Consider the following 57671-nt stretch of genomic DNA (forward strand, 5'->3'; position numbering starts at 1 on the left):
ACGATGGTATTTCAGTGGCACAAATCGCAGAAGGCGCGATGCAAGAGCAGACCAACATGTTACAGCGTATGCGTGACCTGTCGGTTCAAGCGGTAAACGGTGCAAACTCTACTAGTGACCGTGATGCATTACAAGCTGAGATCGATCAATTAGCATTAGAAATCACAGCAATTTCTAACACTACTGCATTCGGTGATACTAAGCTGCTAACAAGTGCTTTCAATGCGAAAAACTTCCAAGTAGGCCATCAAGAAGGCGAGAATATCTCTATCTCGATTTCTGCTACAGATGCGTCAAGTTTGGGTATTAATGCATTAGCATTATCTACTGACGTACTAGCTTCTACTGCAACAGGTGCAATTGATGATGCAATCAAAGCGATTGACACCCAGCGCGCTAAGTTAGGTGCAACACAAAACCGTTTAGCTCACAACATTAGCAACAGTGCTAACACTCAAGCTAACGTGGCCGATGCGAAGAGTCGTATTGTAGATGTGGACTTTGCGAAAGAGACTTCGCAAATGACGAAGAACCAAGTATTGCAACAAACAGGTTCAGCAATGCTGGCTCAAGCGAACCAGTTACCTCAAGTTGCCTTGTCATTACTGTAATATAGTTTTTACGGTGCAAACTGATAAGGGAGGTTCGGTGACGGATCTCCCTTTGCTGCATTAATATGGTCGAATGTTTAGGGGGCTTGTAAGAGAGCACCTAATTGATGAGGTATCGCTATGGACATCAATATAGCAAGTTTACCTACTATGGTTCACAATAGAACCGATACTCCACAAGCACCTGCGAAGGAGCCTGTAGTAGGTGAGGTTGAATTAAAAGATAGGAGTATTGCCTCTGTTGCTGAGCAAGTTTCGGAGCAAAAAACATCTGATAATGAGCAAGATCCGAGTAAACTTACGCAAGTTGCGACAGAATTGTCGGATATGATGTCTATGATGCGAAAAGGGCTCTCATTTAAAGTTGATGAAAATTCGGGTCAAGCAGTCGTGACGGTTTTAGACAAAGATACTGGAGATGTCATCAGACAAATGCCTAGCGAAGAAGCATTGGCACTTGCTGAGAAACTATCAGAAGTAACAGGTTTATTGATGAAAACTGAAGCTTAGCTTTGAGTTTTAAGCAAATACTTAAGTTGAGGACATTATTATGGCATTAACGGCTACAGGCATGGGTTCAGGCCTTGATATCAGCAATATCGTAACGGTATTAGTTAATGCCGAAAAGGCTCCCAAAGAAGCAATCTTTAATAAAACTGAAGATGCAATCAAAGCTAAAGTTTCGGCAATTGGTACGCTAAAAAGTGAATTATCCAAATTCCAAGATGCGCTTAAGAAGCTCCAATCTGGCGATGCACTAAACCAGCGTAAGGTGACAACAGGTGATAGTAAGTTTATCAATGTGACCGCTGATAAAACGGCCAAACCCGGCTCTTATGGTATTAAAGTTGAGCAATTAGCGGTTAATCATAAAGTTGCAGGAACAAACGTTACGGACCGAACTCTGGGGGTAGGTGAAGGGACATTAGATTTTGCCATCAATGGCAGCTCATTTTCAGTGTCTGTAGCTGCAACAGACTCTCTCGATGAAATCGCTAAAAAGGTGAATGATGCATCTGGTAATAATGCTGTTACCGCAACAGTCATTACCAGTGATGCGGGTAGCCGCCTTGTGTTTAGTTCAAATAAGACTGGTGAAGATAATCAAATCAGTGTTACTGCAAATGACACCTCCGGAACTGGTTTAAATGATATGTTTGGAGCCAGCAATTTATCGACATTGCAAGCTGCTAAGAATGCAATTGTTTATATTGATGATCAGAAAGTCACCTCACAAAGCAATGAAGTCAAAGGGGCCATAACTGGTGTTACGATCAATTTAACAGATGCTGATGTAACTAAAACTTCAACGCTAAAAATTGAACAAGACAATGATGCTGTTAAAGAAAATGTCAAAGCCTTTGTAGATGCATTCAACAGTTTGAATACTGCAATTGATAAAATGTCTTCTTATGACAAAGACAAAAAAACGGCATCCGCTTTACAGGGTGATTCAATGATACGGTCGATTGAATCACAACTTCGCAATATGATCAGTGAGCGAGTAAGTACTGCAACAGGTGATATTGCTTTATATGATATCGGTATCAAGACTGATAAATATGGTAAGTTATCTATCGACGATACAAAACTCGATAAAATGATTTCTGAAGATATGTCGAGTATTGAGTCATTGTTTGCGACTAAAGATACGGGCTTAGCGAATAGACTTGATAAATTGGCGAATGGCTATGTAAAGAGCGATGGCTTAATCGCGAGTCGTCAGAATGCTTATACAAACCAGCAAAAACGACTTGATGAACAAAGGGAAGCTTTCTCACTTAAGATGGAGCAGCTTACTGCACGATTGACAAAGCAGTTTAATAAAATGGATTTAGTGGTTGGAAGCCTCAATCAACAGAGCTCAGGCTTAGCTGATAGATTAAACTCACTTCCTGGAGCTGTTGCTAAGTAGTTACTCGAATGAGGTTAAGGGGATAATGTGGAACAGCTAGATGAACTAAATTCCGAATTATTGGAAACACTTCAACTGTTGGAAAAAATTGCTGCTGAAGATGAGGCCTCTGATGATTTGGTATCAAAATTGCTTGAGCAAGTTGAGCGACGTCAGGTTTTGCTTAATACACTCGCAGTCGAACCGACAGAAGAATGTCGAGTTTATCTAGAGAAACAATTTGATTTAACTAATGAATTGATAGAAAAATCGAAAATTGTACAGTCAGAACGTCAAGTGTTGTTGCAAATGGCAAACCGAAATAAACGTCAAATTAATGTATACAAGGCAATAGATTTAGACAGGTAGGTGTTTATGAGAGGGTCACTGCAATCATATCGTAAGGTTTCATTAGACAGTGAGATTGGAGTTGCGTCGCCACATCGTATTATTCAATTGATGTTTGCTGGTGCTCTGCAACGCCTTGCGCAAAGCCGTTATGCCATTGAACAAAATGATTTAGCGAGTAAAGGTATTTATATTAGTAAGGCTGTTGGTATTATTACGGGATTAAATAGCAGTCTAAACATGGAAGCAGGTGGACAAATTGCAAAGAATCTCAGCGATCTTTACGATTTTATGCTGCGAAAAATCACTGAAGCTAACCTGAACAATGATGTAAAAGCGATTGATGATGTGTGCGATATTTTGCGTACCATCAAAGAAGGTTGGGATGCAATTCCTGCGGATAAACACAATATCTCTTCCCATTCAGAAGCTCGTTAATTGTGTTATAGATCAACAGGAAAAAGGACGCACTGAGTGCGTCTTTTTTTTGGCTTTCGTCAATTTATTGACATAATTGACTAGAATCATGGGATAAATGAACTAAAATCAATTCAGTTTGGCAGAATCGGCATTCGAGGCTTGCTTCTCGACTGCTGATAATACAATATTCATCACAGTAGTGATGGTGGCACAGATTGTTACATTGAATTTGTTAAGCTTTTACAGCAACTAATCATAAATAATTAATGCGAATTGATACCTAATTAGCGCTTTACGGCCTACTGAATGATGCAAACAGATCAACGAATTTTACTTGTCGGAACCCCATCAGAGCGCTTAAGTCGCCTGTGTTGCATTTTTGAATTTTTAGGTGAGCAGATTGAAATCATCTCCGCCGAAAAGTTGAGCTCTTGTCTCCAAGATACCCGTTATCGTGCCTTAGTGCTGACGACAGACAATATGTCTGTAGAGGCATTGAAATCACTCGCTAATCAGTACCCATGGCAACCTATTTTATTGTTCGGCAACGTCGGTGATCTGCAAGTATCGAATGTGCTTGGTCAAATCGAAGAGCCATTAAACTATCCGCAACTCACTGAACTGCTCCATTTTTGCCAAGTGTATGGTCAGGTTAAACGTCCGCAAGTACCAACCAGTGCGAATCAAACCAAACTATTCCGTAGTTTAGTGGGTCGTAGTGAAGGCATTGCCAATGTGCGTCACTTGATTAGCCAAGTCGCCACCTCTGATGCCACTGTATTAGTCCTGGGTCAGTCGGGGACGGGTAAGGAAGTGGTTGCTCGGAACATTCATTATTTATCTGAGCGCCGAGATGGTCCTTTTATTCCGGTTAACTGTGGCGCGATTCCGCCTGAGTTATTGGAGAGTGAATTATTTGGCCATGAAAAGGGCTCTTTTACTGGGGCAATTAGTTCTCGAAAGGGCCGTTTCGAACTTGCCGAAGGTGGCACGCTGTTCCTCGATGAAATTGGCGACATGCCTTTGCAAATGCAGGTAAAATTGCTGCGTGTGCTGCAGGAGCGCGTATTCGAGCGTGTCGGTGGCACTAAGACGATCAATGCTGATGTGCGTGTTGTCGCTGCAACCCACAGAGATCTCGAAAGCATGATCACCAGCAACGAGTTCCGTGAAGATCTTTATTACCGCCTCAACGTTTTCCCGATTGAGATGCCTGCGCTAAGCGACCGCAAGGATGACGTTCCTCTGCTGTTGCAAGAGTTGGTAAGCCGAGTCTATAACGAAGGACGTGGCAAAGTTCGCTTTACCCAACGTGCGATTGAATCGTTAAAAGAACACGCTTGGTCGGGTAACGTCCGGGAATTATCTAACCTTGTTGAACGCCTAACGATTTTATATCCGGGCGGTTTGGTCGATGTGAACGACTTACCGATAAAGTATCGTCATATTGATGTGCCTGAGTATAGTGTCGAACTCAGTGAAGAGCAGCAAGAACGTGATGCGCTCGCTTCGATTTTCACCAGCGAAGAGCCAGTAGAAATTCCTGAAACGCGTTTCCCCAGTGAGTTACCACCTGAAGGCGTTAACCTCAAGGATCTGCTGGCAGAGCTTGAAATCGATATGATTCGTCAGGCGTTAGAGCAGCAGGATAACGTGGTTGCGCGTGCTGCAGAAATGCTCGGTATTCGTCGTACTACTTTGGTTGAAAAAATGCGTAAGTACGGAATGACGAAAGAATAGTCATATTCACGTTGTTTATCTTATTGTTTTACCTATCTAAATTCATTTCTTAATTTGGCATAGAATCTGCAAACACTCCGTCAGAAGCAATTTTTTGACGGAGTGACTATGTCAGCCCATCCACTAGCGCAACTTGAAACATTCAAGCACACTAGCAAACAATGGAACCAACTGCGTGAGGCCGCCAATATGTCCAATCGGATGGAGCATATTTTACAGGCTATGCCCTCTGGCGTGGTGATTTTGAACGGTGACGGTATTGTTACTGATGCAAACCCTGTTGCCGTGGAATTGCTGGAGCAGCCGTTATGTGGCGCCCGCTGGATTGATGTGATCCATACGGCGTTTGCGCCACAGGATGATGATGGTCATGAAGTCTCATTACGCAATGGCCGCCGAGTCAAATTTGCGATTACCCCATTAACGCCCGAACCAGGCCAATTAATTGTGCTGACGGATCTAACCGAAACTCGTCTACTGCAAAAGAATCTTTCCCATCTGCAGCGTCTGTCAGCCCTCGGCAAAATGGTCGCGACGCTGGCGCATCAAGTGCGTACGCCACTGTCGGCGGCACTGCTCTATGCTGCGAATCTGGCCAGTCCTAAACTATCGGAATCTGCTAAGGCAAAATTTCAGCAGAAGTTAGTGGATAGACTCAATGAGCTTGAACGCCAAGTTAACGATATGCTGCTGATGGCCAAAGGGCGGCAGGATGAATTGGGTGAGTTAGTTAACCTTGATGAGGTGATCAATACTGTCATTGCGAACTGTGAGCCGATTGTGGCTCAGCGCGGCGCAGCATTGACTGTCACCAATGCGTCCAACGGTTTAATGCTGGCGAATGTGAACGCGCTCAGTTCAGCCGTGAATAATCTGGTGATGAACAGTCTTGAAGCAGGGGCAACGCAGATCCAAATCGTTGCTAATGATAGCAATGAACAGTTACATCTCAATGTCATCGATAATGGCAAAGGATTGGATGCCAAAATGCAGCAAAAAGTGCTGGAACCTTTCTTTACCACTAAAGCTCAGGGGACAGGTTTAGGCTTAGCCGTTGTGCAGTCAGTGGTTCGCAATCATGGCGGACAAATCCAATTGAGTTGTATGCCTAATAAAGGTTGTACTGTGTCGCTAACCTTCCCGCAGGCGAAATCGGCTGCAGTATTGCCGCTGGAGAAACCCTATGTCTGAAGCCAAATTACTCTTAGTCGAAGACGATGCGTCCCTGCGTGAGGCTTTGCTCGATACTTTAATGTTGGCGCAATACGACTGCATCGATGTGGCCTCCGGCGAGGAAGCCATTATCGCATTGAAGCAACATCAGTTTGACTTAGTGATCAGCGATGTGCAGATGCAGGGCATTGGCGGCTTAGGCTTATTAAATTACTTACAGCAACATCACCCCAAGCTGCCAGTGTTGCTGATGACGGCATATGCCACCATTGGTAGTGCTGTCAGTGCAATTAAATTGGGCGCCGTCGATTATTTGGCTAAACCCTTTGCTCCAGAAGTATTGCTCAATCAAGTTTCCCGCTATTTACCACTCAAACAAAATAGCGATCAACCTGTAGTTGCCGATGAAAAGAGTCTTGCGCTCTTGTCTCTGGCACAGCGGGTGGCAGCATCCGATGCTTCTGTGATGATCCTTGGGCCAAGCGGCTCGGGTAAAGAAGTATTAGCCCGTTATATTCATCAACATAGCAGCCGTGCCGACCAAGCATTTGTGGCCATCAACTGTGCGGCCATCCCCGAGAATATGCTCGAGGCGACCTTATTTGGTTATGAAAAGGGCGCCTTTACCGGTGCTTATCAGGCATGCCCCGGTAAATTCGAACAAGCACAGGGCGGAACTTTATTACTCGATGAAATTTCAGAGATGGATTTAGGGTTACAGGCCAAACTGCTGCGCGTATTGCAAGAGCGTGAAGTAGAGCGGTTAGGCGGCCGTAAAACCATCAAGCTGGATGTGAGAGTGCTGGCAACCTCAAATCGTGATTTAAAAGCCGTGGTTGCCGCAGGGCAATTCCGGGAAGATCTCTATTATCGTATTAACGTGTTTCCACTGACGTGGCCTGCACTGAATCAACGCCCTGCGGATATTTTACCCTTAGCTCGGCATTTACTCACAAAACACGCAAAGGCACTGAGTATCATCGACGTACCCGAATTTGATGAGGCCGCATGCCGCCGTTTACTTGGCCATCGCTGGCCAGGTAATGTGCGAGAGCTCGATAACGTTGTGCAGCGAGCCTTGATTTTGCGATCAGGTACGGTGATTACTGCCAATGACATTATTATTGATGCTCAAGATGTGCCGTTATCATCCGATGATGCTGAATATTGCAGTGAGCCAGAGGGGTTAGGTGAAGAGTTAAAGGCGCAGGAACATGTGATCATTCTCGAAACCCTAGCGCAATGCCAAGGCAGCCGTAAGTTGGTTGCCGAAAAACTTGGGATCAGCGCACGCACCTTAAGATACAAGATGGCCAGAATGCGCGATATGGGGATTCAATTGCCTAACTAAGTCGAGTTTTGCAACCTTTCTAGCACCATTGCCACTGGTTACCCTTTGGCAATTTCATATCTGACGACTCCCTCAATTCTTTTTAACACGGCTGAGTAAAAACTTGGCCGTAGTTTTGCATATCCTCGTTATCTTGAGAGTTTAATCGTCAATAACTCGACGATGGGGAGCACGACATGCAAATTGGCGCGAATTCATTACTGCAAGAAATGCAGTCACTTCAAGGTGAAATCAAACCCTCTTTTGGGATTTCACCTAATAATATTGTGCAGCAAGTGAATAACACCAGTGGTGCTGACTTTGGCCAGCTACTTTCACAAGCCATTGGTAATGTGAGTGGTTTGCAGTCAACCTCATCTAACCTCGCGACTCGCTTAGAAATGGGTGATACCACCGTGAGCTTGTCTGATACTGTTATCGCCCGCGAAAAGGCCAGTGTTGCCTTTGAAGCCACTGTCCAAGTGCGCAATAAGCTCGTTGAAGCTTATAAAGAAATAATGAGCATGCCTGTTTAGGCCTTGAATAACGCAATTAGCAGGTACGAATCGTGAGCACAGAAATGATTGTCGGATCGAATGCCGGCGTAATGGACCAAGGGGTCCAACAGGAAAATAAATCCGGCGTGCTGGGGAGTCTCGGTGGCGTCGATATGATGCGTCAAATCACCATGATTTTAGCCCTCGCCATTTGTTTGGCGTTAGCCGTGTTTGTCATGATCTGGGCACAAGAACCTGAGTATCGTCCATTAGGTAAAATGGAAACTCAGGAAATGGTGCAAGTACTCGATGTACTTGATAAAAACAAGATCAAATATCAGATCGAAGTTGATGTTGTTAAAGTGCCAGAAGATAAATACCAAGAAGTCAAAATGATGCTTAGCCGTGCAGGGGTTAATAGTCCTGCTGCATCGACCCAAGACTTTCTTACCCAAGACAGTGGTTTTGGTGTGAGCCAAAGAATGGAACAGGCTCGCCTCAAGCATAGCCAAGAAGAAAACCTTGCCCGCGCGATTGAACAGTTACAAAGCGTAAGCCGCGCTAAAGTGATTTTGGCACTCCCAAAAGAAAACGTATTTGCCCGTAATACTTCTCAGCCAAGTGCAACAGTTGTAATTAACACTCGCCGTGGTGGCTTAGGCCAAGGTGAAGTTGATGCCATTGTTGATATCGTCGCTTCTGCGGTGCAGGGATTAGAGCCTTCTCGCGTCACGGTAACCGATTCTAATGGTCGCTTACTAAACTCCGGTAGCCAAGATGGTGTTTCTGCTAGAGCTCGTCGTGAGCTTGAGTTGGTACAGCAAAAAGAAACCGAATACCGCACCAAGATTGATTCGATTTTATCGCCTATTCTCGGGCCTGATAATTTCACCTCCCAAGTGGACGTGAGCATGGATTTCACCGCCGTTGAACAAACGGCCAAACGGTTTAATCCAGATTTACCGTCACTACGCAGTGAAATGACGGTCGAGAATAACTCTACTGGTGGTTCGAGCGGGGGGATCCCTGGCGCATTATCGAACCAACCTCCGATGGAATCTAATATTCCTCAGGAGGCTGATAAAGCTACCGAAAGTGTTACCGCAGGTAACTCGCATCGCGAAGCCACTCGTAATTTTGAATTAGACACCACCATCAGCCATACCCGTCAGCAAATTGGCGTAGTGCGCCGCGTGAGTGTGTCAGTTGCGGTGGACTTTAAACCGGGCGCTGCGGGTGAAAATGGCCAAGTGGCACGCGTTGCCCGTACCGAGCAAGAATTAACCAATATCCGCCGTTTACTGGAAGGCGCGGTAGGCTTTAGCGCGCAGCGGGGTGATGTTTTAGAGGTAGTCACTGTTCCCTTTATGGATCAATTGGTTGAAGATGTGCCAGCCCCTGAACTTTGGGAGCAACCTTGGTTCTGGCGTGCGGTTAAGTTAGGTATCGGTGCCCTAGTGATTTTAGTGCTGATCCTTGCTGTGGTGCGCCCAATGCTCAAACGCTTAATCTATCCTGATAGCGTTAACATGCCAGACGATGCAAGATTGGGTAATGAGCTCGCCGAGATTGAGGATCAATATGCTGCTGACACCTTAGGGATGCTCAATACCAAAGAAGCAGAGTATAGTTATGCCGACGATGGCTCAATTCTTATCCCTAATCTGCATAAAGATGATGATATGATTAAAGCTATCCGTGCGCTTGTGGCCAATGAGCCCGAGCTTTCAACCCAAGTCGTGAAAAACTGGTTACAAGACAATGGCTGAGAATAAATCAAAAGACGCCGCTGAAACCTCAAGTTTCAATATTAAGGATCTCAGTGGCATCGAAAAAACGGCGATTTTACTGTTAAGTTTGAGTGAAGCCGATGCCGCCTCTATTTTAAAGCACTTAGAACCTAAACAAGTGCAAAAGGTCGGTATGGCGATGGCGGCCATGGAAGACTTTGGGCAGGAAAAAGTCATCGGGGTACATAAGCTGTTTCTCGATGATATTCAAAAGTATTCTTCCATTGGCTTTAACAGCGAAGAGTTCGTTCGTAAGGCGTTAACGGCGGCTCTAGGTGAAGACAAAGCCGGTAATTTGATTGAACAAATTATCATGGGCAGCGGCGCCAAAGGTTTGGATTCCCTCAAATGGATGGATGCGCGCCAAGTCGCGACTATCATCCAAAACGAACATCCACAGATCCAAACCATTGTTTTATCGTATTTAGAGCCAGATCAAGCCGCAGAAATTTTCGGCCAGTTCCCTGAGAATACCCGCTTAGACTTAATGATGCGTATCGCCAATCTTGAAGAAGTGCAACCTGCAGCATTGCAAGAATTAAACGACATCATGGAGAAACAATTCGCCGGCCAAGGTGGTGCGCAAGCGGCGAAAATGGGCGGCCTAAAAGCGGCAGCCAACATTATGAACTACCTCGATACGGGTGTTGAAAGTCAGTTGATGGAAACCATGCGCGAAACCGACGAGGAAATGGCGCAGCAAATCCAAGACTTAATGTTTGTATTTGAAAACCTTATCGATGTGGACGATCGTGGTATTCAAACCTTGCTGCGTGAAGTGCAGCAGGATGTATTGATGAAGGCGCTGAAGGGCGCAGACGATCAGCTCAAAGATAAGATTTTAGGCAATATGTCTAAACGGGCAGCCGAATTGCTGCGTGACGATTTAGAAGCCATGGGCCCAATTCGGATCAGCGAAGTGGAAATCGCCCAAAAAGAAATTCTGTCAATTGCACGTCGGTTAAGTGACAGTGGTGAAATCATGTTAGGCGGCGGTGGTGGCGATGAGTTCCTCTAATCGGAGCGACAATAGCGACAATAAATTGTCCCACAGGGTGGTCAGCGACGCTGAGCTTGAGTTTAGCCATTGGCAATTGCCCGATGTGACCCAAACCGAAGAGGTGAGTATTTCAAACCTCTTTGGTTATTCGCCGCAGCAAGCGCCGAAGGCGGTGGCCGCCGAAACTATTGCGCCACCCACCATGGCGGAAATTGAAGATATTCGCGCTCAAGCCGAAGAAGAAGGCTTTAACGAAGGTAAGACACAAGGTTATGCCGAAGGACTGGAGCAGGGCAGACTTGAAGGTTTAGAGCAAGGCCATACCGAGGGCCTAGCCCAAGGTCATGAGCAAGGGCTTGAGGCTGGGCTTGCTGAAGCCAAGGCATTAGTCAGACGCTTCGAAGGGCTGTTAAGCCAATTTGAAAAGCCATTGCAAATACTCGATGGCGATATTGAACATTCCTTAATGACACTCACTATGGCGCTGGCTAAATCTGTGATTGGTCATGAACTTAAAACTCATCCAGAACAAATCCTGTCGGCGCTACGTTTAGGGGTCGAATCTCTGCCAATCAAGGAGCAAAGCGTCAGTATTCGCATGCATTCCGATGATGTTGCCTTGGTTGAAACCTTATATTCCAGTACCCAATTGAACCGTAATCAGTGGCAATTAGAGGCCGATCCTAGCTTAACGGTGGGGGATTGTATTATCAGTAGCCAACGCTCGTTGGTCGATTTAACCCTTTCCTCACGGATTGATGCTGTGTTTGAATCACTGCGTAATCAGCAATCTCACTTAGCGTTACAGCAACAACAGCGACAAGCTGCACTTGATGACGAAAATGCCGCTAAAATCGTCCCTAAATCGACACTGGACGATAATGAACTGTTAACACAACCGCAAGCTGATGGAGAGCAAGATGCACAATCGCCGCCATCAACTGCTGAATAAACTGAATCATTGCATCAATAAAGTGCCACCATTTCGCGCCGTTGCCTGTGGGCAATTGGTGCGCGTGGTCGGCTTAACCTTAGAAGCGAGTGGCTGTCGAGCACCCGTCGGTAGTTTGTGTTCTATTGAGACCATGGCTGGAGAGTTAATTGCCGAAGTCGTTGGTTTTGATGATGAATTATTATATCTCATGCCAATTGAAGAGCTGCGTGGCGTGTTACCTGGTGCGCGGGTTGTTCCCCTTGGAGAGCAGGCGGGTCTGAATGTGGGCTTATCCCTGTTAGGGCGCGTGCTCGACGGTAATGGTGTGCCGTTAGACGGCCTCGGCGCGTTATCTACCGAACAGCAGGCGCCAAGACACAGTAACGCCATCAACCCACTTTCTCGCCGTGCGATCACTGAACCACTCGATGTGGGCGTACGCGCCATCAATGCCATGCTAACTGTTGGCAAGGGACAACGTATGGGCTTGTTTGCGGGCTCCGGTGTGGGTAAGAGTGTGCTGTTAGGTATGATGACCCGAGGTACAACGGCCGATATTATTGTGGTGGGGTTAGTGGGGGAGCGTGGCCGCGAAGTTAAAGAATTTATTGAAGAAATCCTAGGTGAAAAGGGTAGAGCGCGTTCTGTTGTGGTGGCGGCACCCGCCGATACTTCACCGCTGATGCGCCTTCGCGCCTGTGAAACCTCGACTCGTATCGCTGAATATTTTCGTGATTTAGGCTATAACGTATTGTTATTAATGGATAGTCTGACTCGTTACGCCCAAGCGCAGCGTGAGATTGCCTTGGCTGTCGGTGAACCTCCAGCCACTAAAGGCTATCCACCGTCGGTATTTGCTAAATTGCCGCGTCTGGTTGAACGGGCGGGTAATGGCGGGCCAGGACAAGGTTCTATCACCGCATTTTATACTGTGCTGACCGAGGGTGATGATCAACAGGACCCAATTGCTGATGCTTCTCGGGCGATCCTCGATGGTCATATTGTGCTGTCACGATCGCTTGCTGATTCTGGGCACTATCCTGCCATTGATATTGAGGCTTCTATTAGCCGTGTGGCACCTATGGTGATTTCCAATGAACATCTTGAGGCCATGCGCCGCGTCAAGCAAACCTATTCCCTTTATCAGCAGAATAAGGATCTGATTTCGATTGGCGCTTATGCACAAGGAAGCGATCCTCGTATTGATAATGCGATACGTCTACAACCTGCAATGAACGCTTTTCTGCGGCAAACCATGCGTGATGCCTTTAGTTTTGCTGATAGCCAAATGATGCTCGGGCAACTCGCTGCGCAATGTAAATAATTGAGGCCGTTATGGCGAATGCCGATCCCCTATTACTCGTATTAAAGTTAGCCCTCGATGCTGAGGAACAGGCTGCGCTGCTGCTAAAGTCGGCACAACTTGAGTGCCAAAAGCGCCAAAATCAGCTTGATGCGCTAAATAACTATCGCTTGGATTATATGAAGCAGATGCAGTCGCAGCAGGGGCAGGCCATCAGTGCGAGTCATTATCACCAATTCCATCGTTTTATTCGGCAAATCGATGAGGCTATTGCTCAGCAAAATCGTGTTGTAGCCGATGGTGAAAAGCAGAAACACTACCGTCAGCAGCACTGGCTAGAAAAACAAAAAAAACGTAAGGCTGTAGAACTACTGTTAGAAAATAAAGAGAAAAAGCGCCAAGCCATTGAGCTCAAAAAAGAGCAAAAAATGACGGATGAATTTGCTTCGCAGCAATTTTTCCGTCGTAAGAAGTAATTAACCAATCCGACAGTCAATAATACTCGAATTTTTAATATCCATTTGTTGGCATTTTATTTGCTTGATTTATGCCAGATATAGCCAAAGCCGTATAAATTGACGTTTGCCCACGCTCTTTTTCCTCTGGGCGGATGTTTAGGAGCTTTTATGCAACAAATGAACAATATCCTATTAGTATCTAATGCGAAAAATAGTGCTGGCTCAAGTAAAATATTGGGGCAAGATGCTAATAGTGAAGACTTTTCTGCCGCTTTGGCTTCAGTGACATCTATTAGCTCATCCTCGACTAACACCAATGTTTCTCCAGATGTTTCTGTCAAATCGACAAAACAGAAAACAGATATTGATGATACTAGTGCAGATGATGAAGCTGATATTAGCTTGATTTTTGCTCAAATAGGCATGGCAAACGAGATGAAAAAAGCGGCCGCTCCGAGCGACTCTTTGCCGCTTGAAGCTCAATTAACGACAGAAGATGCCGCTAGCATCTTAGCTCCTGCAACAGAGGATGGCGCTTTACCAACGGAAGAGACTATCAAGCCAACTTTTTTAGATGAACTAGCGAAATTTGCACAGTCAAATGAAGTTACCTTAACGAATGACTCATTAGATGAAACAATAGGTGAACAAGTTTTAGATCAAGCTAATGTGGTCGAGCATCTGCAACAATTACCACAAAATCAACCATTGGGATTTCAGCAAGATGAGATATCTGGTGATCAAGAAAATATAGCCTCCTCTCTGCAAGATATTGCACCTAGGCAGGCACCCCCTATTAATACTGTAGGTTTGATTGCAACGGCGAATACTGAAACTGTGGATAAGACTGGCACCTCGACTGACGATACGCTGATAGCCGATGATGCATCAATGCTTGCAGAGATGCGAACTGAAAAATGGGTTAAACCGCCAGAAACCCCCATTTTACCGATTGAAGGGGAATCTATCTCTGAAGCTAACAAGTTAGAGGCGAAAGAGGTTGAACTAAGCAATAAGTCGATAAATCTGTCGCTCCCATCAACAGATAAAACGACTGCGCCAACGGTTGGACAGTCACCGTCAATCAATACAGCTAATGTGTCAGTTACCGATGCTGATGCTGTGATATCAAACTCGGCGACTAAAGAGCTTAATACCTTAGGGGCGGTTTCGGTTGAGCCTAATGCTATTGACGACAATCCTTCACGCGCCGAAATTTCGGCAGGATTATTGTTAAAAGATGCCAAGTTAGCCGTCACACTGGATTCGCGGCAAGAAAACGCTTTATCTTCGCTCGATACTGGCCATGAAGAATCTGTTACAGAATTTAAGCCTGTTGATTTTAAAGCGGTATCGATACAACACTCTTTAGTTAACCAGCAAATTCAACGCCAAGAGATACCACAGGTTCATCTTTCCTTACGTCAAGGCGTTGAAAACCAAAATCAGATGCAGGAAATGATCCAGCGCTTTTCTCCTGTGATGAAACAGCAGTTGGTGACTATGGTAAGCCAAGGTATTCAACAGGCCGAAATTCGCCTAGATCCACCCGAACTTGGACATATGATAGTGAAAATACAAGTTCATGGTGAGCAGACGCAAGTGCAATTCCATGTTGCTCAGGCGCAGACCCGCGATGTGGTTGAGCAAGCGATTCCTCGTTTACGTGAATTATTACAAGAACAAGGCATGCAGCTCGCTGACAGTCACGTCTCTCAAGGTGACCAAGGACAACGCCGTGAGGGAGGATTTGCAGACAGTGGCGGTTCAAGTGGTGGAAATGTGGATGATTTCTCGGCAGAAGAACTCGATTTAGGTTTAAATCAAGCAACTAGTTTAAATTCGGGTATAGATTATTACGCTTAAGCAGGTAACCTATAGTAACAAAGTGGATTATAAACTGAGCCTTAATCCCATTCCCAAATTTAGCCTATTAAAGAGAACAGAAAATGGCCAAGGAAGAATCACTAGAACTTGAAAGTACTGAAGCACCAAAAAGTAAAAAGAAGCTATTTATTTTTATCGGTGTGGGTGTCTTTGTTGCGCTATTAATTGGTGGCGCGCTTTGGTTTTTCCTTGGAAGTAGTGAAGAAGCTCCTGTCGAGGCCGAAGGTGCTAAAACCGAAACGGCTGCTCCGGCAGCTGAGCCAGCATTAGCAGCTTATGTGCCGATGCCTCGCCCATTTTTATTTAACCTTCCAGGACCGGATCGCGCTCGACTTGTCGAAATCAAAGTGCAACTTATGGTCAGAGGTCAAGATGATGATGTGTTGACCCAAAAGCACATTCCATTGATTGAAGATGCGCTGCTAACCACTTTTAGTGGTGCCGATGTGCAAAAGCTAAGTACACAGGCGGGTAAAGATGAATTACGACAATTAGCCCTGTTGAGCGTACAAAACACGTTGCAATCTGTAACGGGACGTAAAGTCGTTGAAAAAGTGCTCTTTACTGGTTTTGTCATGCAATAACCTTTCATCTTCAGCACCTTAAAGAGGCGAAGACAATACTGTGAGTGATTTATTAAGCCAAGACGAAATTGATGCGCTCTTACACGGGGTCGATGATGTCGAAGAGGATGATGAGCTTGATGCCGCTGGGCAGGAGGCTCGTTCCTACGATTTTTCTTCCCAAGATCGGATTGTGCGTGGTCGTATGCCCACGCTCGAAATTGTTAATGAGCGTTTTGCCCGTCACCTGCGGATCAGCATGTTTAACATGATGCGTCGCGCGGCCGAAGTGTCGATCAACGGCGTGCAAATGCTCAAGTTTGGTGAGTACGTACATACCCTATTCGTCCCAACCAGTCTGAACATGGTACGTTTCCACCCCCTAAAAGGTACTGCGCTGATTACCATGGAAGCGCGACTGGTATTTATTTTGGTGGATAACTTTTTTGGTGGTGATGGCCGTTTCCATGCCAAGATTGAAGGCCGTGAATTTACCCCAACCGAACGTCGCATCGTGCAGCTGTTGCTTAAGATTATCTTTGAAGACTACAAAGATGCTTGGGCACCCGTGATGGATGTGGAGTTTGATTATCTAGACTCCGAAGTTAACCCAGCGATGGCTAACATTGTCAGTCCAACTGAAGTCGTTGTCATTAACTCCTTCCATATCGAAGTGGATGGTGGTGGCGGTGATTTCCACATCACGATGCCATATTCGATGATTGAGCCAATCCGCGAATTACTCGATGCGGGCGTACAGAGTGATAAACAAGATACCGATATGCGTTGGTCGCAGGCGCTGCATGACGAGATTATGGACGTTAAAGTAGGCTTTGATGCCACAGTGGTTGAGCACGAACTCACACTCAAAGATGTAATGAACTTTAAGGCTGGGGATATTATCCCTATTGAATTACCAGAGTACATTATGATGAGAATTGAGGACTTACCGACTTACCGCTGTAAAATGGGACGTTCACGAGATAATCTAGCACTTAAAATTTACGAAAAAATCCCTCGTCCTGAGACGGTCAAATCCGAATTACAATTAGTGACGCGTAAAGGCAAAGCTAGAGACATATCAGAATTATAAAGGTGGAGTGAGATGAGTACAGATGATGATTGGGCAGCAGCGATGGCCGAACAAGCTCTGGAAGAGGCTAATGCCGTTGATCTTGATGAGCTAGTGGATGACTCACAGCCGATTAGCAAGGCAGAAGCGGCTAAGTTAGATACCATTTTAGATATACCTGTGACGATTTCGATGGAAGTTGGTCGCAGCTTCATCAGTATCCGTAACCTGTTACAGCTGAACCAAGGTTCAGTGGTTGAGCTCGATAGAGTTGCAGGTGAACCGTTGGATGTGATGGTTAATGGCACGCTTATCGCCCATGGTGAAGTGGTGGTGGTAAACGATAAATTTGGTATTCGCTTAACAGATGTAATTAGTCAGACTGAGCGAATTAAAAAGCTTAAGTAATATCACTCATTAAGAAAAAGCCTGAAGGAGCGAGATGAGCACATCGGTAATTCTCAATGCTGCGTCAGCAGCTCAGGCGAGTGTCGCTGAAGTGGCCACCCAAGGTGCAGTGGCGACAGCAAAAGTGACTGAGCCATCACAAATGGCAGCAGCGGCGAGTATGCTCGGTGGGCTTATTTTAGTTCTATTGCTTATTTTCGCCTTAGCTTACCTGCTAAGGCGATTTAATTTAGTGCCAACCAATCATAGTGTGCTGAAAACCCTTGCAGTAACATCCCTTGGTCAGAAAGAGCGCCTTGTTTTAGTTCAAGTGGGTGAACAGCAGTATTTACTTGGCGTGAGTGGGCAACAAGTTAATTTAATTGATAAATTAGCTGAGCCTATCGAAATTGAGTCCGTATCTTTTGCGGACAAGCTACGGCAGGCGAAATTAAAACAATGATGAAGTACATACTCACTTTTACAGGGATCAGTGCACTGATGTTTGCGACCTCGGTAGGCGCTGCCGATGGTGTACTGCCTGCGGTAACCGTAAAAACCGCCGCCGATGGTTCGACCGAATATTCGGTTACCATGCAAATCCTATTGCTAATGACTTCGCTGAGTTTTTTACCCGCCATGGTCATTATGTTGACGTCCTTTACCCGCATCATTGTGGTACTCTCCATTTTGCGCCAAGCGATTGGTTTACAGCAGACACCGTCTAACCAAGTCTTAATCGGTATGAGCCTGTTTATGACCTTTTTCATTATGGCGCCAGTATTTGATAAAATTTATGACCAAGGGGTAAAACCTTATATTGATGAACAGCTTACTCTGCAGCAGGCCTTCGATAAGGGCAAAGAGCCATTACGGGCATTTATGTTAGGGCAAGTGCGTACCACGGATCTCAAAACCTTTATCGATATTTCGGGTTACCAGAATATTAATTCACCCGAAGAAGCACCAATGAGTGTGCTTGTGCCTGCATTTATCACCAGCGAGCTCAAAACGGCCTTTCAAATTGGTTTTATGTTGTTTGTGCCTTTTTTAGTACTCGATTTAGTGGTTGCCAGTATCTTAATGGCCATGGGGATGATGATGCTCTCGCCTATGATTGTGTCATTGCCCTTTAAAATTATGCTGTTTGTACTTGTTGATGGCTGGGGGCTTGTGATGGGCACCTTAGCCAATAGCTTTGGTTAGACAGGCGGAGTACTGAGATGACGCCAGAAGCGCTAATCGATATTTTTCGCGAAGCTCTAGCCGTTATTGTGATGATGGTTTCGGCTATTGTTCTGCCTGGGCTCGGCATTGGCTTAATTGTGGCGGTATTCCAAGCTGCGACCTCAATTAACGAGCAAACTTTAAGTTTTTTACCTCGACTTATTGTGACATTGCTTGCTTTGATGTTAATGGGTCATTGGTTAGTACAGACCTTAATGGATTTCTTTATTGAAATGGTTAACCGTATTCCTCAAGTGGTAGGTTAATCCCATGGAGTTGCTGCTTGATACGTTAATGCAAACCATTGCTTCGTATATGTGGCCACTGTTTCGAGTCGCCAGTATGCTGATGGTTATGGTGGTGTTTGGCGCGGCAACAACTCCCACTCGTGTGCGTTTACTTCTTGCTATTGCCATAACCCTCGCAATAGCCCCCGTGTTGCCGCCCGTTAAGGATGCAGAACTCTTTTCCTTAAGCGCCGTTTTTATTACTGCGCAGCAAATTATTATTGGTGTTGCCATGGGTTTTGTGACCCAAATGGTGATGCAAACCTTTGTGTTAACGGGTCAGATTATCGGCATGCAGACCAGCTTAGGTTTTGCCTCTATGGTTGATCCGAGTTCAGGACAACAAACTCCAGTGATTGGTAACTTCTTCCTGTTGCTCGCAACCTTAATTTTTTTAGCTGTTGATGGTCATCTGTTGATGATCCGTATGCTTGTGGCCAGTTTTGATACACTGCCGATTTCTAATGTGGGATTAACGTTGACCAGCTATCGCGCGTTGGCGGAATGGGGGTCTTATATGTTTGGCGCGGCATTAACTATGTCGCTGTCAGCAATTATCGCGTTATTGGTAGTCAATTTATCCTTTGGGGTTATGACCCGCGCTGCACCACAGCTAAACATTTTTTCGATTGGTTTTCCGATTACGATGATCGGTGGATTGTTAATTTTATGGTTAACCTTAACTCCTGTTATGGCTCATTTCGATGAAGTATGGTCATCGGCACAGCTTTTGCTGTGTGATATTTTAGGGCTTCAGTGTCAAGCTGATGGCATACTTTAACCGGATAGGAACGCGTAATGGCTGAAGAAAGTAGCGGCGAACGCAGCGAGGAACCCACCGGGAGGCGCCTCGAACAGGCGCGGGAAAAAGGTCAGGTTGCCCGTTCCAAAGAATTAGGTACGGCCACAGTTCTGCTTTCGGCTGCAACAGGACTGTATATGCTCGGCCCTGGTATTGCAAAAGCACTTTCCAATGTGTTTGAACGTGTGTTTACCATGGATAGAGCTGCAATTTTTGATACTAATCAAATGTTTAATGTCTGGGGCGTTGTCGGCGGCGAAATTGGTTGGCCGTTACTTAAGATTATGTTGCTGATTGTGGTGGTGGCATTTATCGGTAACGTGTCCCTTGGTGGAATGAATTTTTCTACCCAAGCAATGATGCCTAAAGCCAGCAAAATGAACCCGATTGCGGGTTTTAAACGGATGTTTGGTGTGCAAGCCTTGGTTGAATTAACAAAGGGCATTGCTAAGTTTTCTGTTGTTGCGTTGGCGGCATATTTTCTTCTAAATCATTACTTTAATGATATTTTACTCCTTTCTGCCGATCATCTTCCTGGGAATGTCTACCACGCCTTAGATTTACTGGTATGGATGTTTATCCTACTTTGCTCTTCCGTATTATTCATTGTAGTGATCGATGTGCCATTTCAGATCTGGAACCATAATAAACAGCTGAAAATGACTAAGCAGGAGGTTAAAGACGAGTATAAAGATACCGAGGGTAAACCTGAGGTCAAAGGGCGAGTCCGCCAAATGCAGCGTGAATTAGCGCAGCGACGCATGATGGCCGAAGTTCCCAATGCGGATGTGATTGTGGTGAACCCTGAGCACTATGCAGTGGCGATAAAATATGATGTTAAGCGCTCTGCAGCACCTTTTGTGATTGCTAAGGGTGTCGATGAGGTTGCCTTTAAAATTCGTGAGGTAGCAAGGGCGCATAATATAGCCATCGTTACTGCACCACCACTTGCGCGGGCTATTTACCATACAACGAAACTTGATCAACAAGTCCCTGAAGGTCTATTTACCGCGGTAGCACAGGTACTCGCTTATGTATTCCAGTTAAGGCAGTATCAAAAAGGGCGTGGCCGCAAACCTATCCCTATTCCCGTTAATCAACCTATTCCTGAAGATCTGAAGTACTAGGGCGTGTTGACTTTTATGGTTATTTTTGCAGCCAAATGCTGCCCGAAGGATTCGTCTGGCAAGCCCTTGCTCTTACTTTCTGTCATAAGAGCCGCTCGTCATTTGAGTAGAATAAACATCATTCCTCGTTTCGCGAGCACGTGCTTGCCAGAGCGAACAAAATCTAATCTCGAAACGTCAACAAGTCCTAGTAACGAGTAAATAGTGCTCTAACGTAAAGTTAGCTAGCTACATATTAGCTTCACTACCTGATTGTCAGTTGTTGGCGTGCTTTTTGCTTTTAGGCTGTTATACGTCAAAGTTTAGGTATCTGTGAATGGATGTTAAAGCCTCCCTAGGCCAAGTAAAACAGTTGAAGCTAAGCTCTTTTAAGGGCATTGGTACGCCAGCGCTAGTGCTTGCAGCATTAGCGATGATTGTACTGCCAATTCCCCCGTTTCTACTCGACATCTTATTTTCCTTTAACATTGCTTTAGCCTTGATTGTGCTTTTGGTCGCGATTTATACCGATAGACCTTTAGACTTTGCTGCCTTTCCAACCGTTTTATTAGTTGCGACACTGCTTCGACTTGCACTTAACGTGGCATCGACCCGTGTGGTATTACTCGAAGGTCACAACGGTGGTGATGCGGCGGGTAAGGTCATTGAAGCCTTTGGCTCCGTAGTGATTGGTGGTAACTATGCCGTTGGTCTAGTTGTATTTATCATTCTGATTATTATCAACTTTGCTGTTGTTACCAAAGGTGCTGGCCGGATTGCTGAGGTGAGTGCTCGCTTTACCTTGGATGCGATGCCCGGTAAGCAAATGGCAATTGATGCTGACTTAAATGCGGGCATCATTAATCAAGATCAAGCCAGAACTAGGCGGGCTGAAGTCACCCGCGAAGCTGACTTTTATGGCGCAATGGACGGTGCGTCTAAGTTCGTTAAGGGCGATGCTATCGCGGGTATCATGATTTTAGTGATCAACATTCTCGGTGGTTTTATTATCGGGATTGTGCAGCATGGTTTGACATTCTCTCAAGCGGTTGAAATTTATACCCTCTTAACAATAGGTGACGGGTTAGTCGCCCAAATCCCAGGCTTATTACTGTCAATTGCTGCGGCATTGATGGTAACTCGCCAAAATGAATCTGGCGATATGGGTCAGATGTTGATGAGTCAGATGTTTGACAGTCATAAATCGCTAGGGATTGCTGCTGGCGTATTGTTCGTTATGGGGATTGTGCCTGGGATGCCGCACATGGCGTTTTTAAGTTTCGCCGTTTTAACGGGATGTGCGGCTTATTTTATATTTAAACGTAATGAGGCTAAACGTGCCAAAGCCCTCGAACAAGTCAAAACGGGCCCAACGGAAAGAGCCGAAAGAGAGCCTAAGGAACTTAGCTGGGACGATGTGCATCATGTTGACACTATCGGTCTTGAAGTGGGTTACCGTTTAATCCCCTTAGTCGATAAAGGTCAAGGTGGAGAATTACTCAGCCGGATCAAGGGCGTACGTAAAAAGCTTTCGCAAGAATTGGGATTCTTGGTTCCTGCGGTTCACATACGTGACAATTTAGACCTTTCGCCTAATGCCTATCGTATTTCTCTTATGGGCGTTGTTGTGGGTGAGGCGGATATTCGCCATGACTGCGAGCTCGCCATTAATCCGGGACAAGTGTACGGTAAGTTAGATGGCATTGAGACCCGTGATCCAGCCTTTGGTCTAGAAGCCGTGTGGATTGCCCCTGAGCTGCGTGAACATGCCCAAACCTTAGGGTATACGGTAGTGGATGCCGCGACGGTAGTGGCAACTCATATCAGCCAAATATTGACGAATAATGCAGCAAAACTTTTAGGCTACGAAGAAGTGCAACAACTGATGGATATGCTTGCTAAACACTCGCCTAAGTTGGTGGATGGCTTTATTCCTGATGTGATGCCGCTCGGAAATGTCGTAAAAGTGATGCAAAACCTATTAAATGAAGGAGTTTCTGTCAGAGACTTGCGTACCATAGTGCAAACTTTGTTAGAATACGGCACTAAGAGTAACGATACTGAAGTGTTAACGGCGGCGGTGCGTATCGCATTGAAGCGCATGATCGTTCAAGAGATCTCTGGCCCTGAACTCGAAATCCCCGTCATAACTTTGGCGCCAGAGTTGGAACAGATGTTGCATCAATCAATGCAAGCAACGGGTGGGGATGGTCCCAATATCGAGCCAGGTCTTGCGGAGCGTATGCAACAATCCTTAGCGGATGCCGCTCAAAAGCAAGAAATGGTCGGACAGCCTGCCATTTTGCTAACGTCTGGTATGTTACGTGCGACCCTGTCTCGCTTTGTTAAATATACTATTCCTAATCTCAGAGTGATTTCTTACCAAGAAATCCCCGATGAAAAGCAAATACGCATCGTATCTGCCGTCGGCCAGTAGAGGACGCATAAGTGAAGATTAAACGTTTTTTTGCCAAAGACATGCGTGCTGCACTGGCCCAAGTGAAGGACACGCTCGGCTCCGATGCGGTGATTATGTCCAATAAAAAGGTGAACGGCGGTATTGAGATTGTCGCTGCCGTTGACTACGACGAGCCAAAAGCGAAAGCGCCTGCTGCGACTCCGACCTTTATGGATGTGAGTGATGACTTAGTTTCGCTCGGTGCCAAAGCGCCTATCCGCGCTGAAACTAAGCTAAAACCCTCGGCGCCAGCGGACTCACTCCAAGCCTTGCTTGAGAAGCAACAAAATCGTTTAAACCAACAGCTCACGCATCAACAACAAGATGCTGAGCTTCCTGCATGGGCTAAAGGATTACAAGCCACCGCAGCTGCGCCTAAAGCTGAGCGCCATGATATGGGCAATCCCTTCGATAAAAAGTCACAGAGTTCGCAAAAGCAAAATGCCGATCTTGAAGCCATGCGCGACGAGTTATCATCCTTACGTAATTTGTTGACCCATCAGGTTTCAGCATTGATGACTGAGCATAAAAAGCGTATCGACCCTGTCGGTGCCATGCTGGAGTCAAAGTTGTTGGAGGCCGAGTTTTCACCAGCGGTGGCAAACAAATTAGCTGCGCTGAGCCAACACTATACTCCTGCAGAATTAGTTCGTGCACTGCCGCAAAGTCTTGCGAATATGCTTGATAATCAAGGTGATGATATTGTTAAGCAAGGCGGTGTTGTGGCATTAGTTGGTCCCACTGGTGTGGGGAAAACCACTTCCTTGGCTAAACTGGCCGCACGCTTTGCTGCTCACCATGGTGCTGACCAAGTGGCATTGATTACCACAGATCATTATCGTATTGGCGCCTATGAGCAATTGGCCACCTATGGCAAAATCATGGGCTGCCCAGTCAAACAAGCCCATGACCTTGCTGAACTAGAGCAAATTCTGTATCAGTTTAGAAATCGCAAGCTAGTATTGATAGATACCGCGGGTATGGGCCAACGAGATATGCGGCTTTACCAGCAACTTGATAATTTAACTGCAAATAGCAGAATACCTATCCGCAGTTATCTGGTACTGTCTGCCACAGGACAGCGCCGCGTGCTGCAAGATGCTGTAAATCACTTTAAACGCATTCCCTTATCTGGTGTTGTACTCACCAAACTTGATGAATCTGTGTCTTTAGCGGGCGCATTAAGTGTGTTGATCCAAAGTGGATTGCCATTAAGTTATGTTACGGATGGGCAGCGAGTGCCCGAAGATATGAAAGTTGCTGATACTTTGATGCTCGCTGAGCAAGCATTAGCGGCCTTAGAAAACACAGAACAACAATCGTTACCAGACACAGCGTGGTCAGATAATATGACCTGTGCATTTGAGTAGAGTTATGACCCTGGATCAAGCAAGTGGTTTACGTATGATGAATCAACCCTATAACGAAAAAGTGAAAGTAATCGCGGTTACGGGTGGTAAAGGTGGTGTGGGTAAAACCAGCGTATCCATCAATACTGCCGTAGCATTAGCCGAGAAGGGCAAGCGTGTCTTAGTGCTTGATGCTGACCTTGGCTTAGCAAACGTCGATGTCATGTTAGGGATCCGTGCTGAACGTAACCTTTCCCATGTATTGTCTGGCGATGCTGAGTTAGATGACATTATTGTCCGGGGGCCTAAAGGTATTGGGATTGTGCCAGCCACATCGGGTACTCAGGGCATGGTAGAGCTAAGTCCTGCGCAACATGCGGGCTTAATTCGTGCTTTCAGTGAGATGCGCACCCAGTTTGATATTCTCATCGTGGATACTGCCGCGGGGATTTCTGACATGGTACTCAGTTTCTCCCGTGCGTCACAGGATGTGTTGGTTGTTGTTTGTGACGAACCAACGTCTATTACTGACGCCTATGCATTAATCAAAATCCTCAGCCGTGAACACGGCGTCTTCCGCTTTAAAATTGTTGCAAATATGGTGCGTAGTTTACGCGAAGGTATGGAATTGTTTGCTAAACTCAGTAAAGTGACCGACAGATTCTTGGACGTGGCACTTGAATTAGTTGCGACCATTCCATTTGATGAAAATTTGCGTAAATCGGTTCGCAAGCAAAAGTTAGTGGTTGAAGCTTATCCTAAGTCTCCCGCTGCAATTGCTTATCAAGGCCTAGCGAATAAAATTATGAGCTGGCCAGTACCACAGCAACCTGGTGGGCATTTGGAGTTTTTCGTTGAGCGCTTAGTTCAACGACCAGATTTTCAAGAGGAAAAAACGAGTGAATAAAGCCGCAGCGTATACTTGTTTAGACAATAAAACGTCAATCGTTGAACAGTATGCACCGTTGGTTAAAAGAATTGCACATCACTTGCTCGCCAGATTACCTGCCTCTGTGCAGTTAGATGACCTGCTACAGGCGGGGATGATGGGATTATTAGAAGCATCATCTAAGTTTGATGGCGGTAAAGGTGCAAAGTTTGAAACCTTCGCCGGCATAAGGATCCGTGGCGCCATGTTGGATGAAATCCGCCGTGGCGATTGGGTTCCTCGTTCTGTCCACCGAAATAATCGTCGAGTTGCCCAAGCTATTGATGAATTAGAGCAAGTGCTAGGTCGTGATGCGCGCGACACAGAAATTGCAGAAAAACTTGATATGACGCTCGATGAGTACCATCATATTCTTAACGATGTTTCTGTTGGTAAAATCATAGGGATAGAAGACTTAGGCGTATCACAGGATATACTCACTACAAGTGATGATGTTAGCGATGGTACGTTTGAGGTCTTGGCAGAAACCCAGTTTCATTCTGCACTTGTTGAGGCGATAAAATTATTGCCCGAAAGGGACGCGCTAGTGCTATCGTTATACTACGATGAAGCATTGAATTTAAAAGAGATTGGCGCCATTCTTGAGGTAAGCGAATCGCGTGTTAGCCAGATATTAAGTCAGGCAATGTTGCGACTCAAAGGCAAACTCAAGCATTGGACATAAGTATAATTATTAATTGAGCACTGAATGTCAGCTCACCGGAGGAAACCTTGGACAAGAATATGAAGATTCTCATCGTTGATGACTTTTCGACAATGAGACGTATCATCAAGAACTTGTTGCGAGACTTGGGCTTTAACAACACCCAGGAAGCGGACGATGGCTCAACCGCCTTGCCAATGTTGCAAAAAGGCGATTTTGATTTTGTCGTTACAGACTGGAATATGCCAGGCATGCAGGGTATCGATTTACTTAAAGCCATTAGGGCCGATGACTCCTTGAAGCATCTACCGGTATTAATGGTCACTGCCGAGGCAAAACGTGAACAAATTATTGCTGCTGCACAAGCGGGTGTGAATGGGTATGTGGTAAAGCCTTTTACCGCAGCAACATTGAAAGAGAAGCTAGATAAAATATTTGAACGACTCGCTTAAGCAGGGATGAGCTATGAAGTCACATACATCAGGGCTCATCACGCTCGAGCATGCTCAGCGTTTAGTCGAACTGTTAAGCGCGAATGAACAAAATCAAGCTGATGATTTATTAAGAGAACTGGCAGCTCCTCTTCAGAGGGAACTTTTTGATGAGGTAGGCAAACTCACTCGCCAATTGCATAGCGCTCTTATGGATTTCCAAATCGATAATCGGTTAGTTGAGTTAGCCAATACAGAAATACCCGATGCTAAGGAACGGCTAAGTTATGTCATTGACATGACTGAACAAGCTGCAAATAAGACTATGGATGCTGTTGAGGAGTGCTTGCCGTTAGCGAATGCATTAACCGCGAACATCCAACAAGTGATGCCATCGTGGGACAAATTAATGCGTCGTGAAATTGCCCTCAGTGATTTTAAGGTGCTTTGCCATAACGTTCAGCATTTGATGTCGCGAAGTGAATTGGACTCAAACCGATTACGCGAATTGCTCAACCAAATATTGATGGCGCAGGATTTTCAAGACCTGACTGGACAAATGATCCGCAGGGTAATCGATCTAGTGATGGAAGTTGAAAGTAATCTGGTGTCTATGCTGACGGTGTTTGGTGAGCAGCCAATAATTGAGAGTCAGATTACTCAGAAAAATAATATTGAAGCTGAAGGGCCGATAATGAATGCCGAGCTTCGTCAAGATGTAGTAACAGGTCAAGACGAAGTGGATGATCTGCTATCGAGTCTGGGTTTCTAACTGGGAGTCAATTTGATGGCCTTTGATGTAGATGAAGAGATACTCCAGGACTTTTTAATCGAGGCGGGGGAAATATTAGAGTTGCTTCAAGAGCAGCTTGTTGCCCTTGAGAATAATCCTGATGATACTGACTTGCTAAATGCCATTTTTAGGGGGTTTCACACCGTAAAGGGCGGCGCAGGTTTCCTAAGTTTGACTCCTATGGTTGATGTCTGCCATGAGGCAGAAAACACATTCGATTTATTGCGTACTGGCAAGCGCAGTGTCACAGCAGAATTAATGGATATTATTCTTCAGGCTGTTGATGCGATTAACACCATGTTTGCTCAAACCCAGCAGGGAGAGCAACAAGATCCTGCTGATGCTGCATTACTTGCAAAATTAAAGTTACTTAGTTCTGGTGAGCCTCTGCCGTCAGAATTAGGACAAACTGCGTCAGAGCCTCAATCTATTGCTGAGCCCGAACCCGTTATTGAAACTGTTGTTGACGTTGTCGCAGTTGAAGAGATGCCTGTTGAGGCTGTGAGTTCTTCAAACTCAAGTATTGATGAGATTAATGAAGCGGAGTTTGAGGCTTTGCTTGATGCACTGCACGGTAGTGGAAAAGGTCCCGGTGTGACTAACACTACTAATGCTGATGTTGTGGCAGTACCCACTGCGTCAACTCCCTCTGTATCAAATATAGCCAAGCCCAAAGTACTACAAGCTACCAGCTCGGGTGATGATATCACTGACGATGAGTTTGAAGCCCTGCTTGATGAGCTTCATGGTTCAGGAAAATTTAATGGCAAAGTAGATACACCTATATCACCTCAGCCTAAGGTTGAAACTGTTGCTGTGCCAGTGTCAACACCAACTGCTGTTGCTGTCGATTCAGACGAAATTACTGACGATGAATTTGAGCGTTTACTCGACGAACTTCATGGAAAAGGTGGGGCACCAGCTAAAGCTGTTGCAAAAGTGGAATCTGCGAAACCAGCTCCTACTCCTGCCACATCTGCTGCGGCTCCTGCTGTGCCTAAAGCCAGTGTTACTCCTGTAACCACTCCAGCGGTTAAACCTCAGGCCGAAGTTGCGCTCGCCGAGAAGGCTCCTGTTAAAGCTGCCGCTGCCGCATCAGCAAATGTTCCTCAAGGTGAAACGACCGTTCGCGTAGATACTGCACGACTCGACCAAATCATGAATATGGTGGGAGAGCTAGTATTAGTACGTAACCGTTTGGTGAGTTTGGGCATTAGTCGTGATGACGAAGAGATGTCTAAGGCGCTCGCGAATCTAGATTTAGTGACTGCTGATTTGCAAGGCGCGGTCATGAAAACCCGTATGCAGCCTATTAAAAAGGTTTTTGGCCGTTTCCCTCGCGTTGTTCGTGATTTAGCCCGTACGCTCAATAAAGAAATTGATTTAGTGTTGGTTGGTGAAGAAACAGACCTTGACAAAAACTTAGTTGAGGCGCTGGCGGATCCTTTAGTGCACTTGGTCCGTAACTCGGTCGACCATGGTATTGAAATGCCAAATGACCGTGAAGCCTCTGGTAAACCCAGGACGGGGACGATTACTCTATCGGCAAGCCAAGAGGGTGACCATATTCTGCTAAAAATCGAAGATGATGGCGCAGGTATGGATCCTGAAAAGTTAAAACAAATTGCCATTAAACGTGGCGTGTTGGATGAAGATTCCGCTGCGCGTATGACGGACAATGAAGCTTATAACTTGATCTTTGCCCCAGGCTTTTCGACCAAGGTCGAGATTTCAGATATCTCTGGTCGTGGCGTGGGAATGGACGTGGTTAAAACCCGTATCACCCAACTCAACGGTACTGTGCATATTGACTCGATGAAAGGCAAAGGCACCATACTTGAGATTAAAGTGCCGTTAACTTTGGCAATTATGCCAACACTTATGGTTGATGTTGCGAAACAAGTTTTTGCATTACCTTTATCCAGTGTTAATGAGATTTTTCATCTCGATCTTACCAAAACCAATATTGTTGACGGACAACTCACTGTCATCGTTCGCAACAAGGCCGTGCCGCTCTTCTATCTAGAGCATTGGTTGCATCGAAATAAAACTACCTTCAAACATGGTGACAAGAAACATGGTCATGTTGTGATAGTGCAGTTAGGTATGATGCAGATAGGTTTTGTTGTGGATGCACTGATTGGCCAAGAAGAGGTGGTGATTAAGCCACTGGGAGCCTTGTTGCACGGTACGCCAGGTATGGCTGGGGCAACGATTACATCCGATGGTGGTATTGCGCTCATTTTGGATGTTCCTGGGTTATTAAAGCATTATGCGAAAAATAAAAGTTAGTTCCCAAGTTAAGGAATGGAATGGCCATTAAAGTATTAGTCGTTGATGACTCAAGCTTTTTTAGACGACGTGTTAGTGAAATAGTCAATCAAGATCCTGAACTGGAAGTGATCGCGACGGCTGCTAACGGGGCTGAAGCGGTGAAGATGGCTGCTGAGCTTAATCCCCAAGTAATCACTATGGACATTGAAATGCCTGTCATGGACGGTATCACCGCCGTCCGTGAAATCATGGCAAAGTGTCCAACCCCGATTCTGATGTTTTCATCATTAACCCATGATGGCGCTAAGGCCACCTTAGACGCCCTAGATGCGGGTGCGTTAGATTTTTTACCTAAACGTTTTGAAGATATCGCGACCAATAAAGATGAAGCGATTTTGTTATTGCAGCAAAGAGTCAAGGCTCTTGGTCGTCGTCGAATTTTCCGTCCAGTGGCGCGCCCTAGCGTTGCCCCAATTCCCCCAAGACCAAGCACTGGCTCGGTATTAGGGAATGTGGCCACTCCTGTTCAAAATGCACCTGCACCAGTGCGCACGTCACCTTTATCGTCCATTCGTGCTAGTGGTAAGCAATACAAATTATTGTTAATCGGTACATCGACGGGGGGGCCTGTCGCTTTACAGAAAATTTTGACTCAGTTTCCAGCAAATTATCCGCATCCTATTTTGCTGATCCAACACATGCCAGCCGCTTTTACCCCAGCATTTGCAAATCGTTTAAATGGTTTATGTAAAATCGAGGTAAAAGAAGCGGCAAATGGCGATATTTTGCGTCCAGGTTGTGCGTATCTAGCGCCAGGTGGAATGCAGATGATGGTAGAGCGTACAGGCGTCACAGGCCGAATAAAAGTGCTCGCTGGTAGTGCTGAAATGAATTATAAGCCTTGTGTCGATATCACTTTTGCTTCAGCCTCAAAAGCCTACGGTGGAGATGTGCTTGCTGTAGTGTTAACTGGAATGGGAGCTGACGGCCGAGAAGGAGCACGCATGCTTAAAGCTGCCGGTGCGACCATTTGGGCGCAGGATGAAGCGAGTTGCGTCGTTTATGGCATGCCTCAAGCAGTGGCCAGTGCGGGAATTGCCACTCAATCCATTTCACTGGAGCACATGGCTGAATCGATTTTAAAAGAGTCTGCACGTGGCTAGTAGCAAGTCACAGATAAGCACAAATATTGTGCTTATTATGGTGCTAATGATGATGACGATCGTTTGTCTTGGTGCCTTAAGTTTCGATTATCATCGAAAAAACGTAAAATTGCTTGCTGATGTTAAACGCTTAGCATCGACCCAAGTCGTGCTCATGGTGCCTGATGAGCAAGCTAAGGTCATTGCTGATTGGCTTGCCACACATCCAGAACAAACTAAGGCTATGCTAAAAATGGTGGCGCCTGGTGAACATAATGCAGTGACTCTTGGGCCTGAAATGCCAGCGGCGGATGGTAATAATATTCCGCCTTTACTTGAAAAAGTGCCTGAGATGGATAAACAACAGTTATCCTCTCAGTCACCTGCTGAATCATCAGTCTCTTTGCGTTTGCAAAATGAAGCAGCATTGACAACAGAGGTTCGACAGGAGTCGACTCAAGTTCCTGTGGTGATTTCGGAAAATGCCGACGGTGTTAAGGTGATAAGTCTGCCTAACGGTGGCATAAGAGTCACGACAAGGGAAGAAGAGTAACGTGGTGGGCCGCGTAATCATTCCACTTATAAATGGCACAGAATCAACATTTAAGAGGTCAGTGCTTTGAAAGTCTGGACCATAGCGAATCAAAAAGGTGGGGTCGGTAAAACCACTTCGGTAGCAAGTTTAGCGGGAGCCCTCGCTAAACGGGGGAAGCGCGTCTTGATGATTGATACCGATCCTCATGCTTCACTCGGTTACTACCTTGGGATTGACTCAGAAGAGGTGCCTGGTTCTCTTTTTGATGTATTTGTTGCGCACAATCATCTTACAAAAGAGCTGGTTAAATCGCATATCGTACCAACTTTGGTGGATGGTTTAGATTTATTACCGTCGACTATGGCGCTAGCAACACTGGATAGAGCTTTAGGCCATCAAGAAGGCATGGGACTTGTCTTGCGTAATTTGCTTGCCCTTGTTGCTGATGAATATGATGTTGCCATCGTCGACTGCCCGCCTGTCTTAGGTGTGCTGATGGTAAATGCGTTAGCCGCGAGCCAACATATTGTCATTCCTGTGCAAACAGAGTTCTTAGCGATTAAAGGGCTTGAGCGCATGGTCAAAACTATGGAAATCATGGGGCGGTCAAAGAAGACTCGTTACAGTTATACCGTAGTCCCAACCATGTTTGATAAGCGTACTAAGGCATCTCCTGCTGCGTTGCAGGTGTTGAGTGAACAGTATGGTGAGAGTCTATGGCGTGATGTTATTCCTGTAGATACTAAGTTTAGAGACGCAAGTTTAGCGCATTTACCCGCCTCCCATTATGCAAGTGGTTGTCGTGGTGTAAAGGCCTATGAAAGATTATTAGATTTTCTTTTAGCTGGGGAGTTTGGCCATGTCAAAATCGGTTGATGAAACTGTTTTTGATTTTTTTGAATTATTATTGCACGAAGACGATAGTGCCTTTGGTGCTTCCCCCATTAAATCTCAAGAAAATGTTGCGACCGCTTTTGATAGCAGTAAAAAAACGGAAACTCAGCAGCTCAATAATGCCATTTTGGCAGAGCATGAGCGGTCTAAAGCGGATGTTAAAGTTACTCCAGAACCTGAAGTACAACCTATTCGGGCAAAAAGCATTGTTACTGTCTCCTCTAAGGAGAGTGCTGAGCCGTTAGTGAATAAACAGTCGCTAGAGCGCCTGCTTGCGCCAGTCCTAAAAGTGGAAGCTACAGTTGTTGATAAGCCAACGGAGGTTATCGAGCAACCTTTACCAGCACCCAAGCAACCTGTTGCAATAACGGTTGCTGAAGTTGATGAGACTGCGGATGTTGCGCCGACGCAAGTCGATAACTTATCGACTGTGCCTGACACTCAAGTCGGCTTTGCGCCTCCAAGTGTGACAAAAGATCTGCAAGAAGTACTCGATGATGAGTTTCAAGTACTATTCTTTAAGGTAGCTGGGTTGACGTTAGCGGTTCCATTAGTCAGTCTCGGTGGTATCGTCAAAGTAGAACGGATTAATCATATTATTGGTCGTCCTTCTTGGTTCCTTGGTGTACAAACTCATCGAGAAGAACAGTTAAATCTAGTGGATACCTGTGCGTGGGTTATGCCAGAAAAATACACAGATAAACTGGCGCAATCGGTAAATTATCAATATCTTGTATTATTAGAGGGCAGTAATTGGGGATTAGCTTGTGAGTCCCTGCTTAATGCAGTAAAAATTACCAAATCGCAAGTAAATTGGCGCAGCAAAGCAGGGAAACGTCCTTGGCTAGCTGGTGTGGTTAAAGAACAAATGTGTGGCATTTTGCACGTACAAGCCTTAGTTGAAATGCTTGATGCGGGTTTAGGCTGTCAGGACTCCATTGGTTGAGGTAAACATGAAAGATACAAGAAATGTCGCAGCCGTGGCTGCAAGTAAAGATGATGCAGTATTGCAATGGGTTACCTTTAAGTTAGACAACGAGACTTATGGTATTAATGTCATGCAAGTGCAAGAAGTGCTGCGTTACACCGAAATTGCTCCCGTACCTGGTGCACCACACTATGTTTTAGGGATTATCAATTTACGCGGTAATGTGGTTACTGTTATTGATACCCGCTCACGTTTTGGGTTGCAATCAGCAGAAGTGGATGATTCGACACGTATCGTGATCATTGAAGCAGAAAAGCAAGTCATTGGTATTTTGGTCGATAGTGTTGCTGAAGTCGTTTACTTACGCCGCTCTGAAATTGATAACGCGCCTAACGTTGGTACAGAAGAGAGTGCGAAGTTTATTCAAGGCGTTAGCAATCGTGATAATGAGTTATTGATCTTAGTTGATTTAGACAAACTATTATCCGATGAAGAGTGGGCTGAATTAAATCAACTCTAAATATTCATCGGAGGCGGCAGATAGTGTCTATCTGCCGCTTTGCTTTTTGTTATGCGAACGATTCATTTGGCTTTAATTTACTCTTTTAGAATGCCACTTGATGAGTCGGTGCTGATTTCAGCTGATTGTGATGCGTAGGGATGATGAATGGGCGATGAATTTTTAATCGCAGCCTTAGTTTATGTGATTGCGTGTTTAGGTTTAGTTCTTTACCTTCAGAAACAATTAAGTAAGTTGCGCAGTAAAGTTGAAGCGTTAACCGTATTAGTGAAAGAGGGCGATCGTCAGCGCGAGGGCTTTAAGCGTGAAATGCAGGAGCTTCGAAGCGGTACCATTGGTATGGGACGTCGTGTGATTGAGCTTGAAAAACGCTTACATCAACAATCTGAACGCATTGAAGAATCTACTCAACAGGATCCCCAAGCAAAGCTTTATACGCGTGCGATGAAGATGGTGGCCCTCGGAGCCGGTGTAGATGAGCTAATCAAAGAGTGTGAATTGCCTAAAGCTGAAGCTGAGTTGTTAATTCGTTTACACCGTAAATAGGCGAATAATTTGGGACGCACTTCGTGACTCTCGGCCGCAGCAAAGTGCTGCTCTAGAACGCTACGTTGTGGCTCTAGGAGCTAGCCACCTTTGCTTTAAGCCTTATCAACAATCTTCTTATGCATATTGCTCCATTGTTCTGGGAATTTTCCGTCCAGCATATACACAAATGCGATTAATTCGGCGATAAGCAGATACAGCTCTCTTGGAATTTCTTCGCCTAATTCAAGCAATCGAAGAAAGTTACTCAGGTGCGGATCTTGGTGAATATAAACGCCTGAGGCTTTTGCTAGAGCGATAATTTCGTCAGCGATTAGCCCTTCACCCGATGCGACTACTTTAGGCGCATGTTTTCCGTCATAACTCAAGGCAACAGCTTGCTGGGTTTTATATTCTTCCGCCATAGATAGACTCTTTAATTATGCTCTTGTTTTCACAAGAAAATGATCACCAGGCAGCAATGTTGCTGGAACTGGTGCTAATTGGGTGGATAATTCACCCGGTGTAAATCCTAATTGCGATAGTTTTTGTCCCAGTGGAGCCAGAAAGTTATCTACTCGGCGAAGTAATGACTGACTGTCACCTTTGAACTGAATATCTAGTACTTGTTGGTGAAAACGTGCCGATATCAGTAATGGACCCTGGGCGAGATTAAACTTCAATTGTAAATTCCAGCCTTTATGATGTTGCTGTTCATCGCTATCGGCTTCTCGCTCGAATTTACCTTCTAATTGTTCATGACGTTGATTAATCCCATAGGGAAGGGCAAAAAACCACACTAAATTGCCATTATTTTCACTACTGGCTTGTTGATAAAGCTGTAGGCTTGAAGCTAGTTGTACCATGCTTTCTAGGCCGCCAGCTTTACTAAATTGTCCCAGCTGGTGGTTAGATAATCCGATTTTAGTTTGGAGTTGCTCTAAGTAATCAGCCAATTTAGCACTCATTTTACTATTAGCATTATTTGCCATAAACCCCAATAACAACTGAAACAATGAGCTAATGGCTCCCGCATTGAATAGCATTGAGGCTTGACCGAGCTGCGGCGTTGCTAAATTTAAGGTTGCGAGACCAAGGATGCTGTCTTTTAGTTCGTTTGGATCGCTTAATTGGCCTAAAGGATGTGGGCCTAGATGAGGCAGATGTTTTAACAGCTCGGCAGCTAAGTTTGTGCTAGCTCGAGAGACCATCTGCTCGATGGGGAGAGCACCGGCCTTGGTAAAGGCTTTTTGAAGCACTTGATTAACATTGATATTGGCTTCGTTGAGCTTATTTTGTTTATCAGCACCTAACGAGTCTGATGGGGTTTTAAGATTTAGCGGTGTTTCATTACTGGACAAATTTTTGGTCATCGCTAACTCATTAGCGAGGACCTGTGGTTTAGTCTGTAAGCTGCTAAAGTCCGATTTTGCATGTTGACTTTGCAAAGTATTTGATGCCGTTACGGTATTTTTTACATCCGATGCGCTTGCATCTTTAGTCAGTGCCTTAGGTTCAGGAATAGCCGTTTTGGGATCAATTTGTTGATTGGTAGTTTGTCCTGTCGTCAGCTTTACTTCAGTAGTGGATTGTAAATTGACGCTAATAGCAATCTTGGATGGTGAGTTTTTTACGGATGTCACTTCATCCGCAATAGAACCCGTTTGAGTCTGGGATATTTTTATGTCGGAAATTGATCCACCTTGGGTGCTAGACGTATTTACTTTTGCAGCAGTGCTATCCGTTTGGGGGACTAAGCCCTCAAGTTTCCGTAAAAAACTCGCAATAATCTGAACGGGTTCCATTTTGCTTATCACAACATGACTCGCTTGCTTGTCAATAATGGGAAGCTGAGTTTCATTTATCGGAGCGCCAATTTGGATTTCGAGTTTGCTCAGTATTGGGGTCAACACTAAAATAGGTTTCCCTTGTAAAAGGGTAATTTTTGCTTGATATTCACCCGCATTAAGTCGTGTTCCTGGATCCTGTGGCACAACAGTTCCATTCGTAAATTGGAATTCTTTTGCAGTAGTAATGACATTAGGGAGGGGGTAGCCCTGTGGGCGGGCAGAGAGAGCGTATAATTTTGTCTCTGAAATCCCATTTTGTTGTGCAAGTAATGTGATCGCTTCTGGGAGCTTAAGGTTGACTGTCGAACCCAAGGCAATCAGTTGCGAGGTTTGTGTCATAGCACTCGATTCAGTGGGGCTATTCACGACTTGATTGACTAAAAATTGACTAGCAATAATTAATGCTTGGCGCTGCTGAGCATTAACGAGCTTTAAATTATATTCTGTACCGTTTAGAATAATACTATCGCCTTCAGGAGATAGTTGGACTTCAGCGGGAATAGGACGCGCATTGGTGCTCAGGGCAGTGTTCTGAGTCCCTGAAGTGATTAATGGTGCGTTGGTAATCTGACTAAGTGGAATCGACTCCATACTAAACCTTTGTTGGAATAACTCGCGGTGCGTTATTTAAAAAATTAACAATTGACCAAACTGTTTTGCCAAGTATGCTTATGCGCTTTGTAAAGTCAGTGGCATTTTGTCTGTCATACTTAGTATACGACTCGGATGACTAATCTTTTATCGTCACTTGTTGATGGTCACTTTAACGAAAACTCGTGAACTCGGCAGTACATTTATTTAAGAGAGCAATATGAAGTTGAAATGGATAGGGGTACTTTTAGGCTTTGCATTACTGCCCAAGGTTTATGGCGCAGAGGTAGCCGTACCCGATAGCACTCCAAAGGACGGGGCTTCAGCTGTAAAAATTACTTACGAAGATCCAAGAGATCCCTTTGAAGGGTTCAACCGGGCCATGTGGGACTTTAACTATCTGTTTCTCGATAGGTACCTATACCGGCCAGTTGCACATGGTTATAACGATTATATCCCGTTGCCTGCTAAAACAGGGATTAATAACTTTGTGCAAAACTTGGAAGAACCCAGCAGCGTGGTAAACAACTTATTGCAAGGCAAATGGGGTTGGGCGGCGAATGCGGGTGGTCGTTTTACGGTTAACACGACGATAGGGTTACTAGGCGTTATTGATGTGGCTGATATGATGGGAATGCCACGTAAGCAGGACGAGTTTAACGAAGTGTTGGGCTATTACGGTGTACCTAATGGTCCCTATTTTATGGCACCCTTTGCTGGTCCATATGTTGTTCGTGAACTCGCATCAGATTGGGTTGATGGTCTATACTTTCCACTATCTGAACTCACAGTGTGGCAATCCGTGGTTAAATGGGGCCTTAAAAGCTTACATGCTAGAGCCTCGGCAATTGACCAGGAAAGACTTGTTGATAATGCGCTCGATCCCTATGCCTTCGTGAAAGATGCGTACTTACAACACATGGACTATAAGGTCTATGATGGCAATGTTCCTCAAAAACAAGAAGATGATGAGTTACTCGACCAGTACATGCAGGAACTTGAGTAAGCTCATGCGCTAACTTGGCTGCAGGCATGAATATGCAGCCAAGCCAATGCCGTATAAATGATTCTTCCCATGTCATCATTGAATGATTGCTGTTGCAGTAAACGTTACGCGGGAATCTTTATGGCGTTAAATGGTGTTTCAATTCTGTGGGTTGAAGATGACCCAGTATTCAGGCAAATCGTTGCTACCTTTCTAAATGGTCGCGGTGCACAGGTAGTGCAGGCTGGCGATGGAGAGCAGGGGCTGATTCATTTCAAGCAACAACGTTTCGATATCATACTTGCCGATTTGAGTATGCCAAAGCTTGGTGGCTTAGATATGCTTAAGGAAATGAGCAGGTTAGAGCCATTAGTGCCTTCTATTGTTATTTCAGGTAACAATGTTATGGCGGATGTTGTCGAGGCGCTGCGCATCGGTGCGAGTGATTATTTGGTTAAACCTGTTGCCGATCTCTTTATTATCGAGCAAGCCATTCAACAAGGGCTGCAGCGAAATCATCCCGATGATATTACTCAGGCAGACTTTGATGCTTTATCTCACCAAGAGTTGAATGATAATTTAGCCTTATTAGAACAAAGTGTTGAAGCGGCTAAGCAAGTTCAGCAGCAACTTTTCCCTGCTTCAAATATCAGTTATCCCGCCGCCAAAGTTGATTACAGCTTATTTAAAAGCAGTGATATCAGTAGCTACTTTATTGACTCAACAATGGTGGGCAGTGATCATTTGATTATGTATATGGCCCACCTCTATCCCGAAGACAATCGCGCGGCGTTTGCTTGTGTTTTGCTACGCAGTTTTGTCAACCAAAAGCTGAAAAGTTATCGAAGTGGTCAGAGTAAAACCATTATCGAGCCGTTCAATATGCTGAGCTACTTGAATGAGCGTTTGGTAAAGTCCGGTTTGGATATCACAGTAGATATTGTTTATGTCGCAATCGAATTAACACGTTATCGTGCTGCCATTGCCCTAGCAGGCAAGGGACTGAGGTGCTATTTGCGTAATGACAAAGGCTTAAGTCCATTGGCTATTTCAGAAAGTTTACCACTAGGGGTATTAGATTGGGGTAAACCGAGTGTTCAGTTTCGAACGATTCTGCCCCAGGAGCAACTTTGTATCGCAACCAATGAGCCTGAACATAAGCAGCAGTTATTAGATAATCAATTTAAAGGATTAGTCTACAATTCAAACTTGCCTGCGGGTGGTTTTATTCAATTAAGTTTATAAGAAGATAAGGTGCTAGGACGCAGCCAAAAGCGCTACAGCTAGGCCATTGCGTAGCTCGAGAAGCCTAGACTCTAGCACCTAGAACCTAGAACCTAGCACCTAGAACCTAGAACCTAGCACCTAGAACCTAGCACCTAGAACCTAGCACCTAGAACCTAGCACCTAGCACCTAGCACCTAGCACCTAGAACCTAGCACCCATGTTCTAATTTGTCAGAGTGCGAAACATCCCATCTCTAACCTCAACGTGTTTTGGGAGCAAAGCAATAAAAAACGCTGCATTTCTGCAGCGTTTTTATCGAATATTGAATTATTCAGGATGGTAGAAGCGTTCTATCTGGGCGAAGCCCAGTCTGCTTTTTCTCGCAGCGAAGCACCCTAGAGCAGTGCATTTGGCTGCGTCCTAGCTTCTAGCTGCGTTATCTTTTAATAGCTTCGTGTTCAGCGGTTACCGCAATTTCATCTTCTAATGCTTCTGCTTCATTGTGATGCTTGCTTTCCGCACCGTGCATCCAATCGACTAATTTGTCAGCCATAAAGTATAAGATCACACCAGAAAGTGCTGCGGTAATTGCAATACCCGAGAAGATAGCCATTGCATTGGCAAGTTGTTCTTCTTTTTCGCCGCCATGGCCAATAAAGGAACCCACCACACCACCAATTTTGTTAGCAGCAGCCACAAAGAGGAACCAAGAACCCATCATTAACGAAGCGATGCGAAGTGGAGCTAACTTAGTGACCATAGATAAACCAATAGGCGACAAGCAAAGTTCACCCATGGTATGGAAGAAATAAGCGCCAACCAACCACCACATGCTTGATTTAGCTGTAGCGTCACCGCCCATTTCGACAACGGCACCGATCATAAATAAGAAGCCAACGGCTAACAGCACTAAGCCTAAAGCAAACTTAATCGGGGAGTTAGGTTCGTTTTTACCTAAACGTACCCAAATCGAAGCAACAACAGGAGCAAAAATAACGATAAACATTGCGTTTAAGGATTGGAACCAAGTGGTTGGTACTTCCCATGTGCCGATCATACGGTCGGTAAAGTCGTTAGTGAACAAGTTCATCAGGCCGCCAGCTTGCTCGAAGCCCGCCCAGAAAATAATAGTAAATAAACCCATCACCATGATGACTTTAATACGGTCACGTTCAACCTTCGTCAGTGGTTCTTTACGGACTTCTCCTTTTTCTGCTGCTTTTTGCTTTTCAAGCTTAGCAGCAGGAGTTCTACCGATATCACCAAGTAACTTTTGTGCAAACACAAGCTGGATAATTAACGACAGGATCATACCGATACCTGCGCAGATAAAACCAGCTTGGAAATTACCATCATAAGCGGCAACTACTGAGCCTACGATAATACCTGAGAGGAAAGCACCAACGTTGATCCCCATATAGAAAATGGTGAAAGCACCGTCACGGCGGTGATCTCCTTCTTGGTACAGATCGCCCACCATAGTAGAAATATTCGGTTTAAACAGGCCGTTACCTAAGATTAACGTGCCTAAGCCGACGTAGAATACTTCGGTTTCCATCCCAGGCACCCAAGCATGGGGCGTACCTAAAATAAATTGACCAGCCGCCATTAAAGTACCGCCAATCATAATGGCGCGACGTTGGCCCAGAAAGGTGTCGGCTAACCAACCACCAAGAAGTGGGGTCAAATAAACAAGCCCAGTGAAGGTGCCATATAACGAAATGGCATCAGCTTGGCTCCAACCTAAACCGTGTCCACCTTCGCTTTGCACTTTATCAACTAAGTACAGTACCAAAATGGCACGCATTGCATAATAACTAAAACGTTCCCAGAGTTCTGTTGTAAACAGTAGGAACAGACCTTTGGGATGGCCAAGCATTGTCCCTTGTGGTTTTGCTACGCTCATGAAGTTTCCACCTTAAGCTCGTGATTGCCTGTGGCGCCCCTGAAACAGGATGATGTCACCACAGAAAAATGATTGTTGCTCTTCTCATTTATCTTGAGTCAATTCGATATTTAGCTCTAGCTTAAAAGCATGAGTAAATTGTTGAATTGCTGAGATTTAAGTATGAGTTATTGTTACGTTCTTATAATAAAAGTAATATTTTAAGCGTTAATTAGGATATTTTCGCTAAAATTCCCACCTTATATACCCTTTAAAAGTCACTAAAGTCAATTTTGACTTGCTAACTGGTGAGATTATCTGCAACTCGCCACCAAATATCGATTTATGTTGATTTTCCTAATATATCGGCACTTTGTTTAGATACCGAACAGCAAGGGTTTTAAGGCAAAAAACTGCTTCCATCCGTCTTGACAACTTTGTTATGATTGCGACCCGTGAATGGACGTCACTTAACATAGGGTAGTGAGATTAATCGATGAAGGCATGGTACCTTTTGTACTGTAAACCTCGTAGTGAAGCGAGGGCACAACAAAATTTAGCTCTTCAAAATTTAGAGACATATTTGCCAATGGTCTCTGAAGAAAAATCTCAACGCGGTCAGAAGCGGATCTGTCGTGTGCCTTTATTTCCAAATTATTTGTTTATCAATTTTGACCCAAGCCAAACTAGCGTTAAGCAGGTCCACTCTACTCGCGGTGTGAGTCGTATAGTCAATTGTCAGGAAAGAATGACACCCATTGATGACCGAGTCATTCACGCTATTCGCATGAAAGAATTAACGCCTTCCCAATCTGTTTTAGACAGCGAATTTGAACTAAAAACAGGGGAAAAAATCCGCTTTAAAGACGGTCCATTTGTTGATTTAGAAGGTATTTTTCAAGAAAAATGCCCAAACAAACGTTGCCATGTTTTATTTAATATTATGGGGCAGATCAACACCTTATCTGTACCAGAACACTCAGTTGAACGAGTGTGATTTGTTAATGAGTTCACTTTGCTAAGTAGGATCTTTGCTTAGAGACGTGTAGGACATTTGCTATAGATTGAGTTTTTTGATTTTAAGTAATATTAAGCCGGAATAAAAAATTTATTTTATTTCAGTGTTTTACATGATTTATTTGTTTTTACATTGTTTATCAAAACAGGTTTTGCACAATAAGTAACCAAAAACAATTTATGTGCCCGTTTATTAAACAAGCAATGTAGTGGTTTAGCAGTACAATTTGCGACTCATTTAAGTCGCCAAAACCTGTTTGTACAACTAAAGTTTTACTTGGTTTTTATGTTGTAGCAGTATGAGGTTTTAGATTTTCGCTAAGTATTGGCCTTTGGTTTATTGAATCACATAGAGTACTTGATGTGTTAATCGTAAACTTTAATGGCTTTAGACTTTAATGACTTTAGATTGATGGTAGGTAAAATCTCGTCATCCTAAAATCTTTAACCTTTTGAAAAATTAGAATATTCGCAGCGCGAAGGGCAATATAGAGGCCGCAATCTATGGGCGGTAGCGTGCCTGAAAGGCATCGAATGAATAGTTTCATTCGTTAAGCTAACGCTGTTAATAATTGTCTGGAACAATTATTAACAGCGTTAGCTGATCCGAAGGATGAAGTGCTGGATGCACTGAATAAGGCCTCTGGCCGCCACGCGATAGAAGTGTCAGGAACACTTCAAAATTGCTTTAGCAAGCCCTCAGGGTGGAGTATATGGATATACGGAATAATCGTTAGCGTGTCTGAAAGAAAAGAAGGACGTTGCTTCGCAACTGATAGGACGCCACTACGTGGCTCTAGAATCTAGAAGGAGCGTAGCGACGCTCTGCTGTATCATTGTTTTCCATCTTTAACCCAATCGGAGATATCTGGTGTTACAACAAATCAAAAAATTCATCATAGTGGGTTTAAGTGCCACGATATTGATGGGCACTCAGGCGCAAGCCGTTACGCCCTCTCCGCAGATGATTGAACAATTCAAGCAATTACCTAAGTCAGAGCAAGAACGTTTAGCTCGCCAGTACGGTATTGATCCGTCAATGATAACTGGAGCCTCACCAGCCGCTACGGTTGTTGAAAATCCAACCGTGGTGACGCCACGAACGGAAAACGGTAACAGTGTCGTTGATCAATCAGAAGACGATAAGCTTAATCAGGCAACTAAAACTGAAGCGAATGTCGAAGCAATTGAAAGCAAAAAAGAAAATGAGCTAAAACGCTTTGGCTACGATCTTTTTGCGGGCTCACCCAGTACCTTTGCCCCCGTTTCAGATGTGCCAGTGCCCGCAGAATATATGATGGGCCCTGGTGATACCTTAAACGTGCAACTTTTTGGTAAAGAAAACAATCAGTTTACATTAACTGTTGGCCGCGATGGCGCAGTGCAATTCCCGAATTTGGGCCCAATTTCACTTGTTGGTTTAACCTTTGCTGAAACACGTGAATTATTACAGCAAAAAATCAGCCAAAGCATGATAGGTATTGAGTCCAACATCACTATGGGTGAGTTGCGTTCAATCCGAATTTTTGTGGCCGGTGACGCATATAAACCAGGTTCTTACACCGTATCGAGTCTATCAACAATTACTCAAGCCTTGTTTATCTCTGGTGGGGTAAATGAAATTGGTAGCTTGCGTAATATCCAATTAAAGCGCTCAGGTAACACTATTGGCCGTTTAGACTTGTATGATTTATTGCTGCGTGGCGATGCTTCAGGTGATATGCGCTTGCAATCTGGCGATGTAGTGTTTATTCCATCAGCGGGTGGCACCGTTAGCGTGATTGGTGAAGTGCGTCGCCCTGCGATTTACGAGCTTAAAAATAACGAGACCATGGCAGATGTGATTAACATGGCCAGTGGCTTAAATCCTGGCGCTTATCCCAAAGCCAGTACTATCGAGCGCTATAGTCGTGATGCGGTAAAAACTGTTGTTACCGTTGATTTAACTGAAAACTCAGGCCTAAGCACGCTGGCTAAAAATGGCGATCTACTCAATGTGCGCTCAGCCTCAAGCCGTATTGATAATGCAATCACCCTTGCTGGTGCGGTAATTCGCCCTGGTAAATATCAATGGACTAACGGTTTAACCGTTGCTGACTTATTGCCTTCAATTTGGGGGGATCTAACCATCTCCGCCGACTTGGATTACAGTCTACTCGTTCGAGAGATCAACCAACGCGGCGATATTGAAGTTGAGCGGATTAATCTTGGCCGTGCCATTGGAGAACCAAAATCCCATTACAACATTCCGCTAAAACCACGGGATTCAGTCATCGTATTTGACTATGCCGACCGTGAAGAGCTGCTTAAGCCCATCATTAAAAAGCTAAAAGAGCAAAGCCGTTTTGGTGATGCCGCCAAACTGGTCAATATCAATGGAAATGTTCGCTTCCCTGGGCAGTATCCAATAACGGTTAATGCGGATGTTAAAGAATTACTCATTGCAGCAGGTGGTTTAGAAGAAGGTGCATACACTTTATCTGCTGAACTGACTCGCCAGCAAGTGTCAGAGCAAAATGGTGTCACAGTGGAGCATGTGCAGTTAAGCTTAGATCGCGTTATGCAAAATGATCCTGCCGCCAATATTAAACTGCAAAGCCGTGACATCTTAACTGTACGTACGTTGCCTGACTGGCAAGAAACCCGCTGGGTGACTATCAAGGGTGAAGTTAAATTCCCTGGTACTTACAGCATCCAGCGCGGCGAAACCTTAAAAGAGGTGCTTGCCCGAGCAGGCGGTATGACAAGTGATGCCGCACCACGTAGTGCAGTCTTTTTACGTAAATCTATCCAAGAAAAAGAACAGCAAGAGATTGCCAAACTTGCCGACGAACTGCGCCGAGAGATTGCTGCTAAAGCCTTGACCAAAGATACTCCAACAGTGGGTTATAACGACGCTCAAATGATGTTAAATCAGTTGGAAAATGTAAAAACCGTTGGCCGTTTAGTCGTTGATATTAATGCCATTGAATTAGGCATCGAAAGTGCCAATTTAATGTTAGAAGACGCCGATACTCTTTATATTCCAGCAACTAACCAAACCGTATCAGTTATGGGCCAAGTACAACACCCAAGTACTCATCGCTATAAACCGGGTTTAACCTATGAGCAATACTTAGCCTTATCCGGTGGCCCGCGTAAACGTGCTGATGAATCACGTACTTACATATTAAAAGCCGATGGCGCGGTACAAATGCCAGAATCTTCAATGTGGTTTACTGGTGGCAGCTCAATGGAGCCAGGCGACACTATCGTTGTACCATTAGATACCGAATACAAAGATAACCTCACGCTATGGACGCAAGTGACCGGCATTATCTATAACACCGCTGTGGCTGTATCCGCGATATCGGGGATATAACGCCACGGTGTGGCAAGAATCTAGGGCGTTGCTTCGCAACTGCTAGGACGCAGCAAAAAGCGCTGCTCTAGAACGCCACTGCGTGGCTCTAGAATCTAGAAGTCGCGTAGCGACGCTCTGCTTTTCCTCGATTCTCGCGACTGAAAGGAGCTCTCATGCGATTCGAACAACTGGATGTTTGGAAACGAGCTTCGAGATTATCTTGTCAAATATATCAAGTGACAGAATCAGTAAGTAATTGGGGTTTTAAAGATCAAATAACCCGTTCAGGATTATCTGTCCCTTCAAATATTGCTGAGGGTGAAGAGCGTGAAACACTAAAAGATCAAATTCGCTTTTTGTACTATGCCAAAGGCTCTCTAGGAGAGCTAGTCACCCAACTTTATATAGGTATTGAAGTTGGATATTTGGCAAAGGAACCCACGTTACTTATGGTTCAAGAAGCAAAAGAATTAGCCAAAATCTTAGGTGCAATTATCAAACAAAAGCAAAGTAAGAGTAAAAGCTAAGAAGAACGCAGCAAAGAGCACTGCTCTAGAATGGCCTTCGGCCTCTAGAACGCCACTACGTGGCTTTAGAATCTAGAAGTCGCGAAGCGACGCTCTGCTCTTTCTATAAGGGCGCAGCCCGCTCTGCTTTAAGCTTTTTGCCTTTATAGAAGCGCAGCGCTCTCGCCGCGCAGCGTACTAGAATCTAGAATCTGAAGAATCAATGAATACACAAATTACTCAAAATCCAAATACATACCAATCCGACGCCAGGTTTCCTCAAGTGCAAGACGACGAAATCGATCTTCGAGAGCTTTTTGCCGTCATCTGGCAAGGTAAATGGCTCATTATTGCCGTAACCGCTGTTTTTGCGATTGCCTCTGTCGCCTTTGCTATTTTGCAACCCAATATCTATAAATCCGAAGCTTTGTTGGCGCCAGCATCAGAGGAGCAGGGCGGTGGCTTAAGTGCCTTGGCATCGCAGTTTGGTGGTTTAGCCAGCCTTGCTGGGGTTAACCTCGGCGGTAAAGGTGGTACTGATAAAACCCAGCTTGCGATTGAAGTATTAAAATCTCGCCAATTTACCAGTGATTTTATTCAAAAGCACAATATACTTGCCGATTTAATGGCCGCAAAAAAATGGGATAGGGATACGGATAAAATTATCTACGACCCTGAGCTATATAACGAGCAAACCAATACTTGGGTGCGTGAAGTTAAAGCGCCATTTAAACCTGAGCCATCAATGCAAGAGGCCTATAAAGAATTCAGTAAAATCATCGCAGTTAATAAAGATAAAGAATCTGGCATGGTGACCATTTCAGTAGAGCATTTATCGCCAACCGTTGCCCAGCAATGGGTCACTTGGTTAATCCAAGATATTAATAAAGTGATGAAAGAGCGCGATGTCGCTGAAGCACACCGGAGTACTGAGTTTTTAAATCAACAAATCGCCTTAACCAATGTCGCCGATATTAAAACTGTACTTTACAAATTGATTGAAGAGCAGGCAAAAACCATCATGTTTGCCGAAGTTCGCGATGAATACGTATTTAAAACTATCGATCCCGCATTAGCGCCTGAGGAAAAGGCCAAACCCAAACGTGCATTAATTTGCGTTTTAGGCACCATGCTCGGCGGCATGTTAGGTGTAATGATAGTGTTGGTAAGGCATTTTATGAGAAAAGAACAAAACTAGAGATTTAAAAAAAAAAAAAGGGCCTATTGGGACTGTTTAAGGAAAAGCAGTAAAACTTAGGCTTTACAAGAGATGGCTAAGATATAGCTGTCTCAAAATGGATGAAAAGTGTCTCAGCTTGGTTTTGAAGGCTGAGATAAAAATGTGAAAAATTTCTCTGTTTGTCCCCCTTTATTGACCATATAAATGGTTACATTCAACAATTATTGGTAGTAAATAATGAAAATACTCGTTACTGGCGGCGCAGGTTTTATTGGCTCAGCAGTCGTTCGTCATATCATCAACAACACTCAAGATAGCGTCATTAACCTTGATAAATTGACTTATGCAGGCAATTTAGAATCACTTGTGAGCGTGGCGGCAAGTGAGCGCTACACATTTGAGCAAGTAGATATTTGTGATCGCGCTGAGCTTGATAGAGTCTTTTCACAACACCAACCTGACGCAGTAATGCATTTGGCGGCAGAGTCCCATGTTGACCGTTCAATTACCGGCCCTGCAGATTTTATTCAAACCAATATTGTAGGCACTTACACGCTACTCGAAGCCGCCCGCCAATATTGGACGCAACTTGATGCTGAGCGTAAATCAGCATTCCGCTTTCACCATATTTCAACAGATGAAGTGTATGGCGACTTGCCACATCCAGATGAACAAGAAGGACAAGCAGTCAATCAAGAGCTGCCTCTATTTACCGAGACCACGCCTTATGCACCTAGCAGCCCATATTCTGCTTCTAAAGCTTCTAGCGACCATTTAGTTCGCGCTTGGCTGCGTACCTATGGCCTGCCGACGATTGTGACTAATTGTTCCAATAACTATGGTCCGTATCACTTCCCTGAAAAATTAATTCCCTTAGTGATTTTAAATGCCCTCGAAGGCAAGCCATTACCCATTTACGGTAAAGGCGACCAGATCCGCGATTGGTTATATGTCGAAGACCATGCCCGCGCACTATACAAAGTGGTCACCGAAGGCAAAGTCGGCGAAACCTACAATATTGGTGGGCATAACGAGAAACAAAACCTAGAAGTGGTGCAAACTATTTGTAGCATATTGGACTCATTAGTCCCTAAAGCCACGCCTTATACAGATCAAATCACCTATGTCACAGATAGGCCTGGCCACGATCGCCGCTATGCAATCGATGCGACCAAAATGAGTGCTGAGCTAAACTGGCAACCACAAGAGACCTTTGCGACTGGCCTGCGTAAAACCATTGAATGGTATCTGTCTAATCAACAATGGTGCCAACATGTTCAAGACGGCACCTATCAGCGTGAGCGTTTAGGCATCTAATCTCTTTAACAACTTTATTTTAAAGGCCTAGTTTTTACCTAGAGCCTATTTAATTAGGAACTTTTTTTTAAATGAAAGGAATTATTTTAGCCGGCGGTTCAGGTACACGGTTGTATCCACTCACTCGAGGTGTGTCAAAACAACTGTTGCCAATTTATGATAAACCAATGATTTATTATCCTTTATCTACGCTTATGTTAGCGGGCATTCGCGATATATTGGTTATCACTACCCCAGAAGATAACGAAAGCTTTAAACGCTTATTAGGTGATGGCTCCGATTTTGGTATCCGCTTGCAATTTGCAGTACAACCTAGCCCTGATGGCTTGGCGCAAGCCTTTATTATTGGCGAAGATTTTATTGGCAACGATGCAGTCTGTTTGGTGCTGGGCGATAACATCTTCTACGGCCAATCATTCAGCAAAACCCTGAGAAATGCTGCGAGCCGACTAACAGGGGCAACTGTTTTCGGTTATCAAGTGAAAGACCCAGAGCGTTTTGGCGTGGTGGAATTTGATGCAGAGATGAAGGCGATTTCTATTGAAGAAAAACCACTAAAACCAAAATCCAATTATGCGGTGACTGGACTCTATTTTTACGACAACAAAGTGGTTGAACTAGCAAAGCAAGTTAAACCTTCTCACCGTGGTGAGCTTGAAATCACCACCCTTAATGAGATGTATCTTAATGCGGGTGAGTTAAATGTAGAATTACTCGGTCGTGGATTTGCTTGGCTAGATACCGGCACCCATGAGAGCCTGCATGAAGCCTCATCCTTTGTGCAAACCATTGAGCATGTTCAAGGCCTTAAAGTCGCGTGTCTTGAAGAGATTGCCTATCGCAATGGTTGGTTAACCGCTGAACAGTTACTTGAACTCGCAAAACCCATGCTGAAAAACGACTATGGGCAGTATTTGGCACACTTAAAGTAGTCTTGATTACTTTGTGTTGAATGTTGAGTTTTCTGTCTCAGCATTCAGCATTCACCTCATAATTAACAATTTGACACTATGAAAATATTAGTCACCGGAAGTAATGGCCAAGTAGGTAGCTGCGTAGCAACATTCTTAAACCAGATGCCAGAGATTGAATTTTTGGCTGTAAATCGTGAGCAGCTGGATATTACTAACAGCGCAGCGGTAAGCAAGCTTGTTAATCAATTCAAACCTGATGCGATTATTAATGCAGCAGCGCATACGGCTGTTGATAAAGCAGAGCAAGAAGTCGAACTTTCCTATGCGATAAATCGTGACGGCCCACAGTTTTTAGCTCAAGCAGCTAACCGTGTTGGTGCAACAATGTTGCATATCTCTACCGATTATGTATTCGCCGGTGATAAAAAGGGCGAATATCGAGAAGATGATGCGGTTGCACCGCAAGGCGTTTATGGTCAAAGTAAATTGGCCGGTGAACTAGCAGTGGCCGTAGCAAATCCACGCCATATAATCCTGCGAACTGCTTGGGTATTTTGCGAAACTGGTAATAACTTTGTAAAAACCATGCTTCGATTAGCGCAAACCCGTGATGAACTAGGTGTGGTGAGCGACCAATTTGGTGGCCCCACCTATGCCGGTGATATTGCTGCTGCGTTAATTGTCATGGCCAAGGCACTCTATGCCGGTAGCGAGCAATATGGGGTGTATCATTTTTCTGGCATGCCACATGTGAGTTGGCAGAAATTTGCCGTTGAGATCTTCAAGCAAGCTCAGGCGCAGCAGCTATTGAGTAAAGAGATGCAGGTAAACGCCATTACCTCAGATCAATACCCAACTCCAGCTAAGCGTCCTGCAAACTCGAAACTGGATTGTAGTAAGATTGAGCAAACCTTTGGTATTAAGCCCAGCGATTGGCAGGCTGCACTAAATCAATTGACAAGCTATCAGTAAATTAATTCAACATTAAGCATTCAACATTATGTTAATCATCAATACAAAAATCACCGACGTAAAAATTATTGAACCAAAAGTCTTTGGCGATGAACGTGGCTTTTTCTTTGAAAGTTTTAACCAACAGCAATTTGAAGCCGCCGTCGGCTACCCTGTTAATTTTGTCCAAGATAACCACTCCAAATCTTCAAAAGGGGTATTGCGTGGCTTACATTACCAACTCTCACCCCATGCTCAGGGAAAGCTGGTACGTTGTGTTGTAGGTGAAGTATTCGATGTGGCAGTAGATATTCGAATGAGTTCCCCGACTTTTGGACAGTGGGTTGGTGTGCATCTTTCTGCTGAAAATAAACGCCAACTGTGGATCCCGGAGGGCTTTGCCCATGGTTTTGTCACCCTGAGCGATACAGCCGAATTTTTGTATAAGACTACTGATTTTTACCATCGTGGCAGTGAAGGTGCTATTAGTTGGAATGATCCTGAATTGAACATTCAATGGCCTGTTAATGAGACATTTCTATCAGAAAAAGACCAACTGGCACAAACTTTTTCTCAATTCAAACAGGCATTTGAACATGCAAATTAAGCTTATCCCTCTACAAGCCCATGGTGATGATCGTGGGTCATTAATTGCTTTAGAAGAGGGTAAAAACATCCCGTTCCCAGTTAAACGGGTCTACTACCTTTTTAAAACCAAAGAAGGCGTGAGCCGTGGTTTTCATGCCCATAAAACTCTTAAGCAAGTTGCTATTGTCGTTCGCGGCTCTTGCCGCTTTGTGCTCGATGACGGCAGTGAACGAGTTGAAGTGTTGCTTGATAATCCCGCCCAAGGTTTGTTGATTGAATCTTTTATGTGGCGGGAGATGTACGATTTCTCCGAAGACTGCGTGCTGATGGTGTTAGCTGATCAACTTTATGATGAGTCGGACTATATACGAGATTATTCACAATTTATTGAGGCTGTAAGTAACTATGTTTATTCACCCGCTTAGTGATGTACAAGCCTGTCAAATTGGTGAAGGCACTAGAGTATGGCAGTTCGCTGTTGTGCTCAAAGAGGCCACCATTGGCCGTGATTGTAATATTTGTGCCCATACCCTGATTGAAAATGATGTAGTACTAGGGGATAACGTCACCGTTAAATCGGGTGTCTATATTTGGGATGGCACCACCATTGGTAATAACGTCTTCATCGGCCCCTGTGCCACCTTTACCAATGATAAAATGCCGCGATCCAAAGTATATCCTGAAGCGTTTGCTCGTATCACGATTGAAGACAACGCATCTATTGGTGCCAATGCGACCTTATTACCGGGCATTACCATTGGCAAACATGCCATGGTGGGTGCGGGGTGCGTCGTAACGAAAGATGTACCAGCTTACGCAGTGGTAGTGGGTAATCCGGCAAAAATTATTAAATATATAGAGCAGTAATATGATTAATTTTTTAGATTTAAAAGCCATTAACAACCAATATCAGCAAGAACTGAAAGATGCTTGTGCACGGGTTATCGATTCTGGTTGGTATATTATGGGCAATGAGCTGACCCAATTTGAAACTGAGTTTGCTGCTTATTGCGGTACTAAACATGCGATTGGTGTGGCCAATGGGCTGGATGCATTAATTCTCACCCTGCGTGCATGGAAGGAATTAGGTAAACTGCAAGCCGGTGACGAAGTGATTGTTCAAGCCAATACCTATATCGCTTCTGTGCTGGCCATCACCGAGAATGATTTGGTGCCAGTGTTGGTTGAGCCAAACCCTGCCAGCTATAATCTCGACCTGGCCATACTGACTGCTGCTATTACCCCTAAAACTAAAGCCATTTTGCCGGTGCATTTATATGGCCAGTTGTGCCCGATGCCAGAAATTATGGCAATTGCTAAAGAGCACAACTTATTAGTGCTTGAAGACTGCGCCCAATCTCATGGTGCAGAGATCAACGGTAAGCGTGCCGGTAACTGGGGCGATGCCGCTGGCTTTAGCTTTTATCCAGGCAAAAACCTCGGTGCCCTTGGCGATGCTGGTGCGATCACCACTAATAACGATGAACTAGCACAAACCCTCAAAGCACTGCGCAACTATGGTTCTCATAAAAAGTATGAAAACCTTTATCAAGGCGTAAATAGCCGCCTCGATGAAATGCAAGCTGCAATGTTACGAGTTAAGTTGCGCCATTTAGAGGCCGAAACCGTCCGCCGCCAACAAATCGCTGCTATGTATTGTGAGGGTATCAATAACCCGCGCATCGCATTACCACTTAACGTCGCTTTCACCACTAACAATTCACAACTAACAACTAACAACTCAACACTCAGCATTCAACATTACAAACAACACGTTTGGCATTTGTTTGTGGTTCGTTGTGAAAACCGTGAAGCATTGCAACAGCATTTAACAGACAATGGGGTTCAAACCTTAATTCATTATCCGATTCCTCCGCATAAACAGCATGCGTATCGCCAATATGCCGAAATTCAGCTGCCGTTGACCGAACAGATCCATCAACAGGTGCTCTCTATTCCGCTTGACCCCACCATGAGTGATGAAGCTGTGAAGCAAGTAATTGCGGCAATGAATGAGTTTAAGGGATAACGATGCTAGCTTTGCTAAGAAAAATATTGCCGATACAAGTAAAAAACGCTATCAGACCAGTTAAAAATAATTTTATAGATCCATTGTTAAAAACAATTTTATTTCATTGGATGCAAAAAAAACATAACGCCTTGATAAAAAGTAAAAAGGGGAAGAAGCGACTGCGGGTTGTCTTTTTGGTTATCCACCGCAGCGTATGGAAAGTTGATAGTGTTTTTCAAAAAATGCTAAGTGACCCACTGTTTGAACCGATAATTTTAGTTTGTCCATATACTAATTATGGCGACGATCGAATGTGGGATGACTTAAATGAAACATATGAGTATTTTAACAACAAGGGTTATAAAACAATATCATCTTACGATCAAAACACTGGTACTTTTTTGGATTTGGCTGAGCTTGGACCGGATATTGTTTTTTTTACTAATCCGCATAAATTAACTATGCGGCAGTACTATGAAGATGCATATCTAAAGTATTTGACATGTTATGTACCTTATAGTTTTGATGTATCTAGATATGAAAATTACCAAGCGCAGTATAATCAATGTTTCCATAATGCAATGTGGCGAATTTTTGCACCTCATAATGAGGGGTTAAATATATTTAAACAATACAGCCAAGCAAAGGGGAAAAATGTTATTTTAACTGGTTATCCATTTATCGAGACAATTGCAAACGCTAAAGATGACCGTTTTGTATGGAAAAAACAAAGTAAGATAAAAAAGAAAATCATCTGGGCGCCTCATCACACAATTGATATGCCAAGCTTGCCATATGCTAGCTTTTTAAAAATTGCCTGCTTTATGCAACAAATGGCTATTAAATTTTCAGAAGATGTACAGTTTGCGTTTAAACCTCACCCAATATTAAAGTCAAAACTTTATAATCATTCTGATTGGGGGAGAGAAAAAACTGATTTTTTTTACTCATTTTGGAACACTTCAGAAAACACACAATATTGTGAAGGTGAGTATACGTCTCTTTTTTTTCATTCCGATGCAATGATTCATGATAGTGGTTCTTTTTTAGCTGAGTATCTGTTTGTAAAAAAAACAGTTTTATATACGTCTAATTTAGAACCTAGTTACATGCGGGGATTTTATAATGACTTTGGATTGATAGCCCTCGATTCACACTTTATTGCCGCAGGCTTGGACCAACAAAACGAAATTGAAATGTTTATAAAAAAAATAATAGATGGGCATCTAGAAATAAATAAAAAACATAGTGATTTTATTGACGCTAATCAGATGAGCTATGATGCGAGTGATCGAATTTTGAGCTCCTTAAAGAAAGCTTTTTAAATTAGGTCTCTCTCACTAAAGGCAAATTATATTTGCAATGAATTTATTGAGGTTTTACTGATGTGTGGTTTTTTTATTTCAAACAGCTCGAAAATAAATAAAGTTCATGAACCTATAATAGAGCGTTGCCTGCGCTTCAGAGGGCCTGATGGTTCATCTGGATTAATAGAATACAATGGATGGAAAGCATACCATTCTAGATTATCTATTATCGACCTTGCTGCGGGTGTAAATCAGCCGATGAAAGATGAGCTTGGCGGTATGCTTGTCTTTAATGGGGAAATTCTTAATTACAAAGAGTTAGGTTATAAATACTTTGAAACTGAATTTCACAGTGATACAAAGTTGTTAAGTGAGTTGCTTAGCCAGCAAAAATTATCAGTTGCGGAATTAGATGGTTTTTTTGCATTCGTATATATAAATGCGGAAGGAAAATTAATACATGCGGTTAGGGATCAGTTTGGTGTAAAACCACTTTTTTTTCATGAAGATGAAAATGGTATTTCATTCAGTTCTGAGCCTAGTGTTTTCAATAAGTTATTTGAATGTGACGTAAGTAGTGATGCGGTTGATGAGTATTATGCCACTAGAGCACCAATATTTTCAGGCTCTTATTTTTTAGGTGTAAGTTCACTTGAGCCTGGTTCGTGTTCTGTTACTGGTCAGTATTTTGATTGCGCTAAATATTTGAATTCAGCATATGAAAATTTATCAATTAGCAATATTGAACAAGCTTTGACAAAAGGGGTTTCAAGCCGCTTAGTGTCAGATGCCCCAGTTGGATTGTTATTGAGTCGGGGAGTTGATAGTAATTTACTACGCCATATAGGTAAATTTTCAAACTATTACACCATCGGATTTTCTGGTGATGAGGATATTGAATACTTGAAAAGCCAAGATATTCAAGGTTTGACTGCTGTCGAGTGTTCACCAGAGGAGTATAAGGTGGCATTTGAATACCTACTTGAATTACGCGGTGAACCAATGTCAGTACCTAATGAGGTATTGCTATATATAATAGCGAAAAAAGCAGCAACGGATGGTGTTAAGGTTCTTTTGTCTGGTGAAGGTGCGGATGAATTTTTTGGTGGCTATGACAGAATTTTCCAGTGGGCGTTAAATGCTAAAGAGTTTAATTTGGATGAATTCCTAAGCAGGTACTGTTATATAAAACCAGAAAAAAAATCAAAACTTTATAATAGATTCTCTTCATTATTTGAAGAAGTTGAGTTTAACTCTGTGTTTGAAACTGTACGTTGGTTTTTTATAAAGTACCATATGCCTGTTTTGTTTAGGCGGTTAGATTTTTCCTTAATGGCTGCGGGCGTTGAAGGTCGGGAACCAATTGCCAATATGCATACATTTATTGAAGCTGTGAAAATTTCACCACAAGAGTTAATGGGTGAAACATTAGGTAAATTACCATTAAGAAATATTTTAAGTAAATTCATGGGGCAGGCGTTTGCTTACGAGAAAAAAGTTGGCTTCCCTGTTGATTTGACAAAAGTATTTGATAACTACGAATCATCAACATCATATGAATTGTGGTTTAAAGAGAACTTAAAGGTGCTGAAAAAATGATAATTGGATATACAAGTGGGGTTTATGATCTGTTTCATATAGGTCACGTTAATATTTTGCGAAATGCAAAAGCTATGTGTGATAAGTTAGTCGTAGGTGTGACAGTTGATGAATTGGTTTCATATAAAGGAAAGCAGCCTGTAATTCCATATCACGAACGTATTGAAGTGGTGCGTGCATGTAGGTATGTAGATGTTGCGGTGCCCCAAAACAATATGGATAAAGCGGCTGCGGCAAAGAAAAATCATGCAAGTTATTTATTTGTAGGTGACGATTGGTATGAAACAGAGAAATGGAAACAGCACGAAATGGAATTAGCTGAGGTAGGCTGTAAAGTAATTTACTTTCCTTATACACAGGGTACTTCAAGCACTTTAATCAATAACACACTAAAAAGCTTAAGAGAATCAGAACTTAAATGATTACAACCCCAAATCATAAATATTTTAGCCAAACAGCATGTCATTAAAAGCAAAGGCATTATCTGGTCTAGTCTGGAGCGCTTCAGATAAATTAATAACCCAATTTGGCTACTTTGCAGTTACCTTGTACATTGCAAAGCAAATTGGACCCGAAGCGTTCGGCCTAATTGGTATGTTGACCATTTTTATGCTGTTGACGGAAAGCGTGATTAGTAATGGTTTTTCACAAGCCTTGGTACAACGTAGCAAGCAACTGACGGAAGCGGACGCATCAACGGTTTTCTATATTAACTTAGTGTGGGGCGTGTTTATTTATGCGGTGCTGTTTGTCACAGCACCGTTGATTGCACAGTTTTATCAAAAGCCTGAGTTGGTAGATATTGCTAGATGGCTATTTCTTATTGTGATCATCAACTCATTAACCGTTGTGGTTAGAGCAAAGTTAACTATCAAGGTGGATTTTAAAAGCCAAGCAATCTCTGGTTTATTTGCCACATTGTTGAGCGCACCGATTGCGATTCATTTAGCACAACAAGGTTATAGTTATTGGTCATTCGTTTGGTTACTGTTGATTAAAGCGGTTGTATTAAATATCAGCTTATGGTGTTTTTCACGTTGGTATCCACAAGCCATTTTTTCTAAAGACTCTTTTTATCGTCTTTTTAAATTTGGTTCTAATTTAATGCTTGCGGGTTTTATTGCTACGTTGGTTAATAACTTATACATCGCATTGATCGGGCGTTATTTCAATGCCGCTAATGTAGGTTACTTTACTCAAGCAACAAACATCACTAACTTTTTGTCGCAATTTATATCATCTACTTTACAGGGGGTGACCTATCCAATCCTCACTTCTGTTAAAGAAGATCGAGAAAAATTAATAAGAATTTATAAACAGCTGATTACTGCTACCTGTTTGATATCATTACCAGCGCTAGTTGGATTCTGTGCTGTAGCAGAAGATTTCGTATTATTATTTTTAGATGAAGAATGGTTATCTGCAGTGCCAGTGATTCAATTATTGTGTATTGCTCGGATGATAACACCTATTAGTGCTATCAATATGAATATCTTGAATGCAGTAGGGCGTTCAGATCTTTTTTTAAAGATTGATTTGAGTAAGTTACCAATGACTTTAACTGCGCTGTATATTGCTATACCATATGGTATTATTGGTATAGCATGGGGCATGTTAGTAACTAGCTTGGTTTCATTTTTTATTAATGCATATTATCCGGGAAAATTGTTTAGTTTTGGTGCTACAAAACAACTAAATATTTGTGTAAAAATCTTTATTTCAACAATAGTTATGTACTCTGTAGTCATTTTTATAAATCTAGATAGTTTAGCGATTAGTCTAATACTGAAAATTTTAATAGGTATAATAGTTTACCCATTGACACTGTTACTGTTACGAGAGCCGACGATGTTATCTTTTTTTCATAAGTATATAAAAGTAACTTGATTTATCAATCTAATGTTACTTTTTAAAAATTTTAACGAAAAAATCATTATATCTGGCAGTAGTAATTTTTATCTTGGTTATGTCATTGCTTTAAAAAATTTCATATGATCACCTATAAAATGGAATTAAAAGTGATAATTGTTAGTTCTTTTTGCAAATTATTATTCTTCCTGTTGGCGCGTTTTTAATTTATTAAAATAAAAAGCTTAGTAATATAATATCTTAATCTTGGTGCTTTAAGCT

Annotated in this window: 56 protein-coding genes; 53 read left to right on the plus strand and 3 right to left on the minus strand. The window is 43.8% G+C overall.

Features of this window, described 5'->3' with window-relative positions; translation table 11 throughout:
* The 36 genes from IEY09_RS14260 to IEY09_RS14435 form a co-directional block, all read left to right on the plus strand.
* Nucleotides 1-611 (plus strand): flagellin (locus IEY09_RS14260; protein ID WP_188871565.1); only part of this gene is annotated, 611 nt, incomplete at its 5' end.
* 120 nt (nucleotides 612-731) lie between these two features.
* Nucleotides 732-1121, plus strand: a complete 390-nt coding sequence (locus tag IEY09_RS14265) for a flagellar protein FlaG (RefSeq protein ID WP_188871567.1) — start codon at nucleotides 732-734, stop codon at nucleotides 1119-1121.
* Between the two features lie 40 nt (nucleotides 1122-1161).
* The gene (gene fliD, locus IEY09_RS14270; RefSeq protein ID WP_188871569.1) at nucleotides 1162-2526 is read left to right on the plus strand and encodes a flagellar filament capping protein FliD; all 1365 of its coding nucleotides are present in this window, start codon (nucleotides 1162-1164) and stop codon (nucleotides 2524-2526) included.
* 27 nt (nucleotides 2527-2553) lie between these two features.
* A complete protein-coding gene (locus tag IEY09_RS14275) occupies nucleotides 2554-2874 on the plus strand; it encodes a flagella biosynthesis chaperone for FliD, FliT (protein WP_188871571.1) in 321 nt (106 codons plus the stop codon).
* A 6-nt stretch (nucleotides 2875-2880) separates the two neighbouring features.
* Complete coding sequence (gene fliS / locus IEY09_RS14280; RefSeq protein ID WP_188871573.1) at nucleotides 2881-3291, plus strand: flagellar export chaperone FliS; 411 nt, start codon at nucleotides 2881-2883, stop codon at nucleotides 3289-3291.
* 288 nt (nucleotides 3292-3579) lie between these two features.
* Nucleotides 3580-5013, plus strand: coding sequence for a sigma-54 dependent transcriptional regulator (locus tag IEY09_RS14285; protein WP_188871575.1), 1434 nt, complete (start codon nucleotides 3580-3582; stop codon nucleotides 5011-5013).
* A gap of 108 nt (nucleotides 5014-5121) precedes the next feature.
* Nucleotides 5122-6204, plus strand: coding sequence for a sensor histidine kinase (locus tag IEY09_RS14290; protein ID WP_188871577.1), 1083 nt, complete (start codon nucleotides 5122-5124; stop codon nucleotides 6202-6204).
* Nucleotides 6197-7537 carry a sigma-54-dependent transcriptional regulator gene (locus IEY09_RS14295; RefSeq protein WP_037420334.1) on the plus strand — a complete coding sequence of 447 codons (1341 nt, stop codon included), beginning with the start codon at nucleotides 6197-6199 and terminating at the stop codon, nucleotides 7535-7537. Before IEY09_RS14290 ends, IEY09_RS14295 begins: the two co-directional genes overlap by 8 nt.
* A gap of 176 nt (nucleotides 7538-7713) precedes the next feature.
* The gene (gene fliE, locus IEY09_RS14300; RefSeq protein WP_011625692.1) at nucleotides 7714-8052 is read left to right on the plus strand and encodes a flagellar hook-basal body complex protein FliE; all 339 of its coding nucleotides are present in this window, start codon (nucleotides 7714-7716) and stop codon (nucleotides 8050-8052) included.
* A 44-nt stretch (nucleotides 8053-8096) separates the two neighbouring features.
* On the plus strand, nucleotides 8097-9782 hold the full coding sequence (fliF, locus tag IEY09_RS14305) for a flagellar basal-body MS-ring/collar protein FliF (protein ID WP_037420337.1): 1686 nt from the start codon (nucleotides 8097-8099) through the stop codon (nucleotides 9780-9782).
* Nucleotides 9775-10821 (plus strand): flagellar motor switch protein FliG, encoded by a 1047-nt coding sequence (fliG, locus tag IEY09_RS14310; protein ID WP_011716417.1) that lies wholly within the window; start codon nucleotides 9775-9777, stop codon nucleotides 10819-10821. The genes fliF and fliG overlap by 8 nt, the downstream gene beginning before the upstream one ends.
* Nucleotides 10808-11755, plus strand: a complete 948-nt coding sequence (gene fliH, locus IEY09_RS14315; RefSeq protein ID WP_188871579.1) for a flagellar assembly protein FliH — start codon at nucleotides 10808-10810, stop codon at nucleotides 11753-11755. Before fliG ends, fliH begins: the two co-directional genes overlap by 14 nt.
* Nucleotides 11724-13061, plus strand: coding sequence for a flagellar protein export ATPase FliI (gene fliI, locus IEY09_RS14320; protein WP_037420345.1), 1338 nt, complete (start codon nucleotides 11724-11726; stop codon nucleotides 13059-13061). The genes fliH and fliI overlap by 32 nt, the downstream gene beginning before the upstream one ends.
* Before the next feature lie 11 nt (nucleotides 13062-13072).
* A complete protein-coding gene (gene fliJ, locus IEY09_RS14325; RefSeq protein ID WP_037420348.1) occupies nucleotides 13073-13516 on the plus strand; it encodes a flagellar export protein FliJ in 444 nt (147 codons plus the stop codon).
* Between the two features lie 150 nt (nucleotides 13517-13666).
* On the plus strand, nucleotides 13667-15364 hold the full coding sequence (locus IEY09_RS14330; protein WP_188871580.1) for a flagellar hook-length control protein FliK: 1698 nt from the start codon (nucleotides 13667-13669) through the stop codon (nucleotides 15362-15364).
* An 83-nt stretch (nucleotides 15365-15447) separates the two neighbouring features.
* A complete protein-coding gene (fliL, locus tag IEY09_RS14335; protein ID WP_037420354.1) occupies nucleotides 15448-15969 on the plus strand; it encodes a flagellar basal body-associated protein FliL in 522 nt (173 codons plus the stop codon).
* A gap of 40 nt (nucleotides 15970-16009) precedes the next feature.
* Nucleotides 16010-17041, plus strand: a complete 1032-nt coding sequence (gene fliM, locus IEY09_RS14340; RefSeq protein ID WP_037420356.1) for a flagellar motor switch protein FliM — start codon at nucleotides 16010-16012, stop codon at nucleotides 17039-17041.
* A gap of 12 nt (nucleotides 17042-17053) precedes the next feature.
* Nucleotides 17054-17428: a flagellar motor switch protein FliN gene (gene fliN / locus IEY09_RS14345; protein WP_037420360.1), complete on the plus strand. Its 375-nt coding sequence runs from the start codon at nucleotides 17054-17056 to the stop codon at nucleotides 17426-17428.
* A 34-nt stretch (nucleotides 17429-17462) separates the two neighbouring features.
* Entirely contained in the window at nucleotides 17463-17870 is a 408-nt protein-coding gene (gene fliO, locus IEY09_RS14350; RefSeq protein WP_037424769.1) for a flagellar biosynthetic protein FliO, read from the plus strand.
* Complete coding sequence (gene fliP, locus IEY09_RS14355; RefSeq protein WP_069453228.1) at nucleotides 17867-18613, plus strand: flagellar type III secretion system pore protein FliP; 747 nt, start codon at nucleotides 17867-17869, stop codon at nucleotides 18611-18613. The genes fliO and fliP overlap by 4 nt, the downstream gene beginning before the upstream one ends.
* 17 nt (nucleotides 18614-18630) lie before the next feature.
* On the plus strand, nucleotides 18631-18900 hold the full coding sequence (gene fliQ / locus IEY09_RS14360) for a flagellar biosynthesis protein FliQ (RefSeq protein ID WP_037420368.1): 270 nt from the start codon (nucleotides 18631-18633) through the stop codon (nucleotides 18898-18900).
* A 4-nt stretch (nucleotides 18901-18904) separates the two neighbouring features.
* Nucleotides 18905-19702, plus strand: a complete 798-nt coding sequence (fliR, locus tag IEY09_RS14365; RefSeq protein ID WP_037420371.1) for a flagellar biosynthetic protein FliR — start codon at nucleotides 18905-18907, stop codon at nucleotides 19700-19702.
* Between the two features lie 17 nt (nucleotides 19703-19719).
* Complete coding sequence (gene flhB / locus IEY09_RS14370; protein WP_188871582.1) at nucleotides 19720-20850, plus strand: flagellar biosynthesis protein FlhB; 1131 nt, start codon at nucleotides 19720-19722, stop codon at nucleotides 20848-20850.
* A 316-nt stretch (nucleotides 20851-21166) separates the two neighbouring features.
* On the plus strand, nucleotides 21167-23266 hold the full coding sequence (flhA, locus tag IEY09_RS14375) for a flagellar biosynthesis protein FlhA (protein ID WP_037420379.1): 2100 nt from the start codon (nucleotides 21167-21169) through the stop codon (nucleotides 23264-23266).
* Between the two features lie 11 nt (nucleotides 23267-23277).
* Nucleotides 23278-24657, plus strand: coding sequence for a flagellar biosynthesis GTPase FlhF (flhF, locus tag IEY09_RS14380; protein ID WP_144375177.1), 1380 nt, complete (start codon nucleotides 23278-23280; stop codon nucleotides 24655-24657).
* Between the two features lie 4 nt (nucleotides 24658-24661).
* Nucleotides 24662-25543: a MinD/ParA family protein gene (locus IEY09_RS14385; protein WP_037420384.1), complete on the plus strand. Its 882-nt coding sequence runs from the start codon at nucleotides 24662-24664 to the stop codon at nucleotides 25541-25543.
* Complete coding sequence (locus tag IEY09_RS14390) at nucleotides 25536-26249, plus strand: RNA polymerase sigma factor FliA (RefSeq protein ID WP_037424757.1); 714 nt, start codon at nucleotides 25536-25538, stop codon at nucleotides 26247-26249. The genes IEY09_RS14385 and IEY09_RS14390 overlap by 8 nt, the downstream gene beginning before the upstream one ends.
* A 47-nt stretch (nucleotides 26250-26296) precedes the next feature.
* Complete coding sequence (cheY, locus tag IEY09_RS14395) at nucleotides 26297-26680, plus strand: chemotaxis response regulator CheY (RefSeq protein ID WP_007649667.1); 384 nt, start codon at nucleotides 26297-26299, stop codon at nucleotides 26678-26680.
* 13 nt (nucleotides 26681-26693) lie between these two features.
* A complete protein-coding gene (locus IEY09_RS14400; protein WP_037420388.1) occupies nucleotides 26694-27431 on the plus strand; it encodes a protein phosphatase CheZ in 738 nt (245 codons plus the stop codon).
* 15 nt (nucleotides 27432-27446) lie between these two features.
* Nucleotides 27447-29744: a chemotaxis protein CheA gene (locus IEY09_RS14405; protein WP_188871584.1), complete on the plus strand. Its 2298-nt coding sequence runs from the start codon at nucleotides 27447-27449 to the stop codon at nucleotides 29742-29744.
* A gap of 20 nt (nucleotides 29745-29764) precedes the next feature.
* Nucleotides 29765-30889, plus strand: coding sequence for a protein-glutamate methylesterase/protein-glutamine glutaminase (locus tag IEY09_RS14410; protein WP_188871586.1), 1125 nt, complete (start codon nucleotides 29765-29767; stop codon nucleotides 30887-30889).
* A 13-nt stretch (nucleotides 30890-30902) separates the two neighbouring features.
* The gene (locus IEY09_RS14415; protein ID WP_188871629.1) at nucleotides 30903-31421 is read left to right on the plus strand and encodes a membrane anchored protein in chemotaxis locus; all 519 of its coding nucleotides are present in this window, start codon (nucleotides 30903-30905) and stop codon (nucleotides 31419-31421) included.
* A gap of 66 nt (nucleotides 31422-31487) precedes the next feature.
* Complete coding sequence (locus tag IEY09_RS14420) at nucleotides 31488-32279, plus strand: ParA family protein (protein ID WP_069453224.1); 792 nt, start codon at nucleotides 31488-31490, stop codon at nucleotides 32277-32279.
* Nucleotides 32263-33243, plus strand: coding sequence for a chemotaxis protein CheW (locus IEY09_RS14425; RefSeq protein WP_188871587.1), 981 nt, complete (start codon nucleotides 32263-32265; stop codon nucleotides 33241-33243). The genes IEY09_RS14420 and IEY09_RS14425 overlap by 17 nt, the downstream gene beginning before the upstream one ends.
* Before the next feature lie 7 nt (nucleotides 33244-33250).
* Entirely contained in the window at nucleotides 33251-33745 is a 495-nt protein-coding gene (locus tag IEY09_RS14430) for a chemotaxis protein CheW (RefSeq protein WP_011073088.1), read from the plus strand.
* A gap of 147 nt (nucleotides 33746-33892) precedes the next feature.
* Nucleotides 33893-34291 (plus strand): DUF2802 domain-containing protein, encoded by a 399-nt coding sequence (locus IEY09_RS14435; RefSeq protein ID WP_037420401.1) that lies wholly within the window; start codon nucleotides 33893-33895, stop codon nucleotides 34289-34291.
* A gap of 95 nt (nucleotides 34292-34386) precedes the next feature.
* On the opposite strand, the gene IEY09_RS14440 is transcribed toward IEY09_RS14435, so the two are convergent.
* Complete coding sequence (locus IEY09_RS14440) at nucleotides 34387-34695, minus strand: EscU/YscU/HrcU family type III secretion system export apparatus switch protein (RefSeq protein ID WP_188871589.1); 309 nt, start codon at nucleotides 34693-34695, stop codon at nucleotides 34387-34389.
* A gap of 15 nt (nucleotides 34696-34710) precedes the next feature.
* Nucleotides 34711-36711, minus strand: a complete 2001-nt coding sequence (locus tag IEY09_RS14445) for a hypothetical protein (RefSeq protein WP_188871591.1) — start codon at nucleotides 36709-36711, stop codon at nucleotides 34711-34713.
* 220 nt (nucleotides 36712-36931) lie between these two features.
* Here IEY09_RS14445 and IEY09_RS14450 point away from each other — a divergent pair, with 220 nt between their 5' ends.
* Entirely contained in the window at nucleotides 36932-37717 is a 786-nt protein-coding gene (locus IEY09_RS14450; RefSeq protein ID WP_037420409.1) for an MlaA family lipoprotein, read from the plus strand.
* Nucleotides 37718-37837: 120 nt separating this feature from the next.
* Entirely contained in the window at nucleotides 37838-38941 is a 1104-nt protein-coding gene (locus IEY09_RS14455; protein ID WP_037424734.1) for a response regulator, read from the plus strand.
* A gap of 418 nt (nucleotides 38942-39359) precedes the next feature.
* Here the strand turns inward: IEY09_RS14455 and IEY09_RS14460 are convergent, their stop codons facing one another.
* The gene (locus IEY09_RS14460; RefSeq protein WP_037420415.1) at nucleotides 39360-40829 is read right to left on the minus strand and encodes a peptide MFS transporter; all 1470 of its coding nucleotides are present in this window, start codon (nucleotides 40827-40829) and stop codon (nucleotides 39360-39362) included.
* Nucleotides 40830-41304: 475 nt separating this feature from the next.
* On the opposite strand from IEY09_RS14460, the gene rfaH reads away from it, so the two are divergent.
* From rfaH to IEY09_RS14535, 15 genes are all read left to right on the plus strand, one after another.
* Nucleotides 41305-41805, plus strand: coding sequence for a transcription/translation regulatory transformer protein RfaH (rfaH, locus tag IEY09_RS14465; protein ID WP_037424726.1), 501 nt, complete (start codon nucleotides 41305-41307; stop codon nucleotides 41803-41805).
* Between the two features lie 891 nt (nucleotides 41806-42696).
* On the plus strand, nucleotides 42697-45186 hold the full coding sequence (locus tag IEY09_RS14470) for an SLBB domain-containing protein (protein ID WP_188871592.1): 2490 nt from the start codon (nucleotides 42697-42699) through the stop codon (nucleotides 45184-45186).
* Nucleotides 45187-45341: 155 nt separating this feature from the next.
* Complete coding sequence (locus IEY09_RS14475; RefSeq protein ID WP_037424719.1) at nucleotides 45342-45695, plus strand: four helix bundle protein; 354 nt, start codon at nucleotides 45342-45344, stop codon at nucleotides 45693-45695.
* A gap of 202 nt (nucleotides 45696-45897) precedes the next feature.
* Nucleotides 45898-46872, plus strand: a complete 975-nt coding sequence (locus IEY09_RS14480; protein WP_188871594.1) for a Wzz/FepE/Etk N-terminal domain-containing protein — start codon at nucleotides 45898-45900, stop codon at nucleotides 46870-46872.
* A 219-nt stretch (nucleotides 46873-47091) separates the two neighbouring features.
* A complete protein-coding gene (rfbB, locus tag IEY09_RS14485) occupies nucleotides 47092-48171 on the plus strand; it encodes a dTDP-glucose 4,6-dehydratase (protein ID WP_188871596.1) in 1080 nt (359 codons plus the stop codon).
* Nucleotides 48172-48242: 71 nt separating this feature from the next.
* Nucleotides 48243-49103, plus strand: coding sequence for a glucose-1-phosphate thymidylyltransferase RfbA (gene rfbA / locus IEY09_RS14490; protein ID WP_188871598.1), 861 nt, complete (start codon nucleotides 48243-48245; stop codon nucleotides 49101-49103).
* A 78-nt stretch (nucleotides 49104-49181) separates the two neighbouring features.
* Complete coding sequence (gene rfbD / locus IEY09_RS14495) at nucleotides 49182-50057, plus strand: dTDP-4-dehydrorhamnose reductase (protein ID WP_188871600.1); 876 nt, start codon at nucleotides 49182-49184, stop codon at nucleotides 50055-50057.
* A 28-nt stretch (nucleotides 50058-50085) separates the two neighbouring features.
* Nucleotides 50086-50643, plus strand: coding sequence for a dTDP-4-dehydrorhamnose 3,5-epimerase (rfbC, locus tag IEY09_RS14500; RefSeq protein WP_229777943.1), 558 nt, complete (start codon nucleotides 50086-50088; stop codon nucleotides 50641-50643).
* The gene (locus IEY09_RS14505) at nucleotides 50633-51049 is read left to right on the plus strand and encodes a sugar 3,4-ketoisomerase (RefSeq protein ID WP_188871602.1); all 417 of its coding nucleotides are present in this window, start codon (nucleotides 50633-50635) and stop codon (nucleotides 51047-51049) included. Before rfbC ends, IEY09_RS14505 begins: the two co-directional genes overlap by 11 nt.
* Nucleotides 51030-51491 carry an acyltransferase gene (locus tag IEY09_RS14510; protein WP_188871604.1) on the plus strand — a complete coding sequence of 154 codons (462 nt, stop codon included), beginning with the start codon at nucleotides 51030-51032 and terminating at the stop codon, nucleotides 51489-51491. The genes IEY09_RS14505 and IEY09_RS14510 overlap by 20 nt, the downstream gene beginning before the upstream one ends.
* 1 nt (nucleotide 51492) lies before the next feature.
* The gene (locus IEY09_RS14515; RefSeq protein ID WP_188871605.1) at nucleotides 51493-52653 is read left to right on the plus strand and encodes a DegT/DnrJ/EryC1/StrS family aminotransferase; all 1161 of its coding nucleotides are present in this window, start codon (nucleotides 51493-51495) and stop codon (nucleotides 52651-52653) included.
* Between the two features lie 2 nt (nucleotides 52654-52655).
* Nucleotides 52656-53960, plus strand: coding sequence for a CDP-glycerol glycerophosphotransferase family protein (locus tag IEY09_RS14520; protein WP_188871606.1), 1305 nt, complete (start codon nucleotides 52656-52658; stop codon nucleotides 53958-53960).
* Nucleotides 53961-54020: 60 nt separating this feature from the next.
* Entirely contained in the window at nucleotides 54021-55541 is a 1521-nt protein-coding gene (locus IEY09_RS14525; protein WP_188871607.1) for an asparagine synthetase B family protein, read from the plus strand.
* Complete coding sequence (locus tag IEY09_RS14530) at nucleotides 55538-55963, plus strand: FAD synthase family protein (protein WP_188871608.1); 426 nt, start codon at nucleotides 55538-55540, stop codon at nucleotides 55961-55963. The genes IEY09_RS14525 and IEY09_RS14530 overlap by 4 nt, the downstream gene beginning before the upstream one ends.
* Before the next feature lie 37 nt (nucleotides 55964-56000).
* Nucleotides 56001-57428, plus strand: coding sequence for a lipopolysaccharide biosynthesis protein (locus tag IEY09_RS14535; RefSeq protein WP_188871609.1), 1428 nt, complete (start codon nucleotides 56001-56003; stop codon nucleotides 57426-57428).
* Nucleotides 57429-57671: the final 243 nt, after the last annotated feature.

It is taken from the genome of Shewanella xiamenensis (assembly GCF_014647135.1).
Taxonomy (GTDB): Bacteria; Pseudomonadota; Gammaproteobacteria; order Enterobacterales; family Shewanellaceae; genus Shewanella; species Shewanella xiamenensis.

Excerpts from the sequence above, each read along its gene's own strand:
- flhA (WP_037420379.1), top strand. The coding sequence starts at position 21,167 with ATGGATGTTAAAGCCTCCCTAGGCCAAGTAAAACAGTTGAAGCTAAGC.
- IEY09_RS14480 (WP_188871594.1), top strand. The coding sequence starts at position 45,898 with ATGAATACACAAATTACTCAAAATCCAAATACATACCAATCCGACGCC.
- fliR (WP_037420371.1), top strand. The coding sequence starts at position 18,905 with ATGGAGTTGCTGCTTGATACGTTAATGCAAACCATTGCTTCGTATATG.
- IEY09_RS14385 (WP_037420384.1), top strand. The coding sequence starts at position 24,662 with ATGACCCTGGATCAAGCAAGTGGTTTACGTATGATGAATCAACCCTAT.
- IEY09_RS14475 (WP_037424719.1), top strand. The coding sequence starts at position 45,342 with ATGCGATTCGAACAACTGGATGTTTGGAAACGAGCTTCGAGATTATCT.
- IEY09_RS14405 (WP_188871584.1), top strand. The coding sequence starts at position 27,447 with ATGGCCTTTGATGTAGATGAAGAGATACTCCAGGACTTTTTAATCGAG.
- IEY09_RS14525 (WP_188871607.1), top strand. The coding sequence starts at position 54,021 with ATGTGTGGTTTTTTTATTTCAAACAGCTCGAAAATAAATAAAGTTCAT.
- fliQ (WP_037420368.1), top strand. The coding sequence starts at position 18,631 with ATGACGCCAGAAGCGCTAATCGATATTTTTCGCGAAGCTCTAGCCGTT.
- IEY09_RS14505 (WP_188871602.1), top strand. The coding sequence starts at position 50,633 with ATGCAAATTAAGCTTATCCCTCTACAAGCCCATGGTGATGATCGTGGG.
- IEY09_RS14435 (WP_037420401.1), top strand. The coding sequence starts at position 33,893 with ATGGGCGATGAATTTTTAATCGCAGCCTTAGTTTATGTGATTGCGTGT.
- IEY09_RS14460 (WP_037420415.1), bottom strand. The coding sequence starts at position 40,829 with ATGAGCGTAGCAAAACCACAAGGGACAATGCTTGGCCATCCCAAAGGT.
- IEY09_RS14445 (WP_188871591.1), bottom strand. The coding sequence starts at position 36,711 with ATGGAGTCGATTCCACTTAGTCAGATTACCAACGCACCATTAATCACT.
- IEY09_RS14285 (WP_188871575.1), top strand. The coding sequence starts at position 3,580 with ATGATGCAAACAGATCAACGAATTTTACTTGTCGGAACCCCATCAGAG.
- fliE (WP_011625692.1), top strand. The coding sequence starts at position 7,714 with ATGCAAATTGGCGCGAATTCATTACTGCAAGAAATGCAGTCACTTCAA.
- fliJ (WP_037420348.1), top strand. The coding sequence starts at position 13,073 with ATGGCGAATGCCGATCCCCTATTACTCGTATTAAAGTTAGCCCTCGAT.
- fliG (WP_011716417.1), top strand. The coding sequence starts at position 9,775 with ATGGCTGAGAATAAATCAAAAGACGCCGCTGAAACCTCAAGTTTCAAT.
- fliO (WP_037424769.1), top strand. The coding sequence starts at position 17,463 with ATGAGCACATCGGTAATTCTCAATGCTGCGTCAGCAGCTCAGGCGAGT.
- IEY09_RS14455 (WP_037424734.1), top strand. The coding sequence starts at position 37,838 with ATGGCGTTAAATGGTGTTTCAATTCTGTGGGTTGAAGATGACCCAGTA.
- fliS (WP_188871573.1), top strand. The coding sequence starts at position 2,881 with ATGAGAGGGTCACTGCAATCATATCGTAAGGTTTCATTAGACAGTGAG.
- IEY09_RS14290 (WP_188871577.1), top strand. The coding sequence starts at position 5,122 with ATGTCAGCCCATCCACTAGCGCAACTTGAAACATTCAAGCACACTAGC.
- IEY09_RS14510 (WP_188871604.1), top strand. The coding sequence starts at position 51,030 with ATGTTTATTCACCCGCTTAGTGATGTACAAGCCTGTCAAATTGGTGAA.
- rfbC (WP_229777943.1), top strand. The coding sequence starts at position 50,086 with ATGTTAATCATCAATACAAAAATCACCGACGTAAAAATTATTGAACCA.
- IEY09_RS14440 (WP_188871589.1), bottom strand. The coding sequence starts at position 34,695 with ATGGCGGAAGAATATAAAACCCAGCAAGCTGTTGCCTTGAGTTATGAC.
- IEY09_RS14520 (WP_188871606.1), top strand. The coding sequence starts at position 52,656 with ATGCTAGCTTTGCTAAGAAAAATATTGCCGATACAAGTAAAAAACGCT.
- rfaH (WP_037424726.1), top strand. The coding sequence starts at position 41,305 with ATGAAGGCATGGTACCTTTTGTACTGTAAACCTCGTAGTGAAGCGAGG.
- IEY09_RS14450 (WP_037420409.1), top strand. The coding sequence starts at position 36,932 with ATGAAGTTGAAATGGATAGGGGTACTTTTAGGCTTTGCATTACTGCCC.
- IEY09_RS14530 (WP_188871608.1), top strand. The coding sequence starts at position 55,538 with ATGATAATTGGATATACAAGTGGGGTTTATGATCTGTTTCATATAGGT.
- rfbD (WP_188871600.1), top strand. The coding sequence starts at position 49,182 with ATGAAAATATTAGTCACCGGAAGTAATGGCCAAGTAGGTAGCTGCGTA.
- fliD (WP_188871569.1), top strand. The coding sequence starts at position 1,162 with ATGGCATTAACGGCTACAGGCATGGGTTCAGGCCTTGATATCAGCAAT.
- rfbA (WP_188871598.1), top strand. The coding sequence starts at position 48,243 with ATGAAAGGAATTATTTTAGCCGGCGGTTCAGGTACACGGTTGTATCCA.
- IEY09_RS14425 (WP_188871587.1), top strand. The coding sequence starts at position 32,263 with ATGTCAAAATCGGTTGATGAAACTGTTTTTGATTTTTTTGAATTATTA.
- fliL (WP_037420354.1), top strand. The coding sequence starts at position 15,448 with ATGGCCAAGGAAGAATCACTAGAACTTGAAAGTACTGAAGCACCAAAA.
- IEY09_RS14515 (WP_188871605.1), top strand. The coding sequence starts at position 51,493 with ATGATTAATTTTTTAGATTTAAAAGCCATTAACAACCAATATCAGCAA.
- IEY09_RS14535 (WP_188871609.1), top strand. The coding sequence starts at position 56,001 with ATGTCATTAAAAGCAAAGGCATTATCTGGTCTAGTCTGGAGCGCTTCA.
- fliH (WP_188871579.1), top strand. The coding sequence starts at position 10,808 with ATGAGTTCCTCTAATCGGAGCGACAATAGCGACAATAAATTGTCCCAC.
- fliI (WP_037420345.1), top strand. The coding sequence starts at position 11,724 with ATGCACAATCGCCGCCATCAACTGCTGAATAAACTGAATCATTGCATC.
- fliP (WP_069453228.1), top strand. The coding sequence starts at position 17,867 with ATGATGAAGTACATACTCACTTTTACAGGGATCAGTGCACTGATGTTT.
- IEY09_RS14265 (WP_188871567.1), top strand. The coding sequence starts at position 732 with ATGGACATCAATATAGCAAGTTTACCTACTATGGTTCACAATAGAACC.
- IEY09_RS14410 (WP_188871586.1), top strand. The coding sequence starts at position 29,765 with ATGGCCATTAAAGTATTAGTCGTTGATGACTCAAGCTTTTTTAGACGA.
- flhB (WP_188871582.1), top strand. The coding sequence starts at position 19,720 with ATGGCTGAAGAAAGTAGCGGCGAACGCAGCGAGGAACCCACCGGGAGG.
- IEY09_RS14330 (WP_188871580.1), top strand. The coding sequence starts at position 13,667 with ATGCAACAAATGAACAATATCCTATTAGTATCTAATGCGAAAAATAGT.
- IEY09_RS14430 (WP_011073088.1), top strand. The coding sequence starts at position 33,251 with ATGAAAGATACAAGAAATGTCGCAGCCGTGGCTGCAAGTAAAGATGAT.
- rfbB (WP_188871596.1), top strand. The coding sequence starts at position 47,092 with ATGAAAATACTCGTTACTGGCGGCGCAGGTTTTATTGGCTCAGCAGTC.
- fliF (WP_037420337.1), top strand. The coding sequence starts at position 8,097 with ATGATTGTCGGATCGAATGCCGGCGTAATGGACCAAGGGGTCCAACAG.
- fliN (WP_037420360.1), top strand. The coding sequence starts at position 17,054 with ATGAGTACAGATGATGATTGGGCAGCAGCGATGGCCGAACAAGCTCTG.
- IEY09_RS14295 (WP_037420334.1), top strand. The coding sequence starts at position 6,197 with ATGTCTGAAGCCAAATTACTCTTAGTCGAAGACGATGCGTCCCTGCGT.
- IEY09_RS14400 (WP_037420388.1), top strand. The coding sequence starts at position 26,694 with ATGAAGTCACATACATCAGGGCTCATCACGCTCGAGCATGCTCAGCGT.